This is a genomic window from Kluyvera genomosp. 2, assembly GCF_036759865.1.
GTDB lineage: Bacteria > Pseudomonadota > Gammaproteobacteria > Enterobacterales > Enterobacteriaceae > Kluyvera > Kluyvera ascorbata_B.
On sequence record NZ_JAPKIA010000001.1, the window covers coordinates 169,961 to 227,631 of the forward strand.

General features: G+C 56.3%; 51 protein-coding genes and 1 pseudogene (2 of these 52 running past the window's edge). 25 read left to right on the forward strand and 27 right to left on the reverse strand.

Annotated features, from left to right (window positions below; all coding sequences use genetic code 11):
• Positions 1-530, reverse strand: the 5' portion of a protein-coding gene (csgD, locus tag V6942_RS00855) for a biofilm master transcriptional regulator CsgD (RefSeq protein WP_106926409.1). 121 nt of this gene lie to the left of the window's left edge; the window shows 530 of its 651 coding nt (coding positions 1-530); the start codon lies at positions 528-530; its stop codon lies off the left edge, out of view.
• Between the two features lie 719 nt (positions 531-1,249).
• On the opposite strand from csgD, the gene V6942_RS00860 reads away from it, so the two are divergent.
• From V6942_RS00860 to V6942_RS00905, 10 genes are all read left to right on the forward strand, one after another.
• A complete protein-coding gene (locus V6942_RS00860; RefSeq protein WP_106926407.1) occupies positions 1,250-1,756 on the forward strand; it encodes a curlin in 507 nt (168 codons plus the stop codon).
• Positions 1,757-1,800: 44 nt separating this feature from the next.
• Positions 1,801-2,592, forward strand: a complete 792-nt coding sequence (locus tag V6942_RS00865) for a hypothetical protein (protein ID WP_106926405.1) — start codon at positions 1,801-1,803, stop codon at positions 2,590-2,592.
• A 59-nt stretch (positions 2,593-2,651) separates the two neighbouring features.
• Positions 2,652-2,981 carry a curli assembly chaperone CsgC gene (gene csgC, locus V6942_RS00870; RefSeq protein WP_181357989.1) on the forward strand — a complete coding sequence of 110 codons (330 nt, stop codon included), beginning with the start codon at positions 2,652-2,654 and terminating at the stop codon, positions 2,979-2,981.
• Between the two features lie 57 nt (positions 2,982-3,038).
• Positions 3,039-3,500, forward strand: a complete 462-nt coding sequence (locus V6942_RS00875; protein ID WP_182965587.1) for an NUDIX hydrolase — start codon at positions 3,039-3,041, stop codon at positions 3,498-3,500.
• A gap of 53 nt (positions 3,501-3,553) precedes the next feature.
• Positions 3,554-4,663, forward strand: a complete 1,110-nt coding sequence (mnmA, locus tag V6942_RS00880) for a tRNA 2-thiouridine(34) synthase MnmA (protein ID WP_146145712.1) — start codon at positions 3,554-3,556, stop codon at positions 4,661-4,663.
• A gap of 72 nt (positions 4,664-4,735) precedes the next feature.
• Positions 4,736-5,377 (forward strand): high frequency lysogenization protein HflD, encoded by a 642-nt coding sequence (hflD, locus tag V6942_RS00885; protein ID WP_333500711.1) that lies wholly within the window; start codon positions 4,736-4,738, stop codon positions 5,375-5,377.
• 3 nt (positions 5,378-5,380) lie between these two features.
• Positions 5,381-6,751 carry an adenylosuccinate lyase gene (gene purB / locus V6942_RS00890; RefSeq protein ID WP_182929083.1) on the forward strand — a complete coding sequence of 457 codons (1,371 nt, stop codon included), beginning with the start codon at positions 5,381-5,383 and terminating at the stop codon, positions 6,749-6,751.
• Between the two features lie 155 nt (positions 6,752-6,906).
• A complete protein-coding gene (gene phoP, locus V6942_RS00895; RefSeq protein WP_106926394.1) occupies positions 6,907-7,581 on the forward strand; it encodes a two-component system response regulator PhoP in 675 nt (224 codons plus the stop codon).
• Positions 7,578-9,041, forward strand: coding sequence for a two-component system sensor histidine kinase PhoQ (gene phoQ, locus V6942_RS00900; RefSeq protein WP_106926392.1), 1,464 nt, complete (start codon positions 7,578-7,580; stop codon positions 9,039-9,041). Before phoP ends, phoQ begins: the two co-directional genes overlap by 4 nt.
• Positions 9,042-9,118: 77 nt before the next feature.
• Positions 9,119-10,240 (forward strand): cupin domain-containing protein, encoded by a 1,122-nt coding sequence (locus V6942_RS00905; protein ID WP_106926390.1) that lies wholly within the window; start codon positions 9,119-9,121, stop codon positions 10,238-10,240.
• Positions 10,241-10,342: 102 nt separating this feature from the next.
• On the opposite strand, the gene pepT is transcribed toward V6942_RS00905, so the two are convergent.
• A complete protein-coding gene (pepT, locus tag V6942_RS00910; RefSeq protein ID WP_181357988.1) occupies positions 10,343-11,569 on the reverse strand; it encodes a peptidase T in 1,227 nt (408 codons plus the stop codon).
• A 294-nt stretch (positions 11,570-11,863) separates the two neighbouring features.
• Here pepT and potA point away from each other — a divergent pair, with 294 nt between their 5' ends.
• Genes potA through potD form a run of 4 tightly spaced genes read left to right on the forward strand, consistent with a single transcriptional unit; the run spans position 11,864 to position 15,692 of the window.
• Positions 11,864-13,000 (forward strand): spermidine/putrescine ABC transporter ATP-binding protein PotA, encoded by a 1,137-nt coding sequence (gene potA / locus V6942_RS00915; protein ID WP_106926386.1) that lies wholly within the window; start codon positions 11,864-11,866, stop codon positions 12,998-13,000.
• A complete protein-coding gene (gene potB / locus V6942_RS00920; RefSeq protein ID WP_106926384.1) occupies positions 12,984-13,841 on the forward strand; it encodes a spermidine/putrescine ABC transporter permease PotB in 858 nt (285 codons plus the stop codon). The genes potA and potB overlap by 17 nt, the downstream gene beginning before the upstream one ends.
• Positions 13,838-14,644, forward strand: a complete 807-nt coding sequence (gene potC, locus V6942_RS00925) for a spermidine/putrescine ABC transporter permease PotC (RefSeq protein ID WP_106926382.1) — start codon at positions 13,838-13,840, stop codon at positions 14,642-14,644. The genes potB and potC overlap by 4 nt, the downstream gene beginning before the upstream one ends.
• A gap of 1 nt (position 14,645) precedes the next feature.
• Positions 14,646-15,692 (forward strand): spermidine/putrescine ABC transporter substrate-binding protein PotD, encoded by a 1,047-nt coding sequence (potD, locus tag V6942_RS00930; protein ID WP_182929086.1) that lies wholly within the window; start codon positions 14,646-14,648, stop codon positions 15,690-15,692.
• Positions 15,693-15,727: 35 nt separating this feature from the next.
• Here potD and V6942_RS00935 read toward each other — a convergent pair whose 3' ends face one another.
• Positions 15,728-16,432: a GntR family transcriptional regulator gene (locus tag V6942_RS00935; RefSeq protein ID WP_106926378.1), complete on the reverse strand. Its 705-nt coding sequence runs from the start codon at positions 16,430-16,432 to the stop codon at positions 15,728-15,730.
• Positions 16,433-16,692: 260 nt separating this feature from the next.
• Here V6942_RS00935 and V6942_RS00940 point away from each other — a divergent pair, with 260 nt between their 5' ends.
• The 3 genes and pseudogenes from V6942_RS00940 (at position 16,693) to V6942_RS00950 (ending at position 20,189) form a co-directional block, all read left to right on the forward strand.
• A complete protein-coding gene (locus tag V6942_RS00940; RefSeq protein ID WP_333500712.1) occupies positions 16,693-17,970 on the forward strand; it encodes a PTS sugar transporter subunit IIC in 1,278 nt (425 codons plus the stop codon).
• Positions 17,971-17,996: 26 nt separating this feature from the next.
• Positions 17,997-19,820, forward strand: a pseudogene (locus tag V6942_RS00945) (glycoside hydrolase family 3 N-terminal domain-containing protein); the annotation flags it as partial.
• Positions 19,821-19,892: 72 nt separating this feature from the next.
• A complete protein-coding gene (locus tag V6942_RS00950) occupies positions 19,893-20,189 on the forward strand; it encodes a fibronectin type III-like domain-contianing protein (RefSeq protein WP_333500747.1) in 297 nt (98 codons plus the stop codon).
• Between the two features lie 40 nt (positions 20,190-20,229).
• Here the strand turns inward: V6942_RS00950 and cobB are convergent, their stop codons facing one another.
• From cobB to lolC, 5 genes are read right to left on the reverse strand one after another with little or no spacing between them, the layout of a single operon-like run.
• On the reverse strand, positions 20,230-21,051 hold the full coding sequence (gene cobB / locus V6942_RS00955; protein ID WP_106926372.1) for a Sir2 family NAD+-dependent deacetylase: 822 nt from the start codon (positions 21,049-21,051) through the stop codon (positions 20,230-20,232).
• Positions 21,052-21,063: 12 nt separating this feature from the next.
• Positions 21,064-21,975 (reverse strand): N-acetylglucosamine kinase, encoded by a 912-nt coding sequence (gene nagK, locus V6942_RS00960; RefSeq protein WP_106926611.1) that lies wholly within the window; start codon positions 21,973-21,975, stop codon positions 21,064-21,066.
• Between the two features lie 60 nt (positions 21,976-22,035).
• On the reverse strand, positions 22,036-23,280 hold the full coding sequence (gene lolE / locus V6942_RS00965; protein WP_333500713.1) for a lipoprotein-releasing ABC transporter permease subunit LolE: 1,245 nt from the start codon (positions 23,278-23,280) through the stop codon (positions 22,036-22,038).
• Positions 23,280-23,981 carry a lipoprotein-releasing ABC transporter ATP-binding protein LolD gene (gene lolD, locus V6942_RS00970; protein WP_106926368.1) on the reverse strand — a complete coding sequence of 234 codons (702 nt, stop codon included), beginning with the start codon at positions 23,979-23,981 and terminating at the stop codon, positions 23,280-23,282. The genes lolE and lolD overlap by 1 nt, the downstream gene beginning before the upstream one ends.
• Complete coding sequence (lolC, locus tag V6942_RS00975) at positions 23,974-25,173, reverse strand: lipoprotein-releasing ABC transporter permease subunit LolC (protein WP_182929088.1); 1,200 nt, start codon at positions 25,171-25,173, stop codon at positions 23,974-23,976. Before lolC ends, lolD begins: the two co-directional genes overlap by 8 nt.
• Before the next feature lie 174 nt (positions 25,174-25,347).
• On the opposite strand from lolC, the gene V6942_RS00980 reads away from it, so the two are divergent.
• On the forward strand, positions 25,348-25,971 hold the full coding sequence (locus V6942_RS00980) for a DUF2238 domain-containing protein (protein ID WP_106926609.1): 624 nt from the start codon (positions 25,348-25,350) through the stop codon (positions 25,969-25,971).
• A gap of 49 nt (positions 25,972-26,020) precedes the next feature.
• Here V6942_RS00980 and V6942_RS00985 read toward each other — a convergent pair whose 3' ends face one another.
• The 3 genes from V6942_RS00985 to melA all read right to left on the reverse strand — a co-directional run bounded on the left by V6942_RS00985 (position 26,021) and on the right by melA (position 29,156).
• Positions 26,021-26,275, reverse strand: coding sequence for a SemiSWEET transporter (locus tag V6942_RS00985; protein WP_106926364.1), 255 nt, complete (start codon positions 26,273-26,275; stop codon positions 26,021-26,023).
• 2 nt (positions 26,276-26,277) lie between these two features.
• Entirely contained in the window at positions 26,278-27,708 is a 1,431-nt protein-coding gene (melB, locus tag V6942_RS00990; RefSeq protein ID WP_106926363.1) for a melibiose:sodium transporter MelB, read from the reverse strand.
• A gap of 92 nt (positions 27,709-27,800) precedes the next feature.
• Positions 27,801-29,156 carry an alpha-galactosidase gene (melA, locus tag V6942_RS00995; protein WP_106926361.1) on the reverse strand — a complete coding sequence of 452 codons (1,356 nt, stop codon included), beginning with the start codon at positions 29,154-29,156 and terminating at the stop codon, positions 27,801-27,803.
• Positions 29,157-29,425: 269 nt separating this feature from the next.
• Here melA and melR point away from each other — a divergent pair, with 269 nt between their 5' ends.
• From melR to fhuE, 3 genes are all read left to right on the forward strand, one after another.
• Positions 29,426-30,352: a transcriptional regulator MelR gene (gene melR, locus V6942_RS01000; protein WP_182929090.1), complete on the forward strand. Its 927-nt coding sequence runs from the start codon at positions 29,426-29,428 to the stop codon at positions 30,350-30,352.
• A 117-nt stretch (positions 30,353-30,469) separates the two neighbouring features.
• Positions 30,470-33,916, forward strand: coding sequence for a transcription-repair coupling factor (gene mfd / locus V6942_RS01005; RefSeq protein WP_182929091.1), 3,447 nt, complete (start codon positions 30,470-30,472; stop codon positions 33,914-33,916).
• 293 nt (positions 33,917-34,209) lie between these two features.
• Positions 34,210-36,393, forward strand: coding sequence for a ferric-rhodotorulic acid/ferric-coprogen receptor FhuE (gene fhuE / locus V6942_RS01010; RefSeq protein WP_106926355.1), 2,184 nt, complete (start codon positions 34,210-34,212; stop codon positions 36,391-36,393).
• A 136-nt stretch (positions 36,394-36,529) separates the two neighbouring features.
• Here the strand turns inward: fhuE and ptsG are convergent, their stop codons facing one another.
• The 14 genes from ptsG to yceD form a co-directional block, all read right to left on the reverse strand.
• A complete protein-coding gene (gene ptsG / locus V6942_RS01015) occupies positions 36,530-37,963 on the reverse strand; it encodes a PTS glucose transporter subunit IIBC (RefSeq protein WP_106926353.1) in 1,434 nt (477 codons plus the stop codon).
• A gap of 300 nt (positions 37,964-38,263) precedes the next feature.
• Positions 38,264-39,058: a metal-dependent hydrolase gene (locus V6942_RS01020; RefSeq protein ID WP_106926351.1), complete on the reverse strand. Its 795-nt coding sequence runs from the start codon at positions 39,056-39,058 to the stop codon at positions 38,264-38,266.
• A gap of 10 nt (positions 39,059-39,068) precedes the next feature.
• A complete protein-coding gene (gene holB, locus V6942_RS01025; protein WP_333500714.1) occupies positions 39,069-40,073 on the reverse strand; it encodes a DNA polymerase III subunit delta' in 1,005 nt (334 codons plus the stop codon).
• Positions 40,070-40,711 (reverse strand): dTMP kinase, encoded by a 642-nt coding sequence (gene tmk / locus V6942_RS01030; protein WP_182929094.1) that lies wholly within the window; start codon positions 40,709-40,711, stop codon positions 40,070-40,072. Before tmk ends, holB begins: the two co-directional genes overlap by 4 nt.
• Positions 40,701-41,723: a cell division protein YceG gene (gene yceG, locus V6942_RS01035; RefSeq protein ID WP_106926345.1), complete on the reverse strand. Its 1,023-nt coding sequence runs from the start codon at positions 41,721-41,723 to the stop codon at positions 40,701-40,703. Before yceG ends, tmk begins: the two co-directional genes overlap by 11 nt.
• Before the next feature lies 1 nt (position 41,724).
• Positions 41,725-42,534, reverse strand: coding sequence for an aminodeoxychorismate lyase (pabC, locus tag V6942_RS01040; RefSeq protein ID WP_182967999.1), 810 nt, complete (start codon positions 42,532-42,534; stop codon positions 41,725-41,727).
• Positions 42,535-42,656: 122 nt separating this feature from the next.
• Positions 42,657-43,898 (reverse strand): beta-ketoacyl-ACP synthase II, encoded by a 1,242-nt coding sequence (gene fabF / locus V6942_RS01045; protein WP_106926341.1) that lies wholly within the window; start codon positions 43,896-43,898, stop codon positions 42,657-42,659.
• 88 nt (positions 43,899-43,986) lie between these two features.
• Complete coding sequence (gene acpP / locus V6942_RS01050; RefSeq protein WP_000103754.1) at positions 43,987-44,223, reverse strand: acyl carrier protein; 237 nt, start codon at positions 44,221-44,223, stop codon at positions 43,987-43,989.
• A gap of 209 nt (positions 44,224-44,432) precedes the next feature.
• Complete coding sequence (gene fabG, locus V6942_RS01055; RefSeq protein WP_182929095.1) at positions 44,433-45,167, reverse strand: 3-oxoacyl-ACP reductase FabG; 735 nt, start codon at positions 45,165-45,167, stop codon at positions 44,433-44,435.
• A gap of 10 nt (positions 45,168-45,177) precedes the next feature.
• On the reverse strand, positions 45,178-46,107 hold the full coding sequence (gene fabD / locus V6942_RS01060) for an ACP S-malonyltransferase (protein ID WP_182929096.1): 930 nt from the start codon (positions 46,105-46,107) through the stop codon (positions 45,178-45,180).
• Positions 46,108-46,124: 17 nt separating this feature from the next.
• On the reverse strand, positions 46,125-47,078 hold the full coding sequence (locus tag V6942_RS01065; RefSeq protein WP_106926335.1) for a beta-ketoacyl-ACP synthase III: 954 nt from the start codon (positions 47,076-47,078) through the stop codon (positions 46,125-46,127).
• Between the two features lie 60 nt (positions 47,079-47,138).
• A complete protein-coding gene (gene plsX / locus V6942_RS01070) occupies positions 47,139-48,197 on the reverse strand; it encodes a phosphate acyltransferase PlsX (protein ID WP_106926333.1) in 1,059 nt (352 codons plus the stop codon).
• A gap of 79 nt (positions 48,198-48,276) precedes the next feature.
• Positions 48,277-48,450 (reverse strand): 50S ribosomal protein L32, encoded by a 174-nt coding sequence (rpmF, locus tag V6942_RS01075; protein WP_003036242.1) that lies wholly within the window; start codon positions 48,448-48,450, stop codon positions 48,277-48,279.
• A gap of 16 nt (positions 48,451-48,466) precedes the next feature.
• Positions 48,467-48,988 (reverse strand): 23S rRNA accumulation protein YceD, encoded by a 522-nt coding sequence (gene yceD / locus V6942_RS01080; RefSeq protein WP_106926331.1) that lies wholly within the window; start codon positions 48,986-48,988, stop codon positions 48,467-48,469.
• Between the two features lie 142 nt (positions 48,989-49,130).
• Here yceD and V6942_RS01085 point away from each other — a divergent pair, with 142 nt between their 5' ends.
• Together V6942_RS01085 and V6942_RS01090 are read left to right on the forward strand one after the other, a co-directional pair.
• Positions 49,131-49,715 carry a Maf family protein gene (locus V6942_RS01085; protein WP_106926329.1) on the forward strand — a complete coding sequence of 195 codons (585 nt, stop codon included), beginning with the start codon at positions 49,131-49,133 and terminating at the stop codon, positions 49,713-49,715.
• Positions 49,716-49,883: 168 nt separating this feature from the next.
• The gene (locus V6942_RS01090) at positions 49,884-51,005 is read left to right on the forward strand and encodes a dienelactone hydrolase family protein (RefSeq protein WP_420107827.1); all 1,122 of its coding nucleotides are present in this window, start codon (positions 49,884-49,886) and stop codon (positions 51,003-51,005) included.
• 65 nt (positions 51,006-51,070) lie between these two features.
• Here the strand turns inward: V6942_RS01090 and rluC are convergent, their stop codons facing one another.
• Complete coding sequence (gene rluC / locus V6942_RS01095) at positions 51,071-52,033, reverse strand: 23S rRNA pseudouridine(955/2504/2580) synthase RluC (RefSeq protein WP_181357987.1); 963 nt, start codon at positions 52,031-52,033, stop codon at positions 51,071-51,073.
• A gap of 780 nt (positions 52,034-52,813) precedes the next feature.
• Between rluC and rne the strand changes: the two genes are divergently transcribed.
• The gene (gene rne, locus V6942_RS01100) at positions 52,814-56,086 is read left to right on the forward strand and encodes a ribonuclease E (RefSeq protein ID WP_333500716.1); all 3,273 of its coding nucleotides are present in this window, start codon (positions 52,814-52,816) and stop codon (positions 56,084-56,086) included.
• A gap of 85 nt (positions 56,087-56,171) precedes the next feature.
• On the opposite strand, the gene V6942_RS01105 is transcribed toward rne, so the two are convergent.
• Positions 56,172-57,218: a LysR substrate-binding domain-containing protein gene (locus V6942_RS01105; RefSeq protein WP_420107826.1), complete on the reverse strand. Its 1,047-nt coding sequence runs from the start codon at positions 57,216-57,218 to the stop codon at positions 56,172-56,174.
• Here V6942_RS01105 and V6942_RS01110 point away from each other — a divergent pair.
• Positions 57,217-57,671, forward strand: partial view of an MFS transporter gene (locus V6942_RS01110; RefSeq protein WP_333500718.1) — the 5' end (the start) only. The gene runs 760 nt beyond the window's last position; only the first 455 of its 1,215 coding nucleotides appear in the window; the start codon lies at positions 57,217-57,219; its stop codon lies beyond the right edge, outside the window. The two genes, V6942_RS01105 and V6942_RS01110, sit on opposite strands and share 2 nt — an antisense overlap.

Sequence of the window (57,671 nt, forward strand, 5' to 3'; positions counted from 1 at the left end):
GCAATTTCAACATTCGAGGCACCCATTCGCAGCTTATTAAGAATATCCTTTTCGCGCTGCGTCAACCCGCTGGTATCGTCATGGTACCGGTAACTGCCCGACTGATTAATAAGATAGCTGGTGAGATCGTGAGGAAAATGGCAACCACCGTTCATCACGTTGCGAATGCCACCCACTAAGGTTTGTTCATCGACGGAAAGATGAAACACTGCGCTAATACCAAACCATGACTCTACTTCATGAAAGTGATAGTCCTCTGGCATATTAATGAGCAAAACTTTCACTTTTTCACGTAATCGTCGTAGTTCACTTTGCCAGAGTAAGGTCCTTTTTTTATCCGACTCACTAAGATCAAAAAGAACCAGAACGCGCTCGGCGTCAGTCTGCTCGAGCATTTTTTGAATATTCTGAATTCTGACATTAATTGGTAATGATGTTTTGAGTTGATGAACCAGGGCAGTGGCCTGCAATGACGGCCTGGTTATTAACAGCAAAATATCGTTATGTACCGGTTCAGTTTCTTTCGGCATTATGAAACCCCATCCCGCTTGCTGCTCGGAACGCGATCTCTTTCTGCTATGCACACAATATGCATACGCAGAAAGAGTCGCCGTTCTGTGTAGTTGCTGATTTAATAAGTATGACAATTAATAAGTATGACAATAAAGGGTATTAAGCACAGAATGTGCGCTTGTTTCCTAAGTGCTGCAATACTGTTCAATCTAGACATTGGCATTTTAATCGCAAGGGTTATTTGTGTTTCAAAATGTAACAATAACATGTCAGGTTATTACGAAGAAATACACTATTGGTTATGATTTATATAAAGAAAATAATTTTATCTTTTCCCATAGCGCCTGAGCCAACATGCGTATTTACACTTCAGTCTATTCAAGGTATGCCATCTTCTGCCGACAATGCCGCTAGCTGTAAACTTTCTATTCCATCATTTAGCTTATGGAAGAATAATTTAGCTTAGGCCGTAAAGCGCTAAATACTGTTGTGCTATCGCGGCAGCCCGCTCCGTTTGCATCCGCGTGGTGACGCCGCTGCCAGCCTGTCTCATTCCTGAATCCTCATACTATCGACTGACGCTCATTTTCAAAATACGTAATCCAGGCGAAAACAATGATTATTTCTGTCGAACATACTCAATCCATAAATCAGCGACTGCCGCACTCCGTAAGCGGACGAAGCTATCGCTGGTTTAACTCCTGACTTTAACCGTCGGTTAAATCAAGGTGCCATTATGAAACAGTGGTTCTTATTAATACCCTTATTGGGCTGTTCATATCTGGCTACTGCGGGAGGCGATCTGGCGGGCTCTGAGTTTTCAGGGTTAAGTCAATATCGTCAGAACTACGATATGGTAGCAATTACTGGCCAACATGGCAGCGGTAATAACGCGTCTATTAACCAGTCAGGCTCGCATATTTATGGTTCTATTTCTCAGGTGGGTGGGTATAACAACGCGATATTAAATCAAAATGGTTTTAATAATCGCGCTGCAATAGCGCAATACGGTAATGGTAATAACGCTACGGTAAGCCAATCAGGGACGAATAATTCTGCAGAGGTCGTGCAGGCAGGATCGGCGAACCAGGCGGATATTACGCAAACTGGTTTTGATAACTCTGCAAAAATTGTCAGCAAAGGCGTTGGCAATATTACGCAGATTAATCAAACAGGCACAAGCCGCGGCGCGGCCGTTGTGCAAAATTCGGCAGGAATGGCAATTCGCATTACCCAAAATTAGCGTTTTAACTGATTGACCAATCTCTAAACCTATGGGGTATCTTAATGAAAACGTGGAAAATTGTTATTTTGTCAACACTGTTAGCATCGGGTGTCGCTGTGGCAAGTGAAGATGGCAAAGGCGGTGGTAGTTGGCCTGGTAATGGTAATGGCGGCGGCGGTGGCAGCGGCGTCACGCTTCCGGATATCCCGACAATTACGGGCAAAGCCCCTATCGTCCCGCAAAGCGGCAAATGGGATCAGGCCATTCATATTTACCAGCCGGGAAACGGTAACTTCTCCCAGGCCGATCAGGCGAGCTCATCCGGCTCCGTCATTGATGTCCATCAGTACGGCAGTTATGGCAGTTCTATCGTCAACCAGGCTGCGACCAAAAGCGCTGTCTTCGTAAACCAATATGGTTCGGGTAACCAATCTTCGGCGACGCAGAAAGGTACCACTAGTTCTATCAGCGTCACTCAAAAAGGCGCAAACAACATCTCTTCTGCGACACAGCAATCGGGTGGTCAGGGTAACGCCATTGTGGTGTCACAAGATGGCACTGGCAATAATTCCGGCGTTAAACAATCTGGCACCAGTAACTCAAGCTCTGTAGTACAGAGCGGCAACTACAACCTCTCTGATATTGTCCAGGCGGGCAGCAAAAGTATTGTTGATGTACAGCAGTCTGTCGGCAACAACAAGTCTTACGTGAATCAGAGCGCTAATGATTCGGCTATTTTAGTGTCTCAGACCAACGCGGGTAACTTCAGCAGCGTCGGTCAGACGCATAACAATGCGGTGACCTACGTTCAGCAATCCGGTTCAGGTAACATTTCGTACGTTAATCAGAACTAACCCCTACAGCCGGATGAATTTTTCATCCGGCTGTCTTTCGCTCAATGACGAGGACTTCTATGCACCTCCTGCTTATCGCCGCCGCGCTCAGCAACCAACTGTGGTTTGAAACCCAACAGCAGGATAACGCGCTGGTTGTCACACCGATGGCGACGCTGACAAACGATTGCAGCTGCCAGATGACGATTAACGTGATTCATCAGGGGCAGTCCGGGCAAAGCAACAGCAGCCAAAGCGGCAGCGTCGTGATAAAAGGTCAGCATCCGCAGCCGCTGGCCAGCATGATGCTGGATATTCCCCACGGCGAATGGACACAAATCACCGTCACCCTCAGCGACAGTAAAGGCGTTATTTTGCAGCAAAGCTGGAGTTCGCCGACGAAGGTTTGATTTTCCCCTCCCCTTCTTTATATCCTTATCCTCTTTCTTGCCCGATAAGGATGCCGCATGTTTAAACCTCACGTTACCGTCGCCTGCGTGGTTCACGCCGAAGGCAAATTTTTGCTGGTAGAAGAAACCATCAATGGCAAAGTGCTGTGGAATCAGCCTGCCGGCCATCTGGAAGCCGACGAAACCCTGATACAGGCCGCCGAGCGCGAGCTGTGGGAAGAGACCGGCATTCGCGCAACGCCGCAGCATTTTGTGCGTCTGCATCAGTGGCTGGCACCCGACCACACGCCGTTTCTGCGCTTTCTTTTCGTCATTGAACTTGCCGAAATGTGCGCCACTGAACCGCACGATAGCGATATCGATCGCTGCCTGTGGCTCAGCGCCGAAGAGATCCTCAATGCCAAAAACCTCCGGTCTGCGCTGGTTGCCGAAAGCATCCGCTGCTATCAGCAGGACGAGCGCTATCCGCTGTCGTTGATCGGTGCATTTAACTGGCCGTTTACCGAGGGTGCCAAGTAACAGGCTGCGTGCTAGAATATGCCGCCTTGAAGTCCAATGTCGTGAGTATTCCAATGTCAGAAAGCCAGAAAAAAGTGATCGTCGGCATGTCCGGCGGTGTTGATTCCTCCGTTTCCGCCTACCTGTTGCAACAACAGGGCTATAAGGTGGAGGGCCTGTTCATGAAGAACTGGGAGGAAGACGACGGCGAGGAATACTGCACTGCCGCCGCCGACCTTGCCGATGCGCAAGCGGTATGCGATAAGCTCGGCATTGAGCTGCACACCGTTAACTTTGCCGCCGAATACTGGGACAACGTATTTGAGCTCTTCCTGGAAGAGTACAAAGCGGGCCGCACGCCCAACCCGGATATCCTGTGCAACAAAGAGATCAAATTCAAAGCCTTCCTCGAGTTTGCCGCAGAAGATCTCGGCGCCGACTACATTGCCACCGGCCACTACGTGCGCCGCGCCGATGTTAACGGCAAGAGCCAGCTGCTGCGCGGCCTCGATGGCAACAAAGACCAGAGCTACTTCCTTTATACGCTGAGCCACGAACAGATCGCGCAAAGCCTGTTCCCGGTCGGCGAACTGGAAAAGCCGCAGGTGCGTAAAATCGCCGAAGAGCTGGATCTCATCACCGCGAAGAAAAAAGACTCCACCGGTATCTGCTTTATCGGCGAGCGTAAATTCCGCGAGTTCCTCGGCCGCTACCTGCCCGCACAGCCAGGTAAAATTATCACCGTCGATGGCGAAGAGATCGGTACTCATCAGGGGCTGATGTATCACACGCTGGGCCAGCGCAAAGGTTTGGGCATCGGAGGCACCAAAGAAGGCAGCGAAGATCCGTGGTACGTGGTGGATAAAGACGTTGAGAACAACATTCTGGTTGTCGCTCAGGGTCACGATCATCCGCGCCTGATGTCCGTGGGGCTGATTGCCCAGCAGCTGCATTGGGTGGATCGCGAACCGGTCACCGGCACCTTCCGCTGCACCGTGAAGACCCGCTACCGCCAGACGGATATCCCGTGCACCGTCACCGCGCTGGATGCAGAACGTATTGAGGTTCGCTTTGATGAACCTGTTGCCGCTGTTACCCCTGGCCAGTCCGCCGTGTTCTATCGCGGTGAAGTCTGCCTCGGCGGCGGCGTGATTGAGCAGCGCCTGCCGCTGCCTGTGGAATAAAGCCCTCCCCGAGCAGGGCATAACGTAGTCTGCCTGGCGTCGCGCCGTCGGGCAGCGCAACAAGGAGTTAGCGTGGCGAAGAATTACTATGACATCACCCTGGCGCTGGCGGGAATTTGCCAGTCCGCCCGTCTGGTGCAGCAGTTGGCCCATCAGGGGCACTGCGACGGCGACGCGTTACACGTTTCGCTCAACAGCGTCATCGACCTTAACCCAGACTCCGCGCTGGGTGTGTTTGGTGGCAGCGAAGCCAATCTTCGTCTCGGCCTTGAAACCTTACTCGGCGTGCTGAACGCCAGCAGCCGCCAGGGGCTGAACGCCGAGCTGACTCGCTATACGCTCAGCCTGATGGTGCTCGAGCGCAAGCTTGCCGCCGCCAAAGGCGCAATGGACACGCTGGGCAACCGCATCAACGGCCTGCAGCGTCAGCTCGACCATTTTGATTTGCAGTCCGATACGCTGCTCAGCGCCATGGCAGGTATCTATGTGGACGTCATCAGCCCACTCGGCCCGCGTATTCAGGTGACTGGCTCCCCTGCTGTGCTGCAAAGCCCGCAGGTGCAGGCCAAAGTCCGTGCTTCGCTGCTGGCGGGGATCCGCTCGGCGGTGCTGTGGCACCAGGTCGGCGGCGGGCGTCTGCAGCTCATGTTTTCTCGTAATCGCCTGACCACTCAGGCAAAACAAATTCTCGCTCATTTAACCCCGGAGTTGTGATCTATGGAATTATCCTCACTGACCGCCGTTTCCCCTGTCGATGGACGCTACGGCGATAAAGTCAGCGCGCTGCGCGGGATTTTCAGCGAATATGGTTTGCTGAAATTCCGTGTACAAGTCGAAGTACGCTGGCTGCAGAAGCTGGCCGCACACGCAGCCGTCAAGGAAGTTCCTGCTTTTGCTGCCGACGCAAACGGTTACCTTGATAGCATCGTGGCTAACTTCTCTGAAGAAGACGCCGCGCGCATTAAAACTATCGAGCGCACCACCAACCACGACGTCAAGGCGGTTGAGTATTTCCTGAAAGAGAAAGTCGCGTCGGTGCCTGAGCTGCACGCCGTGTCTGAGTTTATTCACTTTGCCTGCACCTCCGAAGACATCAACAACCTGTCCCACGCGCTGATGCTGAAAACCGCGCGCGAAGAAGTGGTGCTGCCGTACTGGCGTAAAATTATTGATGCCATTAAAGACCTGGCGGTGCAGTATCGTGATATCCCGCTTCTCTCCCGTACCCACGGTCAGCCCGCTACGCCGTCCACCATCGGCAAAGAAATGGCCAACGTCGCGTACCGTATGGAGCGTCAGTTCCGTCAGCTGGGCCAGGTAGAAATTCTGGGCAAAATCAACGGTGCGGTAGGTAACTACAATGCCCACATCGCCGCATACCCGGACGTTGACTGGCACCAGTTCAGCGAAGAGTTCGTGACCTCGCTGGGCATTCAGTGGAACCCGTACACCACCCAGATTGAGCCACACGACTATATTGCCGAGCTGTTTGACTGCATCGCGCGCTTCAACACCATCCTGATCGACTTCGATCGCGACGTGTGGGGCTACATTGCGCTGAACCACTTCAAGCAGAAAACCATCGCTGGCGAGATTGGTTCTTCCACCATGCCGCATAAGGTCAACCCAATCGACTTCGAAAACTCCGAAGGCAACCTGGGCCTGTCGAACGCGGTGCTGCAGCATCTGGCGAGCAAACTGCCGGTATCTCGCTGGCAGCGCGATCTGACCGACTCCACCGTGCTGCGTAACCTGGGCGTGGGTATCGGCTACGCGCTGATCGCCTACCAGTCTACGCTGAAGGGCGTGAGCAAGCTGGAAGTGAACCGCGATCGTCTGCTCGACGAGCTGGATCACAACTGGGAAGTACTGGCCGAGCCTATCCAGACCGTTATGCGTCGCTACGGCATCGAGAAGCCGTACGAGAAGCTGAAAGAACTGACCCGCGGCAAACGCGTTGACGCTGAAGGCATGAAACAGTTCATCGACGGCCTTGCGCTGCCGGAAGAAGAGAAAACCCGCCTCAAGGCGATGACACCGGCTAACTATATCGGCCGCGCCATCACCATGGTCGACGAGCTGAAATAATCCCGTCTCCTCCTCTCCTTCTTTCCGAAGGAGAGGGCATTCCTTATCCGGCCTACAGCATTAGGGACTTTTCCTGTAATTTAAGAAATGTTTATCTCCATCGCGACATAATCAGCGTTAAACTATTCATGTCACTAATTTAATGGAGAAACAGCATGCGCGTACTCGTCGTAGAGGACAACGCTCTGTTACGTCACCATCTGAAAGTTCAGCTCCAGGAAATGGGCCATCAGGTGGATGCCGCAGAAGACGCGAAGGAAGCAGATTATTATTTAGGCGAGCACCTCCCCGATATTGCGATTGTCGATCTGGGCCTGCCGGATGAAGATGGCCTGTCGCTGATTCGCCGCTGGCGCAGCCACGATATCTCACTGCCGATTCTGGTGCTGACGGCCCGTGAGAGCTGGCAGGATAAGGTGGAAGTTCTGAGCGCCGGTGCTGATGATTACGTGACCAAACCGTTCCATATTGAAGAGGTCGCCGCCCGCATGCAGGCGCTGATGCGCCGTAATAGCGGCCACGCGTCGCAGGTGATATCTCTGCCGCCGTTCCAGGTTGACCTGTCGCGCCGCGAGCTGTCCATTAATGAAGAAGTGATCAAACTCACCGCCTTCGAATACACCATTATGGAAACGCTGATCCGCAACAATGGCAAGGTGGTCAGTAAAGATTCTCTCATGCTTCAGCTCTACCCTGACGCCGAACTGCGCGAAAGCCACACGATTGATGTGCTGATGGGGCGTCTGCGTAAGAAAATTCAGGCCCAGTATCCGCACGACGTGATTATTACCGTGCGCGGTCAGGGCTACCTGTTCGAACTACGCGAATGAAGCATATTCGTCGGCATATTCTGCCGCTGTCGCTGCGGATGCGTTTTCTGCTGGCGACGGCTGCCGTGGTTATCGTGCTGTCGCTGGCCTACGGCATGGTGGCGCTGGTCGGCTACAGCGTCAGTTTTGATAAAACCACTTTTCGTCTGCTGCGCGGCGAGAGCAACCTGTTCTATACCCTGGCAAAATGGGAAAACAATGCGCTGAGCGTTGATATTCCCGACAATCTCAATATGCAAAGCCCTACGGTAGCGTTGATCTACAACGACAAAGGCCAGCTGCTGTGGCAGCAAAAAGACCTGCCGTGGTTGACCAAACGTATTCAGCCGGAGTGGCTGCGGGGCAACGGTTTTTATGAAATTGAAGCCGACGTCAACTCTACCAGCACGCTGCTGCGCAACGATCATGAGATGCAAAAAGAGCTCACCGAGATGCGTGAACAGGGGGACGACTCAGAAATGACCCACTCGGTGGCGGTCAACAGCTACCCGGCCACCAGCCTGATGCCCGCGCTGGTGATCGTGGTCATCGACACCATTCCGATAGAGCTGAAACGCTCCTATATGGTCTGGAGTTGGTTCTCCTACGTGGTTGCCGCCAACCTGCTGCTGGTCATTCCGCTGCTGTGGATAGCCGCTCACTGGAGCCTGCGCCCGATTGCCGACCTCACCCGCGAAGTGCGCGAACTGGAAGAGCACCACCGTGAGCATCTTAATCCCGATACCACCCGCGAGCTCACCAGCCTGGTACGCAACCTGAACCGACTGCTGAAAAGCGAACGCGAGCGCTATGACAAATATCGCACCACCCTAACCGACCTGACGCACAGTCTGAAAACGCCGCTGGCGGTGCTGCAAAGCTCGCTACGTTCGCTGCGCAGCGAGAAAATCACCGTCAGTGAAGCCGAGCCGGTTATGCTGGAGCAAATCAGCCGTATCTCGCAGCAAATCGGCTACTACCTGCACCGTGCCAGCATGCGTACCGACAGCACCCTGGTCAGCCGCGAGCTGCACCCGGTTGCGCCGCTGCTAGACAGCCTGACCTCGGCGCTGAATAAAGTCTATCAGCGTAAAGGGGTGAACATCACGCTGGATATTTCGCCGGAGATAACCTTTGCCGGTGAACAAAATGACTTTATGGAAGTCATGGGCAACCTGCTGGATAACGCCTGTAAATACTGCCTGGAGTTTGTGGAAGTGTCCGCCCGCCAGACCGACGATTACCTGCACATTATCGTTGAGGATGACGGCCCCGGTATTCCACAGAGCAAGCGTGATATCGTCTTCGACCGCGGTCAGCGCGCCGATACCATGCGTCCAGGTCAGGGCGTTGGCCTCGCCGTCGCTCGCGATATTGTTGAACAGTATGACGGCCATATCGCTGCCCACGATAGCCTGCTCGGCGGGGCGAAAATGGAGGTTATCTTCGGCCACCAGAACCTGGACAGTCACGAAGGGTAAATTCTGTTTCCGCAGCAAGGTAGTTTTGTGAATAAGATGTATAATCCAGGACATATCTCTGCTGCGGAAATAGTCATATGGAATACCACTTAACGTTAAACTGGGCCGATTTTCTGGCTCGCTACTGGCAAAAGCGCCCGGTCGTTCTTAAACGCGGCTTCGCCAACTTTATTGACCCCATTTCACCGGATGAACTGGCGGGTCTGGCGATGGAAAATGAGGTCGATAGCCGCCTGGTTAGCCATCTCGACGGCGACTGGCAGGTGAGCCACGGCCCGTTCGAAAGCTTCGACCACCTCGGCGAGAGCAACTGGTCGCTGCTGGTGCAGGCCGTCGATCACTGGCACGAACCGTCCAGCGCGCTGATGCGTCCATTCCGCGCCCTGCCCGATTGGCGTATTGACGATCTGATGATCTCTTTCTCGGTACCCGGCGGCGGCGTTGGCCCGCATGTCGATCAGTACGATGTCTTTATTATCCAGGGGACCGGCCGCCGCCGCTGGCGCGTAGGCGAGAAAACCGCCCTTAAACAGCACTGCCCGCACCCTGACCTGCTGCAGGTGCAGCCGTTTGACGCCATCATTGATGAAGAGATGGAGCCGGGCGACATTCTTTACATCCCGCCAGGATTCCCGCATGAAGGCTACGCGCTGGAAAACTCGCTTAACTACTCTGTAGGCTTCCGTTCGCCGAACAGCCGTGAGCTGATCAGCGGCTTTGCCGACTACATTCTGCAGCGCGACTTGGGCAACCAGCACTACAGCGATCCGGACGTGCCCTCGCGCGATCATCCGGCAGACTTACTGCCACAGGAAGTCGACAGCCTTCGCGAGATGATGCTGGGATTAATTCAGCAGCCGGAGCACTTCCAGCAGTGGCTGGGCGAATTTATCAGCCAGTCGCGCCACGAGCTGGATATTGCGCCGCCGGAGCCGCCGTACCAGCCGGATGAAATCTACGATGCCTTGCAGCAAGGCGACATGCTTCAGCGTCTGGGCGGGCTGCGGGTGATCCGTATCGGCGATGATTTCTTCGTCAACGGCGAGAAGGTGGATTCTCCGCACCATCAGGCGCTGGATGCGATGGCGGGCAGCATCATGCTGGAAAGCCAGCATTTTGGTGAAGCGCTGGACGATCCATCGTTCCTGGCGCTGCTGGCTGCGCTGGTCAACAGCGGCTACTGGTTCTTTGCAGAATAAACCACCGAATCTATACCGATAGTAGGCCGGATAAGGCGTTTACGCCGCCATCCGGCCTACATAAAAACCCAGCGCGAATCTACGCCGGGTTTTCTTTGACGGTTAGCCGCGCTGGGCCGTCAGCTCAGCGATACGCACAATCACCTGCACCGCTTTCTCCATCCCTTCCAGGGTCACAAATTCATGCTTGCCGTGGTAGTTATAGCCGCCGGTGAAAATGTTCGGACACGGTAGCCCCATAAAGGAGAGCTGCGCGCCGTCGGTGCCGCCGCGAATCGGCTTGAGATCCGGCTCAATATCGCAGTCGCGCATCGCCTGCTGAGCAATCTCGACGATATGCGGATGCTCCGCCACCTTCTCGCGCATATTGTAATAGCTGTCTTCAATGATCAGTTCAATATAGCAATCCGGGTGCAGGCCTTTGCCGACCTTTTTGGCGATTTCCATCATCTTGCGCTTACGGGCTTCAAACTGCTTACGTTCAAAGTCGCGCACAATGTAGTGCATCTCGGCGCGATCTACCGAACCTTTGATGCTGGTCAGATGGTAAAAACCTTCATAGCCTTCGGTTTTTTCCGGGCTTTCATCGGCGGGCACTTCCGCATGAATGCGCGCCGCCAGCGACAGCGCGTTGACCATCACTCCTTTCGCGGTTCCCGGGTGGACGTTATTACCGACAATCTTGATCGTCACCGATGCGGCATTAAAGTTTTCGTACTCCAGCTCGCCCACGCCGCCGCCGTCAATGGTGTAGGCCCACTGAGCGTTAAAAGCCTCAACGTCGAAATGTTTTGCCCCTTTGCCCACTTCTTCGTCCGGCGTGAAGGCCACGCGAATGTCGCCGTGCGGGATATTTTTCTCTTTCAGCACCGCCAGCGCGGTCATGATTTCGGCGATCCCTGCTTTATCATCGGCGCCGAGCAGCGTTTTACCATCGGTGGTGATCAGCGTCTGCCCCAGCAACTGATGCAGCACCGGGAACATCACCGGTGACAGCACTTCGTCGCCGATACCCAGCGCGATATCGCCGCCGCGGTAGTTTTCCACGATCTGCGGGTTAACGTTTTTACCGCTAAAGTCCGGGGCGGTATCCACATGGGAGATAAAACCAATCGCCGGAATGTCGCCGCTGACGTTGGCCGGCAGAGTCCCCATGACGGTGCCCTTTTCGCTCAACGTGACGTTAACCAGCCCCATCGTTTCCAATTGCTCTTTGAGCAGATGTAACAGTTTCCACTGCCCTTCGGTACTCGGCACCTGACGCACGCCGGGCTTCGATTGCGTGTCCAGAGAAACGTACTGCAAAAAACGCTCAAGCAATTTATCCATGTAGCCACCCTCACTTTTTGTGACAACATTATCAATAAGCCATAAAAGACAAATATTGCGTCAGGTCACTTTTAGCCCGTCAAAGGCGACTTTTTTTCCCCGAACGGCATCTAATCGTCAGATATTCCTATAGGAAGTTTAACAAGGATTGGCGATTGAGTACGTTTGCCGTAGAATGCCAGCCCTTATTAATACGAATCAGACCTCTAAACGTCTAAAGGTGGTTAACCACAAACCCCGCATCGGGAAGCGATACCGTCGATCGAAGATGATGTGTATCCACGGTGCGTTTACATGGGACAGAGTAATAAATTGAACACAAAATCGCGTTCGCTGTCGCCGCTGGTCGAACTGGTGGGGATTCGCAAGGACTTCGATGGTAAAACGGTCATTTCGGATCTCGATTTGACCATCAATAACGGTGAGTTCCTCACGCTGCTTGGCCCTTCTGGCTGCGGCAAAACGACCGTACTACGCCTGATCGCCGGGCTTGAAAGCGTTGACGCAGGGCAGATCCACCTGGAAAACCAGGATATCACCCGCGTTCCGGCCGAAGATCGCCACGTTAATACCGTATTTCAGAGCTACGCGCTGTTTCCGCATATGACCGTTTTCGATAACGTCGCGTTTGGCCTGCGTATGCAGAAAACGCCGGCGAGCGAAATTGCGCCACGCGTGCACGACGCCCTGCGGATGGTACAGCTGGAAGAGTTTGCCCAGCGCAAGCCACACCAGCTCTCCGGCGGCCAGCAGCAGCGCGTCGCGATCGCCCGTGCGGTAGTCAATAAGCCAAGCCTGCTGCTGCTCGACGAATCGCTCTCTGCGCTTGACTACAAGCTGCGTAAACAGATGCAAAACGAACTGAAGGCGTTGCAGCGTAAGCTCGGTATCACCTTCGTGTTCGTTACCCACGATCAGGAAGAAGCGCTGACGATGTCCGACCGTATCGTGGTCATGCGCGACGGCAAAATCGAGCAGGACGGTACGCCGCGTGAAATCTACGAAGAGCCGAAAAACCTGTTTGTCGCCGGCTTTATTGGCGAGATCAACCTGTTCGATGCGACCGTGATCGCACGTCTTGACGATCTGCGGGTACGCGCCAACGTCGAAGGCCGTGAATGCAATATCTACGTCAACTTCCCGGTTGTTCCGGGACAAAAGCTCAACGTTCTGTTGCGCCCGGAAGATCTGCGCGTCGAGGAGATCCACGACGGCAATGAACTGGAAGGACTGATTGGCTACATCCGTGAGCGTAACTATAAAGGGATGACGCTGGAGTCGGTCGTTGAGCTGGAAAACGGCAAGATGGTGATGGTCAGCGAGTTCTTTAACGAAGACGATCCGGACTTTGACCACTCGCTGGACCAGAAAATGGCGATTAACTGGGTCGAAAGCTGGGAGGTCGTACTGGCTGATGAAGAGCACAAGTAAATTCCAGAATGTGGTGATTGCCACAATTGTCGGTTGGCTTGTGCTGTTCGTGTTCCTGCCCAACCTGATGATCATCGTCACCAGCTTCCTGACCCGTGACGATGCCAACTTTGTTCAGATGGTGTTCACGCTGGACAACTATACGCGTCTGCTCGATCCGCTCTACGCGCAGGTGCTACTGCACTCGCTGAACATGGCGGCCATCGCCACGCTGGCGTGCCTGGTACTGGGCTATCCGTTTGCCTGGTTCCTGGCCCGGCTGCCGCAGAAAGTGCGCCCGCTGCTGCTGTTTCTGCTGATCGTGCCCTTCTGGACCAACTCGCTGATTCGCATCTACGGGCTGAAAATCTTCCTCAGCACCAAAGGCTACCTCAACGAATTTCTGCTGTGGCTTGGCATCATTGATACGCCAATGCGGATTATGTTCACCCCCAGCGCCGTGATCATCGGCCTGGTGTACATCCTGCTGCCGTTTATGGTGATGCCGCTCTATTCCAGCATCGAAAAGCTCGATAAACCGCTGCTGGAAGCCGCTAAAGACCTTGGCGCCAGCAAGCTGCAAACCTTCATTCGCATTATTATTCCGCTTACCATGCCGGGTATTATTGCGGGCTGTCTGCTGGTGATGCTGCCGGCGATGGGCCTCTTCTACGTCTCCGATCTCATGGGCGGGGCGAAAAACCTGCTGATTGGTAACGTCATTAAGAGCCAGTTCCTCAACATTCGCGACTGGCCGTTTGGCGCGGCCACCAGCATAACGCTGACGGTGGTGATGGGGCTGATGCTGCTGGTGTACTGGCGCGCGTCGCGCCTGCTCAATAAAAAGGTGGAGCTGGAATGATAGGTCGACTGCTGCGCGGCGGCTTTATGACCGCCATTTATGCGTATCTTTATATTCCGATTATCATTTTGATCGTGAACTCGTTTAACAGTTCGCGTTTCGGGATCAACTGGCAGGGTTTTACCACCCAGTGGTACAGCCTGTTGATGAACAACGATAGCCTGCTGCAGGCGGCCCAGCACTCGCTGACGATGGCGATTTTCTCCGCGACCGCCGCCACGCTCATCGGCTCGTTAACCGCCGTGGCGCTGTATCGCTATCGCTTCCGCGGTAAACCGTTCGTCAGCGGCATGCTGTTCGTGGTGATGATGTCGCCAGATATCGTCATGGCTATCTCGCTGCTGGTGCTGTTTATGCTGCTTGGGATCCAGCTCGGCTTCTGGTCGCTGCTGTTCTCCCACATCACCTTCTGCCTGCCGTTCGTGGTGGTCACCGTCTTCTCCCGTCTGAAGGGCTTTGACGTACGCATGCTGGAGGCGGCAAAAGATCTGGGGGCCAGCGAGCTGACTATCCTGTGGAAAATTATTCTGCCGCTGGCGATGCCGGCGGTGGCGGCGGGCTGGCTGCTGAGCTTCACCCTGTCGATGGATGATGTCGTGGTCTCGTCGTTCGTTACCGGGCCCAGCTACGAAATTCTGCCGCTGAAGATTTATTCAATGGTGAAAGTCGGCGTGTCGCCGGAAGTGAACGCGCTGGCAACGATTCTGCTGGTTCTGTCGCTGGTCATGGTGATTGCCAGCCAGCTGATTGCTCGTGATAAAACCAAGGGCCTGAAGGTCAGGCGCACAACTCAGGGGACGTAAAATGATGAAATGGTCACGCCACCTGCTCGCGGCAGGTGCTTTAGCGCTCGGCATGAGCGCAGCCCACGCGGACGATAGCAAAACGCTGTATTTCTATAACTGGACGGAATACGTTCCGCCCGGACTGCTGGAACAGTTCACCAAAGAGACCGGCATCAAGGTTATCTATTCGACCTACGAGTCGAATGAAACCATGTACGCCAAGCTTAAAACCTATAAAGACGGTGCCTATGATCTGGTGGTGCCGTCCACCTACTTTGTCGACAAAATGCGCAAAGAAGGGATGATTCAGAAGATCGATAAAACCCAACTGAGCAACTTCAGCAATCTTGACCCAGAGATGCTCAACAAGCCGTTTGACCCGAACAACGACTACTCTATTCCGTACATCTGGGGCGCAACGGCGATCGGCGTCAACAGCGATGCCATCGATCCGAAAAGCGTCACCAGCTGGGCCGACCTGTGGAAGCCGGAATACAAAAGCAGCCTGCTGCTGACCGACGATGCGCGCGAAGTGTTCCAGGTTGCTCTGCGCAAGCTCGGCTACTCTGGCAACACGACGGATCCGAAAGAGATTGAAGCCGCCTATAACGAGCTGAAAAAACTGATGCCGAACGTTGCCGCGTTCAACTCCGACAACCCGGCGAACCCGTATATGGAAGGCGAAGTTAACCTCGGTATGGTCTGGAACGGTTCGGCGTTCGTGGCTCGCCAGGCGGGCACGCCGCTGGAAATCGTGTGGCCGAAAGAAGGCGGTATCTTCTGGATGGACAGCCTGTCGATTCCGGCCAATGCCAAAAATAAAGAGGGCGCGCTGAAGCTGATTAACTTCCTGCTGCGCCCGGACGTGGCAAAACAGGTTGCGGAAACCATCGGCTACCCGACGCCTAACCTGGCGGCACGCAAACTGCTGAGCCCGGAGGTGGCCAACGATAAGTCGCTCTACCCTGACGCCGAAACCATTCAGAAAGGCGAGTGGCAGAACGACGTCGGCAACGCCAGCGCGCTGTATGAACAGTATTATCAGAAACTGAAAGCCGGACGTTAAGCGTCCACGCGTCGGGACACCGTGCGTCCCGACGCTCACCTCACCCGCGGGTAGAAATAGCGCACCCGAAATTCATCGTTATTGTTATACAGTACCGAATAGTCGAGCGGCCTGCCCGAGGGTTCCACGGCCTGCGTTTCGATACGAATCACCGGGTCCTTTTCGCTCAGATTGAGCATCCGCGCCACGTCTCGGCGAGCTAAAGTGGTAGAAAACGTCTCGTAACAGCCGGCGATGGTAATACCGCACTCTTGTTCGAAGAAGTCGAACTTTGAGTGGTTCATGTGCTCCAGCGTCAAACGAGGAAAACGCAGCGCCGACAGCCAGGTTTCCTCCAACTGCATTGGGGTTTTATCCATAGTGCGAATCCGCTTCACGTGGAACAACGGCTCACCCGGGTCACACTGTAGCCAACCGGCAATATTCTCCACTGCCGGGATCACCTCAAAGCTCAGCACGCGGCTGACCGCCGGTTTGCCTTGAATGCGGGCAATCTCGCTAAAACCCATAAATCCATTCAGCCAGGCCACCGTTTTTTTGTGGCGAATAATACTGCCGGCGCCCTGCCGTTTTTCAATAATGCCTTCCGCTTCCAGCACCGCCAGCGCTTTACGCAGCGTATTTCGCGACACCTTAAAATGCGCAGCGAGCGATTTTTCCGCCGGTAGCGCATCGCCCTCCCGCCGGTTCGACGTATCAATATATTCATTTATTAAGTGGACAACCGAACGGTAAATCATGGCAGCCTCCCTGCGGTTCAGAGAAACAGCATAACGCGATTTCCTCGGATTGCCAGCACGCAAAGGCACCACTAAGGAACACGTTTTTTCATCATTATTTCAATAAGATAAATAGTAATTACGCACCATTCCCGCCTACCTATTCCTGTCTGGCGATGTAAATGGACACGTCAGCGCAGAAAAATATTGATGGACTTAACATTATCCCGAGCCAATTAAAACAAAAATACCCGACGACCTGACCACTTATCATTAACCTCATGAATAAATTAGAAAAAACCTTTCATAAAATAAATCCTCTTATTGTCTGGCTCGGGAAAAGCCCATGGCTACAGGCCATCTCTATTTCGATGGTCTCTACCGTCGCAATTACGCTCATCGGATCGCTCAGCGTGCTCCTGATGGTGCTGCCTATCGACAGCGTGCATCAATTTTTTGTCAGCAGCAGCATGATGCCGGTGTTTAACAACGTCACGACCAGCACGCTAGGCATCCTGGCCATTTACGTTACGTTCTTCATGGCGCGCAACCTGGTCCGGCAGTACAACGTCGACACGGACAGTACGCTAAGCGGCGTGGCGGCTGTCATGGCCTTTTTAATCGTGACGCCGATGGCGGACGATAGCGGCGCAATTACCGCCATTCCCCTGACCTGGCTCGGTGTACAGGGTGTTTTTTCCGCGATGCTGATTGGCCTGGGCGTCGGGCGTCTGTTTATCTTTACCATCCAGCGCGGCTGGACGCTGCGTCTGCCAAAAGGCGTGCCGCCGATGATTGGCCGGGTGTTCGAAGGCCTGTTTCCGTTCGTGCTGGTGGGTATTGTGTTTCTGCTGATTAACCGCCTCTTTGTGGCAACACCGTGGGAAAACATTCACCAGTGCATCTATACCCTTATCCAGCAACCGCTGAAAGGGCTGGGCGGTAGCCTCTGGGCGTTCCTGCTGGTCACGCTGGTCATGCAGCTGATGTGGTTTCTCGGTATTCACGGCACCAACGTGGTGCTGCCGCTGGTGACCCCCATCTGGCTGGCGATGGATCTCGAAAACCTTGACGCGTGGCGTAACGGTCTGGAAATGCCCAACGTGCTCGGGCTGGCGTTCTTTAACATCGTGACCTGGAGCGGGCTGGCGCTGGGGCTGGTACTGTTGATGTGTCTGTCAAAAAGCAAACAGTTTAACCAGATGGGCAGGCTGGCGCTGATGCCCGCGCTGTTCGGCATCACCGAACCGGTGATCTTCGGTACGCCGCTGGTGATGAACTACCGCCTGATGGTGCCGTTTGTGACCAACAACGCCATCGCCATCGTCATTGCGTGGCTGCTGATCAAACTGGGGCTGGTGGCCAAAATCGTGGGGGCTCAGACCCTCTTTGGCCTGCCGGTCGGCTTCTTCGCTGCGGTAGGCGGCGCGACATCAATTATCGCCCTGCACCTGTTCCTGCAGCTGATTCTTTCGCCGCTGCTCTGGTATCCGTGGTTCAAAATGGCCGAGCGCGCCGCGCTGGCGGCAGAACGCAACGCTGACCAGGAGCCCCAATGACCTCCCTTCACGCGCTGCTGGCGCAGATGACGCTGGACGAAAAAATAGGCCAGCTGGTGCAGTTGTCCGGGGAATTTTTCCTTGATGAGCCCCAGCTGACCGTGGGGCCGAAGGCGAAGCTGGGTATCGCGCAGGCGGTGGTGGATAACGTCGGTTCGGTGCTGAACGTCTCCGGTGCGGTGAAAACGCGCGAAATCCAGCGCAAACACCTGCAAAACAGTCGGCTAAAGATACCGCTGCTGTTTATGGCCGACGTGATTTACGGCTACCGGACGATCTTCCCGATCCCGCTGGCGCTCGGCTGCAGCTGGTCGCCCGCGCTGATCCGTCAGTGCTGCGTCGTGGCGGCGAGAGAAGCCGCCAGCGCCGGTAGCCATGTGACCTTTGCGCCAATGGCCGACCTGGTGCGCGATGCGCGCTGGGGCCGCTGCATGGAGTCAACCGGCGAAGATGTGTTTCTGAACACACAGTACGTGCGCGCCAGCGTTGAGGGTTTCCAGCAGGATATGCCCACGCAGCAAGGGTTGGCCGCCTGCGTGAAGCATTTTGCCGGCTACGGCGCGCCGATCGGCGGTCGCGACTACAATACCGTCGAGCTGTCGCACCAGAGCCTGTTCGAAGACTATTTCCCGCCCTTCCAGGCCGCCATTGACGCGGGCTGCGAGATGGTGATGACGTCCTTCAACACCGTTGACGGCGTTCCCGCCACCGCCAACCCATGGCTATTGAAAACCCTGCTGCGCGAGCGCTGGGGGTTTCAGGGGATCACCATTGCCGACTATGCCGCCGTGAAAGAGCTGATTGCGCACGGCGTCGCGGCCGATGAACAGGACGCCTGCGCGATCGCGTTCAACGCCGGGCTGGATATCGACATGAAAACCGCCTGCTATGCCAACGGCCTGAAGCCGCTGCTGGCGGCCGGAAAAATCAGCGAACGCGCGCTGGATGACGCCGTCCTGCGCGTGCTGCGGCTGAAGCAGAAGCTGGGGTTATTCGACGATCCGTATCGCGGCGTCACCCCCGAGGGCGAGCAGCGCTGCTGCTATCACCCGGAGCATCTGCGCCTTGCCCGAGAGACGGCGGGGAAATCGCTGGTGGTGCTCAAAAACGATCGTCAGACGCTGCCGTTTAACCCGGCGACAACGCGCGTTGCGCTGATTGGCCCTTATGCCGACAACCCGGATATCTTTGGGCTGTGGGCCGTTTACGGCGAGAAATCGCGCTGTACGACGCTTAAGACCGCGCAGCAAGAGGCCATCCCCGACGGCAACCTGTGCGTAACGCCGGGCTGCGACCTGCTGCTGGACTACGGTTTTCTCGGCGAATTTGGCGCAACGCACCAGGTAGAACAAACCCGCTGCCTGACCGATAACGAGCGAGCACAGGAGCTTGAGCGCGCGCTGGACTACGCGCGTCAGGCCGATGTGGTCCTGCTGGCGATGGGGGAACATATGATGCAGAGCGGCGAAGCCGCCAGCCGCACCGACCTGCATCTGCCCCGCCACTAGGTCGAATTTATTCAGCAGATCGCCGCCGTGGCAAAGAAAACCGTGCTGATCCTGTTTAACGGCAGACCGCTGGTGCTGACCGACGTTGTCGACCACGTTGATGCCATCGTCGAGGCCTGGTTCCCCGGCATTGAGGGCAGCCACGCGCTGGTCGATATACTCAGCGGCAAACGCAACCCTTCCGGACGGCTGTCGATGAGTTTCCCTTATGCCAACGGCCAGATGCCGGTCTATTACAACGCGCTGAATACCGGCCGACCGGCGCATCAGTCCGACCATAGCCCGCGCTTTCTGTCCAAATATCTGGACTGCCCGAACGCGCCGCTGTTTCCCTTTGGTTTTGGCCTATCGTGGCACGAGACGCGCCTTAGCGATCTTCACGTGACGCCCCGTCTGCTGCCCGGAGGGACGGTCATGGTGAGCGTGGCAGCTCACAATACGTCTGACGTTGACGGCCTCGAAACCCTCCAGTTGTATCTTCATGATTGTGTCGCCAGCATCGCCCGCCCCGCCCTGCAGCTGAAAGGCTTTACCCAGGTGATGCTCGCCGCAGGTGAAACGCAGGTGGTTCACTTTGAGATAACGCCGCACGATCTTGGCTTCTACGATGCCGAAGGCGATGTTCGGCTGGAGTACGGCAGGTTCAGGGTCTTTGTCGGCCTGAACAGCGCATCACTGCTGGAGGGAGAATTTTACTACGCAGAAAGTTAATTTTCGGGCGCCCGGCGAGTTGTCGCGGGCGCCCGAACGTTTACAGCGATTTCAGCAGCGCGTCGACGTAGGCTGGGACCACTTCGCTCGCCAGACCGTAATGCTTCTCCTCAAACTCGCTGCCCACCTGGCTCGGTTCAAGATTCAGCTCAACGGTATGCGCACCGTGCAGTTTCGCCTCGTGCACAAAACCCGCCGCCGGGTAGACGTGGCCAGAAGTGCCAATAGCGATAAAAATATCGGCCATCGACAGCGCAAGGTAGATATGGTCCATCTCGAACGGCATCTCGCCAAACCAGACGATATGCGGGCGCAGCGGCGCCGGGAACTGGCAGCAGTGGCAGCGGTCCTCCACCGTTAAATCCCCCGGCCAGTCGAACACCTGGCCGCTTTGGGTACAGCGCACCTTCAGCAGCTCGCCGTGCATATGCAGCACGTTGTGATTGCCCGCGCGCTCGTGCAGGTTATCGATGTTCTGCGTCACCAGCATAAAGTTCTCGCCAAGCGCCGCTTCCAGCCGGGCCAGCGCCAGGTGCGCCGCGTTGGGCGCAATCTCCGGCTGCTGAAGCTGGCGACGACGGGCATTATAGAAATGTTGCACCAGCTGCGGATCGCGCGCGTAGCCTTCCGGCGTCGCCACATCCTCAACCTTGTGTTCTTCCCATAAGCCATCCGCCGCGCGGAAGGTCCGAATACCCGACTCTGCCGAAATCCCCGCGCCCGTAAGCACAAGTACTCTTGGTTTATCCATCTGTTCTGGCATCACCCTGTCCGTGAAAAAAATACGCTGGCGCAGACGCTGGCGCAGTTGACGTTTATTCCGACGGAAACGGCTCAATCGATGTAAGCGGCGCGACTGCATATCTACTCCATGTTAGTTGGTCAGATGAAGGAACGCAGCGCCGCGCATTCCCCCTGCATCGCCGTGGCGCGCGCGTTCAATACGCGGCGTGCGGGCTACAGGCAGTAAATGACGCGGTAGGCGGTGCGCTAGTCCATCGGCGATCGCTGAAAAGTTTGATAGCCCACCGCCGAGCACCAGCAGATCCGGGTCGACAATGGTCAGTATATTGCCCAGGCAGACGGCAAGCAGATCCAGGTAGCGTTCAACGTGTTCACGCGCCTTTTCATCTCCCTGCTGCCACAGGGCCACAATCTCCGGTGAAGTGAGCGACTGTTGATAAAAATGGTTATACAGCCAGGCAAACCCGCGACCGGATAAATAGTTTTCAATGCAGCCAAGCTGGCCGCAGCCGCAGCGGACGAGCGGAAAATCACGCCCCACGACTTCCAGCGCATCGACCGGCAGACGAATATGGCCAAACTCGCCGGTGATATAGCTATGCCCGGTAATCGATTTACCGTTCTGTACGATGCCGCCACCCACGCCGGTGCCGAGAATCAGCCCCATCACCAGCGGGTACTGGGTAAACTCGTCGTCCCAGGCCTCGGAGATGGCAAAGCAGTTGGCGTCGTTGTCGAGCCGTACGTCACGTTCCAGTAGCCTGCTCAGGTCCGCGCGCAGCGGGCGTCCGGTCGCCGCTGGCACGTTCGCCGCGTACAGCGTACCGTCTTCGGTTTCCGGCATACCGGGAATACCGATACCGACAGAGCCCCGGCAGTGAAAGCGTTCGTCAGCCTCCGCCACCAGGCCGGTCACCGCCTCAAGAAAGCGTTCATAGCTCTCTGTCGGCGTCGGAATGCGTTTTTCCCACTGAAGCTGGCGCGATGAATCAAATACGCCCAGCGCGATTTTGCTGCCGCCAATGTCAAATCCATAATGCATCATGATCAATTCCTCTAACTGACGCACGCAGCAGCAACGCCGCGTGGTCAGGACGTCAAATTACTGGCCACTCAGCACCCTCGCAGGGTCGATACGGCTGGCGCGGCGGGCGGGATACCAGCTTGCCAGCAGACTCAGCAACAGTGCCGTGACCAGCACATAAACGACATCCAGCCAGTGCAGTTCAGACGGCAGGAAGTCGATAAAATAAATGTCACCCGACAAGAATCGGTGACCAATCAGTTTTTCAATCACGTTAATAATGCCGGTCAGATACAGGGATGCCAGCACCCCGATAACCACACCGCAGATGCTGCCCAGCAAACCGGCCAATAAACCATACCACACGAAAATTGCGCGAATCAGCCCGTCTTTGGCACCCAGTGTGCGCAGCACCGCAATATCGCTACTTTTATCTTTAACGGCCATCACTAACGTCGACACGATGTTGAAGCAAGCCACACCTATCACGAGTACCATCGCCAGATACATGATCGCACGGATCATCTGGATATCGCGGTACATATAGCCGTAGGTGCCAATCCAGCTTTTGATATAGACGTAGTTATTCGTCACCTCGCCCGCGTCGCGCACCAGTTTATTGGCGTTAAACACGTCGTTCACTTTGATGGCGATACCGGAAATGCTCTCGCCCATATCGAGATACTGCTGAGCATCCAGGAGCGGGATCATGGCGAAGCTATGGTCAAGCTGGCCGCTCAGCTGCAGAATGCCGGTCACGTGCAGACGCACGCGTTTTGGCTGCAGCAGCTTGTGTTCAGGGTTGGAGTTGGGGATCATTATCGATACCCAGTCACCGGCTTTGACCTTTAGCGCATCGGCAACGCCTTTGCCGAGAATAATTTGCTGTTCACCGGCTTTAAAGTTGGCCCAGGCATCGGCCTGCACAAAGCGCGGTAGCGCGCTCAGTCGGGTTTCCTGCTGTGGATCCACGCCTTTAACCTGAATCGCGCGCAGATTGCTGCCGCTCTCCACCAGACCGGTAAAGTTGATGTACGGCGCGGCGGCCTCAATGCCCCTCACCGCTTCAACTTTCGGTAACACGCTCTGCCAGTGGTTCCACGGCTGGTTGACCGCCTCAATTTCGCCGTGCGGTACCACCGCCAGAATGCGGTTGTTCAGCTCGCGCTCAAAGCCATTCATCGCGCTTAGCCCGACGATCAGTACCGCTACGCCCAGCGCAATGCCAACGGTTGAGATAACGGAAATCAGCGACACCATGCCGCTGCGCCGACGCCCGCGGCTAAAGCGCAGGCCGATCAGTAACGACAGCGAAGGAGCCATTAATGCGCTCCCATCAGGGTCAGTTGGTCGCTCAGGTGGCCGTCGCGCATCTCAAGCTGACGCCCCATACGTTTCGCCAGCTGCAAATCGTGGGTCACGACGAGAAAAGCGGTGCCCTGAGACTGATTCAGTTCGCCAAGCAGTTTGAAGATGCTATCGGCATTTTTGGCATCCAGGTTGCCGGTCGGCTCATCCGCCAGCACCAGACGCGGGTTATTGACCAGCGCGCGGGCGATCGCGACGCGCTGACGTTCGCCGCCGGACAGCTCCGATGGACGATGGCTGGCGCGATGCGCCAGGCCGACCGCATTGAGCATTTCCAGCGCGCGGGTGTTAATTTCTGCCGCTTTTTTCTTGCCAATCAGCAGCGGCATCGCCACGTTTTCAAGCGCCGTGAAGTCTGGCAGCAGGTGGTGGAACTGGTAAATAAAGCCGAGCTTCTGGTTGCGCAGTTCGGCTTTTGCCGCCGACGACAGTTTGCTCATCGGCTGGCCGCTGAAAATCACATCACCGCTGGTCGGCGTGTCCAGGCCGCCCAGCAGGTGCAGCAGCGTACTTTTGCCCGAGCCGGAGGTGCCGACAATCGCCATCATTTCCCCCTCGCCGACGCTGAAGCTGACGTTGTGCAGCACGTCAGTCTGCACCGAGCCTTCCTGATAGCGTTTGCACAGGTTGTCGCATTGCAACAGGATCTTATTCATAACGTAAAGCCTCAGCGGGTTGGGTGGCGGCAGCGCGCCAGGAAGGGTAAAGCGTTGACAACAGCGCCAGGGCCATCGCCACCAGCGCAATCACGATAACCTGCAGCGGCTCGATGGCAACCGGCAGCGCCGCGCCGTCGAGGAACGCACCGATAATCGGCATTAAATTATTGAGCTGGCTGGCCAGCAGCACGCCAAGCACCGCGCCTAACAGTGCGCCGATAATACCCGCGCTGGCCCCCTGCACCATAAAGACGGTAAGGATCTGCCGCGGCGTCAGGCCCTGGGTTTGCAGAATAGCCACTTCGCCCTGCTTCTCCATCACCATCAGCCCCAGCGAGGTAATGATGTTAAATGCGGCAACGGCGACGATCAGGCTGAGCAGCAGGCCCATCATGTTTTTTTCCATGCGCACGGCCTGGAACAGCTCGCCTTTACGCTCGCGCCAGTCCTGCCATTTGGTGCCTGCCGGCAGCGTTTGCTGGCTAAGGGTGTCGACCTGCAGCGGTTTATCCAGCCACAGACGCCAGCCGGTGATGTTGCCCAGCGGGTAAAGCATCAGGCGCGAAGCGTCCTGAATGTTGACCAGCATCTGGTAACCGTCGACCTCACTGTTCGCCGCAAAGGTGCCAATTACCGTGAACAGACGCTGACTCGGCAGACGCCCCATCGGCGTGAACTGGCTGGCCGAAGGCACCATCACGCGGATTTGATCGCCGCGATTCACGCCCAGTTGACCTGCCAGCTGTTCACCCAGGATCACGTTGTATTTGCCCGGCGCCAGGTCGGTTTGCTTAACGTTCACCAGATATGGCGTCAACGGATCTTTCTGCGCAGGGTCAATGCCCAGCATCACGCCAACCGACACGCTGCGCGCGCTTTGCAGCACGACGTCGCCGGTCGTCAGCGGTGCCACGCGGGTCACGCCCTGTAGCTTCACGCTATCCTGCGGAATTTTTTGCGGATTGAGTGAGCCCTGATCGGCGCTCAGAATGGCCTGCGGCATCAGCCCCAGGATGTTGTTTTGCAGCTCGCGTTCAAAGCCGTTCATCACCGAAAGTACGGTGACCAGCGCCATCACGCCAAGCGTAATGCCGATAGTTGACAGCCAGGAAACAAAGCGACCAAAGCGGTCCGCTGCTCGCCCGCGCATGTAGCGCAGGCCGATAAATAGTGCGACAGGTTGGTACATGTAATCCGTCTGGTTGCTGATAGCAGAAGCACGAGTATATAAGCGAAAGCAGGATGGGTAAATGACTGAACCGTAAGCGCAAGGTTGACAATTCTCCGCCGGGCGGCGACAACGTTGAAATTTTCGCCGTAACGGTTAATAGTGATGTTTTCCCTTATTAGCCGTGAATTCATGATGATCCGTACCGTTCCCCCACAGATATTAGCCGCTGGCGCCCTGTTGCTGAGCCTGTTCTTACTGTATACCGGCGTCAGCGCCGCAGAAAAAGTGACCTGGCTGATGGAGGTGACGCCGGTGATTATTGTGGTCCCGCTGCTGCTGTTAACGGCAAAGCGCTACCCGCTGACGCCACTGCTGTATCTGCTGATTTTCCTGCATGCCGTCATTTTGATGGTCGGCGGCCAGTATACCTATGCGAAAGTCCCGCTGGGGTTTGAGGTGCAGGAGTGGCTGAGCCTGAGCCGTAATCCCTACGACAAACTCGGCCATTTCTTCCAGGGGCTGGTACCGGCGCTAGCGGCGCGCGAAATTCTGCTGCGCGGGCACATTGTACGCGGTGAAAAAATGCTGGCGTTTCTGGTGTGCTGCGTGGCGCTGGCGATCAGCGCCACCTACGAGCTGATTGAATGGTGGGCGGCGCTGGCGATGGGGCAAGGCGCGGACGATTTTCTTGGCACTCAGGGTGACCCGTGGGATACCCAGTCGGACATGTTCTGTGCGCTGCTGGGCGCATTGACGACGGTGCTGCTGCTGGCGCGCTGGCACAGTTGCCAACTGAAATCTGCCGGATGGCGTTAGCGCTTATCCGGCCTACGGGATCGAGTTGTAGGCCGGATGGCGGCGCACGTTACCCGCGACGAAACTTGATAATTAAAATCGGCAGAGCAAACACCAGCGTCAGAAAATTCGCCATGCTTACCGCCGCGTCTTCAATCATCAGGCCATAAACCAGCCACATCACCAGCCCGCAGACAAACATCACGTACATCAGCCCGGAAATACCCTGCGTGTTGCGCGTGGCGATAACCTTTATCGCCTGCGGTAAAAACGAGAGCGTGGTGAGGCTGGCGGCCAGATAACCAATCCATGACGACCATTCCATGCTCATGCCTTTACGTCACGTGCCGTTGCCACCGCGATGGCCGGTTTCTCCGGGGTCACCGTCGGCTGCGGGACTTTGCGGTATTTATCCAGCAGCTGGATTTGAATCTTACGCAGCATATCGCCATTCAGGCGATAGAAGCGGTAATAAAGCACCAGCGTCACGATGAAAAACAGCACCGGCAGCGCAATCATAATGAACTGCATCCCCTGAATGGTTTGCGCCGACTGCGCCACGTTAGGCGTATAGCCAATCACCCCGAGCACCACGGCGATAAAGAATGCGGCAAACGCCGAGCCGCCTTTTACCACCATTGTTTGTACCGAATAGGCAATACTTTCACAGCGCACGTTGAGCTTATACTCGCCGTAGTCGACGGTGTCAGCCACCATAATGACCTGAAGCACCCAGAACAGCGCGGTACCGACGTTAAGGAAGATCCCTGCCAGCACAATCATCGGTGCGTTATGATAGCCCGCCAGCGCCATGGCAAATAACGCCGCGCAGCTGATAACCGGCAGCACCGATGCCCCGGCCCACAGTACCCGGCGCGAGAGCGCATTCACCAGCCGCGGGAACAATATCAGCGTCAGTAAATTTGCCGCCCCGGCGTAGGACAGGTAATACGGGAACAGCGCCGCATCGCCAATCACGTAGGTGAAATAGTAAATCGCAAAGCCGGTAATGATGTTTGAGGCAATGTTATAGGCCAGCGCCATACCAAGCAGACAGGAGAGCTGATCGTTTTTGTAGATCAGCGCGACAATCCCTTTCAGCGTCAGGCGAGCGCCGTCGGCAGAGGCGTCACTATCCGAGGAAAAGACCTCATGGACATTGCGCAGCGTGACCAGGGTGGAGACGATAAAGAAGGCAATTAACACCAGCGTAAACATCTGGAAGCCAAAGCCGCGATCCGCCCCGCCGACAAATTCCACAAACGGCAGCGTAATGCCCGCCGTGACGAACCCGGCCAGGCTAGCGAAAAAGCGTGGATACGGCACCAGCTGCTCGCGTTCACGTTTATCAAGCGTAATGGTCGGTACCAGCGACCAAAAGGGAATATCCATAATGGTGTAGGTCATGCCCCACAAAATGTAGGTGACGCAGACAAAAACCACCTGCGCGGTGCCTTCAAACAAATGCGCACTGAACAGCAAAAACAGTACCAGCGAGTTCGCCAGCGTGCCGATAAAAATCCACGGTTTAAACTTCCCCCATCGCGTGCGGGTCGCGTTGACAATCCACCCCATAATCGGGTCGTTTATCGCGTCCCAGATGCGCGCCACCAGAAAAAGCGTGCCCACGAGGCCCACCGACAGCCCCACAACATCGGTGTAGTAATACATCAGGTACATGTACACAATACCGATAGCGAAGTCCTTACCAAATGCCCCGAATCCGTAACTCAGTTTTGTCGTCAGAGAGATGCTCATAGGGTATCGGGTCGCTGTTACCAGCGCCCGCCTTCTGTAGAGTAGCAAAAGGTAACGCGCCGGATACATTGCCCGGCGCAGTGTCATTTTGATTAATGATGCAGCCAGGCTGGCAACCAGTCGCCGTGGGCAGCAATCAGGTCATCCACCAGCGCATAAATCTCCTCAATACCCAGCACGGCAGCGGTATGCGGGTCCATCATTGCCGCATGGTAAACACGATCGCGGTTTTCCGTCAGAATGGCTTCCGTGAGCAGCGTCTGCACGTTGATGTTGGTCTGCATCATCGCCGCCAGGTGCGCAGGTATCGCCCCGACTTTGGTTGGCTGGATCCCGTTAGCATCAACCAGACAGGCCACTTCCACGCAGCTGCCCTGCGGCAGGTTATCAATCAGCCCGTCATTGCGCACGTTGCCATAAATGACGCTGGGCTCACCGGTCCACAGCGCGTTCATAATGGTGCTGGCGTACTCGCGCGACGGTTTAATATCAATGCGATCGGCGCGTTTATACTCCTCCAGCTCTTTATGCCAGTTCGCCACCTGCTCAACGCAGCGTTTCGGGTACTCATCCAGCGGAACGCGGTAGCGCGCAATGAGATCTTCCCGTCCGGGTTTGATAAACCACGGGGTATATTCCGCAAAGTGTTCAGACGACTCGGTGACGAAGTAGCCCAGCTTTTTGAACATTTCATAGCGCACGATGTTCTGGCAACGCGTATTTCCATGAATATTCGGCTTAGGCGCCTGCCCGGCCTCATAGGCAGCCAGCAGCTCAGGGTACAGATTGACGTAGCGGCCATCAGCCGTTTTACGCTCCAGCTCAAGATAAAACGCCATATGGTTAATCCCGGCGCAGCGATAGCGGAGCAATGCCGGATCGATATCCAGGTCACGCGCCAGCTCTTCCGCCGTCCCCTGTACGGAGTGACATAACCCAACCTGTTTGATATGCGGATAGCGGGCATACATCGCCCACGTGTTCATCGCCATCGGGTTGACGTAGTTCAGCATGGTGGCATCCGGACACAGTTCGCTCATATCCTCACAAATCTGCCATAAATGCGGGATCGTACGCAGCGCGCGCATGATGCCGCCGGGGCCAAGGGTATCGGCGATCGTCTGTTCCAGACCGTGGCGCTTACAAACCTCAAAGTCGGTGACGGTGCACGGCTCGTAGCCGCCAATCTGGAAGGCGACGACCACGAAATCAGCCCCCTGCAGCGCAACGCGCTGGTCGGTGTGGCAGGTAATATGGCCGGATGCGCCGGCGGAATCCATCAGCTTGCGCACCACGATATGCGACTCTTCCAGCCGCGTTTCGTCGATATCCATCAGCGCGATATGCGCCGACTTCAGCGCCTCGCGGTGGAACACGTCGCCGAGGATATTCTTAACAAAAATGGTGGAACCGGCGCCGATAAAGGTAATTTTTGGTGCTGTCATCATGACTCTCCCGAACAGTATTGGACACCTTCATGGTGGCACGCGCCTGGTACAGAAAACTTCCACCTTCCACAATGAGCATTCCCATAAACTCAGATCCTCTGCGGGAAGGCAAATAATCTGAGTTTATGGGAACAAATAGGCAAAAAAGCAGAGTATCCGGCCCTTTTTTGAGTCTATTCTTATGAGTAACGGTGGCTTTTGCGGCCTGCTTCCCGGTTTAAAAGCCGCCGCGATGGCATGATTCTGATAAATCAGGAAATGGAGCAATCATGAGCAGCGAACCGATAGTCTTTCTTCCTCCCGACCCGCACATGTGTAACGGCGATGAAAAACAGACCCGCAGCCCGCTGTCGCTTTACTCCGAATACCAGCGGCTGGACGTTGAGCTGCGCCCGCCTCACGCCATGCCCGCCAGCCACTGGCACGGGCAGGTTGAGGTCAACGTCCCGTTCGACGGCGATGTGGAATACCTGATTAACAACGAAGTGGTGCAGATAAAACAGGGGCACATCACCCTGTTCTGGGCCTGTACGCCGCACCAGCTAACCCGCCCCGGTAGCTGTAAACAGATGGCCATTTTCAGCCTGCCTATGCATCTGTTTCTCTCCTGGCCTTTGGACCGGGAACTGGTCAATCACGTGACGCATGGTATGGTGATTAAATCACTGGCTACCCAGCAGCTCAGCACTTTTGAAGTGATGCGCTGGCAGCAGGAAATCAGCAGCCCCAACGAGCAAATTCGCCAGCTGGCGATCGACGAAATCGCCCTGATGCTCAAACGCTTTAGCCTTTCCGGCTGGCAGCCGATCCTGCTGAACAAAACTTCACGCACCCACAAAAACAGCGTCTCGCGCCACGCGCAGTTTTATGTCAGCCAGATGCTGGGCTTTATTGCCGACAACTACGATCAGGCGCTGACGATCAACGACGTCGCCGAACACGTGAAGCTTAACGCTAACTACGCAATGGGCATCTTCCAACGCGTCATGCAGCTCACGCTGAAGCAATACATTACCGCCATGCGCATCAACCACGTGCGTGCGCTGCTCAGCGATACCGATAAAACCATTATCGACGTTGCCATGACCGCCGGGTTCCGCTCGAGCAGTCGTTTTTACAGTACCTTCAGTAAATTTGTCGGCATGTCGCCGCAGCAATACCGCAAGCTCAGCCAGCAGAGACGGCAAATGATCTGAAACCCGAACGCCCCGCACTTTCAGCGGTTGCACTCCCGCCGCCATCACGGATAATAAGTACAGCAAATTTATATTATTACCGTGAAATTACGGCCTTCTGGAGAACGTGCGCTGACTATGCCTGAACTTGCTCGTTATGCCCTACCGACAAAACCTGGCGACCAGCGCCAGCTTGGCGAACTGACCGGCGCGGCCTGTGCGACGCTGGTGGCAGATATTGCCGAACGCCACGCGGGGCCGGTGGTGCTCATCGCCCCGGATATGCAAAACGCTCTGCGCCTGCACGATGAAATCGGCCAGTTTACCGACAGCATGGTGATGAACCTTGCCGACTGGGAAACCCTGCCCTACGATAGCTTCTCGCCGCATCAGGATATTATTTCCTCGCGCCTGTCGACGCTGTACCAGCTGCCGACCATGCAGCGCGGTGTACTGATTGTGCCGGTCAGCACGCTGATGCAGCGGGTATGCCCGCACAGCTTCCTGCACGGCCACGCGCTGGTGATGAAAAAAGGCCAGCGCCTGTCGCGCGACGCCCTGCGCGACCAGCTAGACAGCGCGGGTTACCGTCACGTTGATCAGGTTATGGAACACGGCGAATTCGCTACCCGCGGCGCGCTGCTCGACCTCTACCCGATGGGCAGCGACCGACCCTATCGTCTCGATTTCTTCGACGATGAAATTGACAGCCTGCGCGTGTTTGACGTCGACAGCCAGCGCACCCTGGAAGAGGTTGAGGCCATCAACCTGCTGCCCGCGCACGAATTTCCCACCGACAAAGCGGCTATTGAGCTGTTCCGCAGCGCGTGGCGCGACAAGTTCGATGTCAAACGCGATGCCGAGCATATCTACCAGCAGGTCAGCAAAGGCACCCTGCCCGCCGGGATCGAATACTGGCAGCCGCTGTTCTTCAGCGAGCCGCTGCCGCCGCTGTTTAGCTATTTCCCCGCCAACACGCTGTTGGTCAATACCGGCGATCTGGAAGCCAGCGCGGCGCGTTTCCAGGCCGATGCGCAGGCGCGTTTTGAAAGCCGCGGCGTTGACCCGATGCGCCCGCTGCTGCCGCCTGCCCAGCTTTGGCTGCGCACCGACGAGCTGAACAGCGAACTCAAAAAATGGCCGCGCGTCCAGCTGAAGACCGACCGTCTGGCCGAGAAAGCGGCCCACACGAACCTGGGGTTCCAGCCGCTGCCGGACCTTTCCGTGCAGGCGCAGAATAAATCGCCGCTGGATAACCTGCGCAAATTTATTGAGTCCTTTGGCGGCTCAGTGGTGTTCTCGGTAGAGAGCGAAGGCCGCCGCGAGGCGCTGGGCGAGCTGCTGGCGCGCATTAAGCTGTCGCCTAAGCGTATTCAGCGGCTGGATGAGGCCAGCGGCAAAGGTCACTATCTGATGATTGGCGCGGCCGAGCACGGTTTTATCGACACTCAGGCCAATCTGGCGCTGGTCTGCGAGAGCGATCTGCTGGGCGAGCGCGTGGCCCGTCGTCGTCAGGACGCACGGCGTACCATCAACCCGGATACCCTGATTCGTAACCTGGCGGAGCTGCACGTTGGCCAGCCGGTGGTGCATCTGGAGCACGGAGTCGGCCGCTATGCCGGAATGACCACGCTGGAAGCGGGCGGCATTACCGCCGAGTATCTGATGCTCACCTACGCGAACGACGCCAAACTGTATGTGCCGGTGTCGTCCCTGCATCTGATCAGCCGCTATGCAGGTGGGGCCGAAGAGAACGCACCGTTGCACAAACTGGGCGGCGATGCCTGGACCCGCGCGCGACAGAAAGCCGCCGAGAAGGTGCGCGATGTCGCAGCAGAACTGCTGGATATTTACGCGCAGCGGGCGGCAAAAGAAGGCTTCGCCTTCAAACATGACCGCGAGCAGTACCAGCTGTTCTGCGACAGCTTCCCGTTCGAAACCACGCCGGACCAGGCGCAGGCGATTAACGCCGTGCTCAGCGATATGTGCCAGCCGCTGGCGATGGACCGACTGGTGTGCGGCGACGTCGGCTTTGGTAAAACCGAAGTCGCCATGCGCGCCGCTTTCCTCGCGGTAGAGAACCACAAGCAGGTGGCAGTGCTGGTACCGACCACCCTGCTGGCTCAGCAGCACTACGATAACTTCCGCGACCGCTTCGCCAACTGGCCGGTGCGTATTGAAATGCTCTCGCGTTTTCGCAGCGCCAAAGAGCAAACACAGATCCTTGCCGAAGCCGCTGAAGGCAAAATTGACATTCTCATCGGCACCCATAAGCTGCTGCAAAGCGACGTCAAGCTGCGCGACCTGGGCCTGTTGATTGTCGATGAAGAACACCGCTTCGGCGTGCGCCATAAAGAGCGCATTAAGGCGATGCGTGCCGACGTCGATATACTGACCCTGACCGCCACCCCGATCCCGCGAACCCTGAATATGGCGATGAGCGGGATGCGCGATCTGTCCATTATTGCCACCCCGCCCGCCCGACGCCTGGCGGTGAAAACCTTCGTGCGCGAGTACGATAGCCTTGTCGTACGCGAAGCGATTCTGCGTGAAACCCTGCGCGGCGGCCAGGTGTACTATCTGTACAATGACGTCGAGAATATCCAGAAAGCGGCCGACCGGCTGGCTGAGCTGGTGCCCGAAGCGCGTATCGCCATCGGTCACGGCCAGATGCGCGAACGCGAGCTGGAACGGGTGATGAACGATTTCCACCACCAGCGTTTCAACGTGCTGGTGTGTACCACCATCATCGAAACCGGTATCGACATTCCGACCGCCAACACCATTATCATCGAGCGAGCGGACCACTTCGGCTTAGCGCAGCTACACCAACTGCGCGGCCGCGTCGGTCGGTCGCATCACCAGGCCTACGCCTGGCTGCTGACGCCGCATCCGAAAGCGATGACCACCGATGCGCAAAAACGCCTGGAAGCCATTGCGTCACTGGAAGACCTCGGTGCGGGCTTTGCGCTGGCGACCCACGACCTCGAGATTCGCGGTGCGGGCGAACTGCTCGGCGAAGACCAAAGTGGTTCCATGGAGACCATCGGCTTCTCACTGTATATGGAGCTACTGGAAAACGCCGTCGATGCGCTCAAAGAAGGTCGCGAGCCGTCGCTGGAGGATTTAACCAGCCAGCAAACCGAAGTCGAGCTGCGCATGCCGTCGCTGCTGCCGGACGATTTTATCCCGGACGTCAACACGCGCCTGTCGTTCTACAAGCGTATCGCTAGCGCGAAGGGCGAAAACGAGCTGGATGAAATCAAGGTTGAGCTGATTGATCGCTTCGGCCTGCTGCCGGATGCCGCGCGTAACCTGCTGGATATTGCCCGTCTGCGTCAGCAGGCGCAGAAGCTGGGCATTCGCAAGCTGGAGGGCAACGAGAAAGGTGGAGTTATCGAGTTCGCCGAGAAGAACCACGTTAACCCGACGTGGCTGATTGGCCTGCTACAGAAGCAGCCGCAGCACTTCCGTCTCGACGGCCCGACGCGTCTGAAGTTCTTCCAGGAGCTCGGCGATCGTAAAACACGCATGGACTGGGTACGCCAGTTTATGCGCCAGCTTGAAGAGAACGCGCTCGCCTGAGTTTCTCCTGCCGAGCGGCGCGACGTTTACCCGGCTTTTAACCTCATCATGGTAGGCCCGGTAAGCGTCGCGCCGCCGGGCCATTTCTCCCCGCCCCCCCTTTCCTCACCGATCGCTCCCGACTGAAAAACCGTTTCACTTCGCCCCTTATCCGGCTTACTTTTGTTTACATATGAATAAAAATGCGTATATTTCTCATTTGCATTTATCTTTAAGTGCACATTGGCATCACTCATTGACCGTGGCCACAGAGCTGCGGAACACAACAACACTCGTTAGATTAAGGGTTTATCATGTCTTTCATTTCCACTACCCGGGATAACCGTGCCGCCCTCACTCTCGTGGCTATGGGCATTGCGCTGGCGCTCTACCCAGGCCTCGGCATTGCTGCCAGCAGCGGCGAAGACACCATCGTCGTCGATGGTTCGGCCGACAGCAGTGCTGCCAACGACCAGCAGGACTACAGCGTAAAATCCACCACCGCTGGCACCAAAATGCAGATGGTTCAGCGCGATATCCCGCAGTCGGTCAGCATTGTGAACGAGCAGCGTATGCAGGATCAGCAGCTGCAAACGCTCGGCGACGTCATGAATAATACCCTCGGCATTACCAGCAGCCAGGCCGACTCCGATCGCACCAGCTATTTCTCACGCGGCTTTCAAATCGATAACTATATGGTCGACGGTATCCCGACCTATTTTGAATCCCGCTGGAACCTGGGCGATGCGCTTTCCGATACCGCGCTGTTTGAACGCGTGGAAGTGGTACGCGGGGCAAATGGCCTGATGACGGGGACTGGGAACCCTTCCGCCTCCATTAACATGATCCGTAAACATGCCACCAGCCAGGAGTTCAAAGGCAACCTTTCCGCTGAGTACGGTAGCTGGAATAAACAACGCTATGTTGCCGACCTGCAAAGCCCGTTGACCGATGACGGTAAAGTGCGCGCGCGTATCGTTGCAGGCTATCAGAACAATGATTCCTGGCTTGACCGCTACAATAACGAAAAGACCTTCTTCTCAGGCATTCTGGATGCGGATCTCGGCGACACCACCCGCCTCTCCGTTGGTTATGAATACCAGCAAATCAATGTCAACAGCCCTACCTGGGGCGGTTTACCACGTTGGAATACCGACGGCAGTACCAACCATTACGATCGCGCGCACAGCACCTCGCCGGACTGGGCCTATAACGATAAAGACATCAATAAAGTCTTCATGACGCTGACGCAGCGCTTTGCCGATACCTGGCAGGCGACGCTGAATGCCACCCATTCAGAGGTGAAGTTCGACAGTAAAATGATGTACATCGACGCCTATGTTAACAAGGCGGATGGAACATTAGTTGGCCCGTACGGCAGCTACGGTCCGGATTATGAATACGTTGGCGGGACGGGTTGGAACAGCGGTAAGCGTAAAGTTGATGCGTTAGATCTTTATGCAGACGGGAGCTATGACCTGTTCGGCCGCCAGCATAACCTGATGCTGGGCGGTAGCTACAGCAAGCAGAACAATCGCTATTTCAGCTCCTGGGATAACGTTTTCCCGGATGCAATCGGCAACTTTGATAACTTCAATAGCGCCAGTTTCCCGGAAACCAACTGGTCCCCACAGAGCCTCGCGCAGGACGATACCACGCGCATGAAGTCGCTGTATGCGGCTACGCGCATCACGCTCGCAGACCCGCTTCATCTGATCGTTGGGGCACGTTATACCAACTGGAGCGTTAACACGCTGTCCTACAGCATGGAACAGAACCACACGACGCCGTACGCGGGGCTGGTTTACGACATCAACGATAACTGGTCTACCTACGCCAGCTATACCTCCATCTTCCAGCCGCAAAAGGACAAAGACAGTTCCGGCAAATATCTGAAGCCCATTACCGGCAACAACTATGAAGTCGGCCTGAAATCCGACTGGATGGACAGCCGCCTGACCACCACGCTTGCCGTGTTCCGCATTGAGCAGGATAACCTGGCGCAGTCTACCGGGGTACCGATCGCCGGCAGCAACGGCGAAACGGCCTACACCACCGCCGACGGCACCGTCAGCAAAGGCGTTGAATTTGAAATTAACGGTGCGCTGACTGACAACTGGCAGATGACCTTTGGCGCCACCCGCTATGTTGCCACCGACAATCAAGGTCAAGCGGTTAACCCGAACCTGCCGCGCACCACCGTGAAGCTGTTCACCCACTATCGCCTGCCTGCAATGCCCGAACTAACCGTTGGCGGCGGCGTGAACTGGCAGAACCGCGTCTACAAAGATACCGCCACCGCATACGGAACGTTCCGAGCAGAACAAGGCAGCTACGCGCTGGTGGATTTATTCACCCGTTATCAGGTCACCAAAAACTTCGCTATTCAGGGCAACCTGAACAACCTGTTTGATAAAACCTACGACACCAATATTGATGGTTCAATCGTGTACGGTGAACCGCGTAACGTGAGCGTGACCGCGAGCTATCAGTTCTGACCGGGGAGCGTCACTCGGCAAAAGGAGCCTGATGGCTCCTTTTTTATTGCCGGATGGCGGCGGCACCCTGCTCCAGACGTAAAAAAGGCAGCCATTCGGCTGCCTTAGTCTCCCCAACTTTTCGACTTCGAATAACTTAGTTATTACGAATATAGTCGTCCATCTCGGTTTTCAGGTTATCGGATTTGGTACCGAAAATAGCCTGAACGCCGGAACCTGCAACCACCACACCCGCAGCGCCCAGTTTCTTCAGGCCAGCCTGATCCACTTTCGCGACGTCGGCTACGCTCACGCGCAGACGAGTGATACAGGCGTCAAGGTTCGTGATGTTTTCTTTACCGCCGAAGGCTGCAATCAGCGCCGGAGCCATTTCACTGGTTGCGCCCGCTTTGGTTTCTTCAGTGGTGTCTTCGCGGCCCGGCGTCTTCAGATCCAGTGCTTTAATCAGCACGCGGAAGATGACGTAGTACACGATCGCATAGCAGATACCGACAATCGGGAACAGCCACAGTTTGCTGCTGTTACCGGACAGGACGATAAAGTCGATCAGGCCGTGAGAGAACGACGTCCCGTCACGCATACCCAGCAGGATACAGATCGGGAATGCCAGACCCGCCAGAATCGCGTGGATAACGTACAGAATCGGCGCTACGAACATGAAGGAGAACTCGATCGGCTCGGTGATACCGGTCAGGAACGAGGTCAGCGCAGCGGAGATCATGATACCGCCCACTTTTGCACGGTTCTCTGGTTTAGCAGAGTGCCAGATTGCAATCGCAGCAGCCGGCAGGCCGTACATTTTGAACAGGAAACCGCCGGACAGTTTGCCCGCGGTCGGGTCGCCTGCCATGTAACGAGGAATATCGCCATGGAAGACCTGACCCGCTGCGTTGGTGAATTCGCCGATCTGCATCTGGAAAGGAACGTTCCAGATGTGGTGCAGACCGAACGGCACCAGGCAACGCTCGATGAAGCCGTAAATACCGAACGCCACAACCGGGTTCTGGTAAGCAGCCCACTGAGAGAAGGTCTGAATGGCGGTACCGATTGGCGGCCAAATGAAGGACAGGATCACACCGGTAAAGATGGCGGCCAGACCTGAAATGATCGGAACAAAACGCTTGCCCGCGAAGAAGCCCAGGTATTCCGGCAGCTTGATACGGTAGAAGCGATTGAACATGTACGCGGCAATCGCACCGGAGATGATCCCGCCGAGCACGCCGGTATCAGCCAGGTGTTTCGCGGTAATCTCTTCAGCCGGTAAGTGCAGTACCAGCGGCGCGACCACGGCCATGGTTTTCACCATGATGCCGTAAGCGACGACGGACGCCAGCGCGGAAACACCGTCGTTATTGGTGAAGCCTAATGCGACACCGATAGCGAAGATAAGCGGCATGTTGGCAAAAACAGAACCGCCTGCTTCTGCCATAACATGGGAAACGACGGCTGGCAGCCAGCTGAAGTTTGCGGAACCGACGCCCAGCAGAATACCTGCGATAGGCAGTACGGATACCGGCAGCATCAGCGATTTACCGACCTTCTGCAGGTTAGCAAATGCATTCTTAAACATAATAAGGAGTGCTCCTGAGTTTGTACTTTTATCTACGTTTTCACGCATCGGTGAGATGGGGAGAAACTCACCAGGGACAGGGCATCTAAGTGCCCTTTTTATTTATTACACAGAGTAAAATAAATCCCTGTGCTTTTGTTTGACGGCTATCACGTTTCAAAGAGCCATGGCTTAAAAACTTAATCTTCTTTACATAAAACGTGTCTGTATGTTGCAAGATTAACATTCACCGCCACTTTTATGGCGGTGAACTGTACTCGCTTTGACCATTAATTACGAGCATTAAAATAAGCTCTAAAATCAGGCAGATTGCAGGCGGGCGGGGTCGATATGGAAGAGCGTAGAAAAGTTTTCGGTGGTCTGTTCGGCCAGCTGTTCAACGCTTACGCCCTTCAGCACCGCCATATATTCGGCGACGTCACGAACCATGGCCGGCTGGTTCTCTTTGCCACGATGCGGTACCGGCGCCAGATAAGGTGAATCGGTCTCAACCAGCAGACGATCCAGCGGCACATAGCGCGCGGCCTCGCGAAGCTGTTCAGCATTACGGAAGGTCACAATCCCGGAAAATGAAATATAGAACCCCATATCCAGCAGCTTGCCCGCCGTCTCCGCGTCTTCAGTGAAACAGTGTAGTACACCGCCGCAATCCGTCACTTTTTCTTCCCGCAGAATCGCCAGCGTATCGGCCCGGGCGTCACGGGTATGGACGATAACCGGTTTGTTCAGTTCACGACCAATCTGAATATGCTGGCGAAACGACAGCTGCTGCTGCGCTTTGGTTTCCGGCGTATAGAAGTAGTCCAGGCCCGTTTCACCCATGGCCACGACGCCCTCCTCCGCCGCGAAACGGCGAAGCTCTTCAACATCGTAGGCTTCGTCCTGGTTGAGCGGGTGTACGCCGCAGGAGAACACCACCTCCGGGCGCGCGCCCACCAGCTCGCGCATATGACGGTAGCCCGGCAGCGTGGTGGCCACCGCCAGAGCAAAACGGACGTCACGCGCGGCGGCTTTCGCCATCACGTCGTCTACGTCTTTGTGCAGGGATTGATAATCAAGGCCATCAAGATGGCAGTGCGAGTCGACTAAAAACATGGTGTCTCTCTTAGAGGTGAGATACTGGCAGTACCGCACCAGGTTGCAAATACTGTTCCCAGCGCAGCAGGCGCTCGGTGAGGATTAATTCGCGGTTCAGCCCGGTCACGCTTTGCAGCTGCTCACGGCAGGTGCAGGCATCGGCGGCAATCGCCTGCAGGCGAGCGCCGGACAGCGTCTGCGCCAGCTGGTGAACCAGCGCCGGACAGTCGGCATTGGTCAGGCGCGTAATCCGCTGCTGATGCTTAAGGGCATCCAGCAGCAGCGATGAAAACCAATGTAAACGCTGTACGACTGAATCATGGTTCAGCGACGGCAAAAATGCCAGCCAGTCGCCGCTGTCGATCGTGGCACTCAGCGCCTGACATAATTTTTCCCGTGCCGCCCAGGAATCGGGGGCAAGCAGTTCCAGCGCCGCAGCGGGCGCGTGATCGGACAGGCGCAGCGCGCTCAGCAGCGTCTCACGCGACGCACTGATTTCACGCTCAAGCCACGCCAGCGCGTACCCTTCACCCGGCGGAGCCAGATGGTAAAAACGGCAGCGGCTGCGCAACGTAGCCAGCAGCCGCGCGGGCTCCTGACAGGCCAGAAAGAACCAGGTATTCTTCGGCGGCTCTTCCAGCGTTTTCAGTAACGCGTTAGCGGCAGCCTCGGTCAACAGCGCCGCATCGGCTATCCACACCACTTTAGCGCCACCGAGACGCGCGTGCTCGTACAGCTTTTCGCTGACCTCGCGCACCGCATCAATCCCCAGCGTACTTTTGCCTTTCTCAGGCTGTAGCGCATAGTAATCCGGGTGCGTACCGGCCTGCATCAGCTGGCAGCTGTGGCAGTGGCCGCAGCTTTTATGACCGTCCGGCGTCTGGCACATCAGGAAGCGGGTGATAGCATAGACCAGCGAGTCAGCCCCCATTCCCCTGCGCGCTTGAACCAGCAGCGCATGGTGACCACGTCCGGCCTGATAACTCGTGACGAGCTGTTCAAACGGCGGGCGTAACCACGGATACCATTTCATGCCTGTTGCTCCACCACCCACGCGGTCACCGCCGCACGGATATCGCTCATCACGTTGTCCAGCGGCTGGGTGGCATCAATGGTGAGAATACTGTCATCCGCCGCAGCCAGTTCAAGGTAGCGCGCGCGGGTGCGGTTAAAGAAGTTCAGCGACTCTTGCTCAATGCGGTCAAGATCGCCGCGCGCGCGGGCGCGCTTAAGGCCAACTTCCGGCGTCACATCAAGGTAAATCGTCAGGTCAGGACGGAAGTCACCGAGCACCGCATCACGCAGCGTCGACAGCAAATGGCGATCGATACCGCGCCCGCCGCCCTGGTAGGCCTGGGTTGAAAGATCGTGACGGTCGCCAATCACCCACTGCCCGCTTGCCAGCGCCGGTTTAATCACCGTTTCAACCAGTTGAACGCGCGCGGCGTAGAACATCAGCACTTCGGCCTTATCAGTAATGACTTCGTCGCCGACTGATTTGATATCCAGAACCAGGCTGCGCAGCTTCTCTGCCAGCACGGTGCCACCCGGCTCGCGGGTAAACAGCAGATCGTTGACGCCGAGGCCGCGCAACGTGTCAACGACGACATCCCGTGCGGTGGTTTTCCCGGCCCCTTCCAGTCCTTCAATGACGATGTAATTACTGCGCATTTTTATCCTTTAGCACTTTCAGGTAATCCTGCACCGAGCGATTATGGCTCGCAAGATTGGTATTAAACGTATGACCACCTTTACCGTCGGCCACAAAATAGAGGTACGGCGTTTTTGCCGGATGCGCGGCGGCATTCAGCGACGCTTCGCCCGGGCTGGCGATCGGGCCCGGCGGCAGGCCAGATATCGTGTAGGTATTATACGCAGTTGGGGTCTCAAGATCCTTACGCGAGATCTTCCCATCGTAGCGCTCTCCCATGCCGTAAATCACGGTGGGATCGGTTTGCAGACGCATACCTATACGCAGGCGATTGATAAATACCGACGCCACGCGATCGCGCTCTTCCGCTACCGCCGTCTCTTTTTCAATAATCGACGCCATGGTCACCAGCTGGTTTTTATCCTGATACGGCAGGCCGTCCATTCGCCCTTCCCAGGCTTTATCGACCTGGGCAACCATTTTCTGGTGCGCACGCTTGAGGATGGCGACATCGGTCGTGTGGGCGGTATACATCCAGGTGTCAGGCCAGAACCAGCCTTCAATCCACTCTGGGTTCTCCAGCGCCAGCGCTTTCGCCACGGTGGCGTAGCTATCGTCACTCAGCGTGTGTTTGATATAAGGCGCTTCGCGCAGCTGCTTCAGATAATCGCTCAGACGCATACCTTCAACGAAGCGCAGCGGGAACTGCGCCTCTTTGCCGCTGGCCAGCAGCTGCATCACGTCGCGAACGGTCATCTGCGGCGTAAAGCGATAGGTCCCGGCTTTGAAGTGGGAAAGCTCCGGCTCAAGGCGCAGCAGCCACTGGAACACCCGCGGACGATTGATCACCTTCTCGGCGTACAGCTGGTCGCCCAGCGCCAGTCGCCCGGTGCCCGCTTTTAAGGTGAAGATGGTCTCGTCTTTCACCAGGATAGTGCTGTCTGCCAGCTGGCGCACTTTCCACATGCCGACGCCGGCGGCAACGCCGAGGGCAACCAACAGTAACAGAACAAGGCGTAACAGTTTCTTCATGCTAATCAGACGACTCACAAATTGGGGCTAAATATTGGTAAAGTTCGCGCGCAGGCCACTGCTGCTCCGCGTAGCGCTGAACGGGGATCACCGGCATCAGCGCGTTACAAATAAGGATTTCATCGGCCTGTGCGAGCGCCGTTAGCGGCGCATTCACTTCGACAACGCGATACGCGGTCAGTGCCAGTTGGGCGATGATAAACTGCCGCATAATACCGTTTACGCCAGCCTGGTCGAGGCACGGGGTATAGACATTCTGCCCGCAGCGCCAGAACAGATTTGCGGCACAGCATTCCGTAAGCCACCCGTCGCTGTCAAGAACAAGGGCCTCATCAGCGTCCGTCTGCTCAAGATGAGAACGAATCAACACCTGCTCAAGGCGATTGAGGTGTTTCATTCCTGCAAGATAAGGATTGCGGCCCAGTGGAACCGGGCTGAGGGCAAGCGTTATGCCCGTTTCTTTCCAGCGGGTGTAGTGTGCGGGCACGGGAGAGGTAGACAAAATGCGCGTCGGCGCGAGGCAGGCGCTGCCGCTGTAGCCGCGGCCGCCGGCACCGCGGCTGAGAATAACCTTCAGCACGCCGTCACGCTGCGACTGCGCCAGCTGCGTCATCTCCTGACTCAGGGTAGACCAGTCGGTAAAGGGAATCGCCAGGCGCTGGCACGCCTGCTGCAGACGGGTGATGTGGGCCGCCAGCATCTGTACTCGCCCTTGTATCACCCGCGCGGTGGTGAAACAACCGTCGCCAAACTGCGTGGCGCGATCGCCCGCCGCAAGGGCGTTCTGCTCAATACCATTAATTAAGAACATCATGGCTCCTTATTGATGGCCGGGTAGTGTCGCAGGATGAACCACGCTGAACAAGCAGAGAAAGCCGAATAAAAAAAGGCCCGACTAGCGGGCCCTTATCACGGCGTTGTCAGACAACGAACTCAGACTTTTTTGAAAATCAACGAGCCGTTGGTACCACCGAAGCCGAAGGAGTTACACAGGGTGTATTCCATTCCGCTGACCTGACGCGCTTCGTGCGGAACGAAGTCCAGATCGCAACCTTCATCCGGGTTATCCAGGTTGATGGTTGGCGGCACGGCCTGATCGCGCAGCGCCAGGATGGAGTAGATAGACTCTACTGCACCCGCAGCGCCCAGCAGGTGGCCGGTCATTGACTTAGTGGAGCTGACCATAACGCGGCTGGCGGCGTCACCGAAGACAGACTTAACGGCCTGTGCTTCTGCTTTATCGCCCGCTGGCGTAGAGGTACCGTGAGCATTGACGTAGCCAATCTGGCCCGCTTCAATACCTGCATCGCGAATGGCGTTAACCATCGCCAGCGCTGCACCTGCGCCGTTCTCCGGCGGTGACGTCATGTGGTAGGCATCGCTGCTCATACCGAAGCCAACGACTTCCGCATAGATTTTCGCACCGCGTTTTTTCGCATGTTCGTACTCTTCCAGCACGACCATACCTGCGCCGTCGCCCAGCACGAAGCCATCGCGATCTTTATCCCACGGACGGCTTGCCGCCTGCGGGTTATCGTTACGCGTAGACAGCGCACGCGCTGCGCCAAAGCCACCCACGCCCAGCGGGGTACTGGCTTTCTCGGCACCACCGGCAACCATGGCATCTGCATCGCCGTAGGCGATGATACGCGCGGCCTGGCCGATGTTATGCACACCGGAAGTACAGGCGGTCGCGATAGAGATGCTTGGCCCACGCAGACCGAACATGATGGTCAGGTGACCTGCCACCATGTTAACAATCGTGGACGGAACGAAGAAGGGGCTGATCTTACGCGGCCCGCCGTTTACCAGCGAACTGTGGTTTTCTTCGATCAGACCGAGGCCGCCAATACCGGAGCCGATAGCGGCGCCAATACGGTGAGCGTTCTCTTCCGTCACTTCAAGGCCAGAATCCTGCATGGCCTGAACGCCAGCGACAATTCCATATTGAATGAAGGCATCCATCTTGCGCTGTTCTTTACGCGAGATGATGTCATCACAGTTAAAATCCTTTACTAAGCCAGCAAATTTGGTTGCATAGGCGCTAGTATCGAAATGGTCGATCAGGCTGATGCCACTCTGACCGGCAAGGAGAGCTTTCCAGGTAGACTCTACGGTATTGCCGACAGGAGACAACATGCCCAGTCCGGTCACAACTACACGACGCTTAGACACGTTTGTCCTCCAGGGAGGGATAAAATAGATACTTGTGGGACAAAAAGATAAAACTCAGGCGGTCGAATGACCGCCTGGAGATGTTCACTTACGCCTGGTGACCGTTGATGTAATCAATGGCAGCCTGAACGGTGGTGATTTTCTCAGCTTCTTCGTCCGGAATCTCAGTATCAAACTCTTCTTCCAGAGCCATTACCAGCTCAACGGTGTCAAGAGAATCTGCGCCCAGGTCTTCAACGAAGGAAGCATTGTTGGTCACTTCTTCCTGCTTAACGCCCAGCTGTTCGCCGATGATTTTCTTAACGCGTTCTTCGATAGTGCTCATACTCTTAAATTTCCTATCAAAACTCGCTTTCGCGATGGTTTTCGTAGTGTATAAAATGTTGAAAAATTTGCAACTAAATCCCGGCAGGTCATACCACGATTTTACGCTATTTTGCGGGTGTTTGCCCTCATAACGCAAATGATTTTGCACTAATCATACTCAGACATACGTAGATTGCCCGTTGTCTGAGCACTTTGTGCAAAACACGATCAGACCATGTACATCCCGCCGTTTACGTGCAACGTTTCACCAGTGATGTAACTTGCTTCGTCGGAGGCCAAAAATGCAACCGCACTGGCGATTTCATTTGGAGTGCCGAGGCGCCCCGCAGGAACTGCCGCCAGTGTACCCGCACGCTGCTCATCGGTCAGCGCACGCGTCATGTCCGTTTCAATAAAGCCCGGAGCAACAACGTTCACAGTAATACCGCGTGACGCAACTTCACGCGCCAGTGATTTACTGAAGCCGATCAGACCGGCTTTCGCCGCAGCGTAGTTAGCCTGACCCGCATTTCCCATGGTACCAACCACAGAACCGATAGTGATGATACGCCCATGACGCTTTTTCATCATAGCGCGCATTACCGCTTTTGACAGACGGAAAACAGATGACAGGTTGGTTTCGAGGATATCGTTCCACTCGTCATCTTTCATGCGCATTAACAGGTTATCACGAGTAATCCCGGCATTATTGACCAGAATATCGACTTCACCAAACTCTGCGCGGATATTTCCCAGAACAGATTCAATAGATGCAGGGTCGGTCACATTCAACATCAGGCCTTTACCGTTCGCACCCAGATAGTCGCTAATCGCCTGCGCGCCGCTTTCGCTGGTCGCAGTGCCGATAACTTTTGCGCCGCGAGCGACGAGAGTTTCAGCGATCGCGCGGCCAATACCGCGGCTTGCACCCGTTACCAGGGCAATTTTTCCTTCAAAGCTCATGCGTTCCTCTTTATTGCGCAAGTGCCGCTGACAGGGCAGTCGGTTCGTTAATGGCCGACGCAGTCAGGGTATCTACAATACGTTTGGTCAGGCCGGTGAGGACTTTACCCGGACCAACTTCATACAGATGCTCTACGCCCTGGGACGCCATAAACTCAACGGTTTTGGTCCACTGAACCGGGCTGTACAGCTGGCGAACCAGCGCGTCGCGAATCGCGTCGGCATCGGTTTCGCACTTCACGTCAACGTTGTTCACAACCGGAACCGTCGGCGCATTAAAGGTGATTTTCTGCAGTTCTACGGCCAGTTTTTCTGCGGCAGGCTTCATCAGCGCGCAGTGAGACGGCACGCTGACCGGCAGCGGCAGCGCGCGCTTGGCGCCTGCGGCTTTACAGGCTGCGCCCGCACGTTCAACCGCCTCTTTATGGCCCGCGATAACCACCTGGCCCGGCGAGTTGAAGTTAACCGGAGAAACCACCTGCCCTTCAGCAGACTCTTCACACGCTTTGGCAATAGAGGCGTCATCCAGACCGATAATTGCGGACATGCCGCCGGTGCCTTCCGGTACGGCTTCCTGCATAAACTTGCCGCGCATTTCAACCAGACGTACCGCGTCAGCAAAGGCAATAACGCCCGCGCAAACCAGCGCAGAGTATTCGCCCAGGCTGTGGCCCGCCATCACCGCCGGTGCTTTACCGCCCTGCTGCTGCCATAGGCGATACAGCGCAACGGAAGCCGTCAGCAGCGCAGGCTGCGTTTGCCAGGTTTTGTTCAGCTCTTCCGCCGGACCCTGCTGGGTCAGCGCCCACAGGTCATAACCCAGCGCCGCAGAAGCTTCATGAAAAGTTTCTTCGATAACCGGATAGGTAGCCGCCAGTTCAGACAGCATGCCTACCGCCTGTGAACCCTGCCCCGGGAACACAAAAGCGAATTGCGTCATGTTTTTTATCCTTATACTTAGAAACGAACCAGCGCAGAGCCCCAGGTGAAACCACCGCCGAAGGCCTCCAGCAGCACCAGCTGACCGCGCTTAATGCGGCCATCGCGTACGGCTTCATCGAAGGCGCACGGTACGGAAGCCGCCGAGGTGTTACCGTGACGGTCAAGGGTGACGACGACGTTGTCCATGGACATGCCGAGCTTCTTCGCCGTCGCGCTGATAATACGTAAGTTCGCCTGGTGCGGCACCAGCCAGTCCAGTTCAGAACGGTCGAGGTTGTTCGCAGCCAGCGTCTCATCAACGATGTGCGCCAGTTCGGTCACCGCGACTTTAAAGACTTCGTTACCCGCCATCGTCAGATGGATAGAGTTTTCCGGGTTAACGCGATCGGCGTTCGGCAGCGTCAGCAGCTTACCGTAGCTCCCATCGGCGTGCAGATGGGTAGAGATGATGCCCGGCTCTTCGGAAGCGCCCAGCACCACGGCGCCCGCGCCGTCACCGAAGATAATGATCGTGCCGCGATCGGTAGGATCGCAGGTACGAGCCAACGTATCCGCACCCACAACCAACGCGTACTTCACCGCGCCCGTTTTCACGTACAGATCGGCCACGCTCAGTGCATAGGTAAAACCTGCGCACGCGGCGGCAACGTCAAACGCCGGCGCGCCTTTCACGCCCAGCATATCCTGAATCTGGCAGGCAGCGCTTGGGAACGCGTGGGTCGCCGAAGTGGTCGCGACCACAATCAGGCCCAGTTCGCTTGCCTCAATACCCGCCATTTCCAGCGCGCGTTTTGCCGCTTCGTAACCCAGCGTAGACACGTTTTCATCAGGGCCAGCAATACGGCGCTCACGGATACCTGTACGGGTGACAATCCACTCGTCAGACGTATCAACCATTTTTTCCAGATCGGCGTTAGTCCGCACGTGCTCAGGCAGATAGCTGCCGGTACCAATAATCTTCGTATACATGTACGCTCAGTCACTTTTCGCTAATTTAGCCGCTCTGTTTAACGCACGGCGAAGCGGGCCTTACTGCTTGCCCGTTTCCAGCACGTCAAACCCTGCGGGGTATACGGATTCCAGGCGAGCGGCAATTCGCTGAGGAACTTGTCGCTGCACCGCCTGCACTGCCTGTTCAATGGCGATCGCAAAGGCTCGCTGGTTGGCGGCACCATGGCTCTTAATCACCGTGCCGCGCAATCCTAACAGACAGGCGCCATTATACTGGTCGGGGTTGAGGTGACTGAATCGCCTTGTCAGGCTTTTTTGTAACCAACGCTTTAATAAAATCAGCCACCACGCCCGTTTTTTCCCCTCGCTCTGCGATTTCAGCAGCGAAAGGAACATGCGAACCACCCCTTCCATCGTCTTTAAGGTGACGTTTCCTGTAAAGCCGTCGCAAACCAGAACGTCAGTTTTGCCCGTTAACAGCTCATTGGCTTCAAGATAGCCGATATAATTGAGCGAAGAGATTGTTTTTAACATTAATGAGGCGTCACGAATACTATCATGACCCTTAATCTCTTCTTCGCCGATGTTGAGCAAGGCAACGCGCGGGTTAGCAATTCCCAGCACTTCCTCGGCCATCACCGACCCCATGACGGCAAACTGCACCAGCATGGTACTGTCGCAATCTACGTTAGCGCCGAGATCCAGCACCACCGTTTTGCCCTTCTGCTGATGCGGCAGTACCGTCACCAGCGCCGGGCGCTCAATCCCTTTAATGGGCTTGAGCAGCAATTTTGCCAACCCCATCAGCGCACCGGTATTTCCAGCGCTGACGCAGGCTTCGGCCCGCCCTTCTTTCACCATCTCCAGCGCCAATCGCATTGAGCTGCCGCGACTGTGGCGGATAGCATGCGATGGCCGCTCATCACTGGCAATAACCGACTGGGCAGGAATAATCTGCAAACGTGAACGTTGTTCAAAGTCAGCTCTGGCAAGTAATGGCGTAATGTCGTCGGGATTGCCGACTAAAAGAAGTGAGAGTTGCGGATTAGAACTCAGTGCCTGCAAAGCTGCAGGCACTGTCACGGAAGGACCAAAATCGCCCCCCATGACATCTAACGCCAGGGTTAGACGTGTCAAGGTATCGTCGCCGCTCGGTTTGGTTTATCCCCGCTTGCGCGGGGAAATCCTCACTAAGCTTCACCACGCTTTCGCGTGATTACTTAGCGATGACCTTACGGCCACGGTAGAAACCGTCGGCAGTGATGTGGTGACGCAGGTGTTGTTCACCAGAAGTTTTGTCTACAGACAGGCTGGTGACTGCGGTCAGAGCGTCATGAGAACGACGCATGCCACGTTTGGAACGGGTTGGTTTATTCTGTTGTACGGCCATGGACCTTACTCCTCAATTACTTTTGCTTTAAGCTGGCTAATACGGCAAATGGATTTGGCTTCTGTGCCTCTTCAGGCAATTCACCAAAGACCATGTCCGCCTCGGACACTTCACAGTGTTCAGAATCATGCACCGGAACTACCGGCAAGGCGAGGATGATTTCATCTTCTACCAACGCCAGCAGGTCGATTTCACCGAATTCGTTAACCTCAATCGGCTCATACGCTTCCGGGAGTGCCTCAACCTGATCGTCATTTTTGACCGGGCTGAAACAATACTTTGTGTAGACATGATGAGTAAACGGTTTCCCGCAACGCTGACATTCCAGCGATACCGTCACCTTCGCATCACCGGTCAAGACCGCGAGGCGTTGGTTATCGATAGCGAAGGACATCTCGCATTCTACATCACTGTCCACACTGACTACGGACGCGGCGACGCGCTCCGCCTGATCGGGGGTATAAATACCCTGGTAATCAAGGCGTTTTTGAGCCGTACGAACCGGATCGAGAGTCAGGGGTAATTTTACCTTTTGCATAGGGCGCGCATATTAACTTTGTAACGTCATAGAGTCAAAGAAAAAGGCAGCCTCAGGTTGCCTTTTGCCAATAATTCGCACACATTGCGGCCTATAGTTTAAAATGTCGGAATCTAATTCGCTACCGTCTATTTGAAAAATTATGCCTGATTTGATCCTTGCCTCCACTTCCCCCTATCGCAAACAGCTGCTAGAGAAGCTTGGCGTGCCCTTCGAATGCGCAGCTCCGGAGGTGGACGAGCTGCCGCTGCCGGGCGAAACGCCACGCAGCCTGGTGCTGCGTCTGGCGCAGCTAAAGGCGCAGGCGCTGGCAGAACGCTTCCCGAATCATCTGATTATTGGCTCCGATCAGGTCTGTATGCTGGATGGTGAAATTACCGGCAAACCGCACACGCCGGATAACGCCCGCCTGCAATTACAAAAAGCCAGCGGTAATGTGGTGACATTTTATACCGGGCTGGCGCTGTACAATTCCGCTAACGGACAATTACAGACCGAATGCGAACCGTTCGATGTGCATTTCCGCCATTTAAGCGAACAAGAAATCACCGCCTATATTCGCAAAGAAAACCCGCTCAACTGTGCCGGCAGTTTTAAAAGCGAGGGGTTAGGTATTACGCTTTTTGAACGGCTTGAAGGCCGTGACCCCAATACGCTGGTGGGGCTACCGCTGATTGCGCTGTGCAAAATGCTGCGCCGCGAAAATCATAACCCGCTGTTAGATTAGTCGCTTCCCGGCGTTGTGATCCGGCGTCGGGAAACGCGCGCTATAAACGTGCTTATTTCTTCCACGATCACAGTTTATTTTTTCCTCACCGTTAAAATCCCCTTACCATATTGAAACAACGTTTTAATTTAAGGGGTAATAATGCGTGGCAAACGTAACATATTATTTATGCTGGCAATGCTAACCGCAGTTCAGGCGCACGCCGCTGATGACTGGCAAACAGAGGGCGTGGTGGAGGGCAATCTCCCTGCCAGCTGGCAGCAGATGAAAACCAGCATGCAGTACCCTGATTCGTGGCTTTCCGGGCATTTCACTGATTTTAAACGCTGGCAGCAGCACGCCCGGCAGGTATTCCGGCAATCCCTGCTGACGCCGGACGCAACCAAACCTTTCGATGCGCGTAAAGTCGCCAGTGAAGACCGCGGCAGCTATACCGCGGAAAAGCTAGCGCTCAATATTACCGACGACAACCGTATCTCCGCGCTCATGCTCACGCCCAAATCGCCCGGCCCGCATCCGGCCATCGTCCTGCTGCACGACCATGGTTCAAAATTCGATATTGGTAAAGAGAAGCTGATTCGCCCCTGGGGCAATCCGGAACAGCTCGCCAGCGCCCAGGCGTGGGCCGATAAGTTCTTTACCGGGCGCTTTATCGGTGATGAACTGGCCAAGCGTGGCTATGTGGTGATCGCCATCGACAGCCCCGGCTGGGGCGATCGTGGCCCGATGGTCTACGAACAGCAGCAGGCGCTGGCCAGTAACTACTTCAATCTTGGCCGTTCGTTAGCCGGGGAAGTCGCCTATGAAGATATGCGTACCGTCGACTTCGTCGCTTCGCTTAAGGGCGTCGACCCTCAGCGTATCGGCGTGCTCGGCTTCTCAATGGGCGGTTTCCGCGCCTGGCAGCTGGCTGCGCTCTCTGAAAACGTCGCCGCCACGGCGGTTATCTCCTGGTTTGGTACCTACGATGGCCTGATGACGCCGGGCAACAACGTGCTGCGCGGCCAGTCGGCGTTTTATATGCTGCATCCGGGGATGCCTGCCAGAATGGATATCCCTGATATCGCCAGCCTCGCCGCGCCGAAACCGATGCTGATTTTCAGCGGCGGGCAGGACAAACTGTTCCCGGCGAACGCCGTCAATGATGCCTTTGCTAAAGCACACCGCGTCTGGTCTTCGCAAAACGCCGACGATAGGCTCGTCACCAAAACCTGGCAAGATTTAGGTCACGTCTTTTACCTGCAACAGCAGGAGGAAGTTTTCCCCTGGCTGGATAAATGGCTGAAGTGAGTGAAAAATAAGAGAGGCTAGTAGGCCAGATAAGCGAAGCTCCATCCGGCCTACGGCCTTACGGCTTACTGCTGCTTGCTTTGATTACGCAGTACCTGAAGACAACGCTTAAGCTGGTCGTCCATCGGCGCTTCCACGCGCATAACTTCGCCGGTACCCGGGTGGGTAAACTTCAGCGCCGCCGCGTGCAGGAACAGGCGATTCAGGCCGGTGCCCGCCAGCTGTTTATCAAACTCGCGGTCGCCATAGCGGTCATCAAAAGCGATGGGATGGCCGGCATGCAGCGTGTGTACGCGAATCTGGTGCGTACGTCCGGTCACCGGGCTACAGCGCACCAGCGTAGCGACCGCATAGCGCTCTTCCACCTTAAAGCGGGTTTCCGACGGTTTGCCTTCCTGACTCACGCGCACAATGCGTTCGCCGCTTTGCAGAATATTTTTCAGCAGCGGCGCCTGCACCGATTTCACGTGCGACTGCCACTGCCCGCGCACCAGCGCCAGATAGTCTTTCTGCATCCCCTTCTCGCGTAGCTGCTCGTGCAGCGAACGCAGCGCCGAGCGCTTCTTCGCCACCAGCAGCACGCCGGAGGTATCGCGGTCGAGACGGTGAACCAGCTCAAGGAAGCGGGCTTCCGGGCGCAGGGCGCGCAGCCCTTCAATCACCCCAAAGCTTAAGCCGCTGCCGCCGTGCACTGCGGTACCGGAAGGTTTATTGAGCACCAGGATATGATCGTCTTCATACAGAATCACATCGCTCAGCGCGGCCACCTTTTGCAGATGCGGCGAGACCGCTTCTTCTTCACGCTCGGCGACGCGCACCGGCGGAATACGCACTTCATCGCCGGCTTCCAGCTTGTACTCTGGCTTGATGCGCTTTTTATTCACCCGCACCTCGCCCTTACGCAGGATGCGATAAATCATGCTCTTTGGCACGCCCTTTAACTGGGTGCGCAAAAAGTTATCAATTCGTTGCCCGGCTTCATCAGCGCTAATGGCAATCATTTTTACGGTCGGAGTCTCAGTTTTCATGGTGCGCGATTTTAAATATCCCGGCACATTAGCGCCACTCATTTTTCTATGCTTATATTTATCATTACCCGTTTATTGCTGTTGCTTTTCCCCGCGAGCTGTTTGTTATTAGAACAATCTCAGTGAGCGAGTGAAGAAACTGTGAGTAACCGGGTGATAAAAGGTGAAAGTCATCTTGCTATAACCGGGTTACCAAGGAATAATGAAGCTGTTTTCCGTGTTGAACCTGGAATAACAAGGATAAATGCACAAAATCATTCTAGCGGCATCAAGGCGGCAAGGGAGTGAGCCCGCAGGAGCGTACTTGAGTACGTCACTGAAGCGAACGAACGCAGCCAACGCCGAAGCAGCTTGAACGATGAAGTGTATGACGGAATGACCAGTTTTGTCTGTTCGATCATCCACGCAGCAATGGCGTAAGACGTATTGATCCCTCAGACAGTTAGCGGGCTGCGAGTTGCAGTCCTTACCGGTACATATACTGTACGAATTTTAGATGGCAGAAAGAAAACGCAACGGGAAACATCCGTGCACCCTCTACCTTCTGAAAGATGACGAGTATAAATGGAATCTTCTCTGGAGAGTTATCCCAGGCTGTTCCCCAAATAATTGCGCTGTGTTTCCTTTTGAAACACAGGCTACCGACACTCTGCGCCTCTTAAGCGAGCGACAACCGTGAGGTTGGCGACGTGAATAGTCACGAGGCCATCGGTTTACCCCGGAAAGGCAACACTCTGCTCGCAGCTTAGTCGTCAATGTAAGAATAATGAGTAAGTTACGATGAAAAGAATGTTAATCAACGCAACTCAGCAGGAAGAGTTGCGTGTCGCCCTTGTTGATGGGCAGCGTCTGTACGATCTGGATATTGAAAGCCCAGGGCACGAACAGAAAAAAGCGAACATCTACAAAGGCAAAATTACCCGTATTGAACCGAGCCTCGAAGCCGCATTTGTTGATTACGGCGCCGAACGTCACGGTTTCCTCCCTCTCAAAGAAATCGCTCGCGAATACTTCCCAGCCAACTACAGCTCACACGGTCGTCCAAACATCAAAGATGTGCTGCGTGAAGGCCAGGAAGTTATCGTCCAGATCGATAAAGAAGAACGCGGCAACAAAGGCGCTGCGCTGACGACCTTTATCAGCCTGGCGGGCAGCTATCTGGTACTGATGCCGAACAACCCGCGCGCGGGCGGTATCTCCCGTCGCATTGAAGGTGACGATCGTACCGAACTGAAAGAAGCGCTGTCCAGCCTCGAACTGCCTGACGGCATGGGCTTAATCGTTCGTACCGCAGGCGTTGGCAAATCCGCCGAAGCGCTGCAGTGGGACTTAAGCTTCCGCCTGAAGCACTGGGAAGCCATCCAGAAAGCCGCTGAAAGCCGCCCTGCGCCATTCCTGATTCACCAGGAAAGTAACGTCATCGTTCGCGCCTTCCGCGACTACCTGCGCCAGGACATTGGCGAAATCCTGATCGACAACCCGAAAGTGATGGAAATGGCGCGTCAGCACATTTCTGCGCTGGGCCGTCCGGATTTCAGCAGCAAAATTAAGCTGTACACCGGCGAAATCCCGCTGTTCAGCCATTATCAGATTGAATCGCAGATTGAATCCGCCTTCCAGCGTGAAGTCCGTCTGCCGTCAGGTGGGTCTATCGTTATCGATAGCACCGAAGCGCTGACCGCTATCGACATCAACTCCGCGCGGGCAACCCGCGGCGGCGATATCGAAGAAACCGCCTTCAACACCAACCTTGAAGCGGCCGATGAAATCGCTCGCCAGCTGCGTCTGCGTGACCTCGGCGGCCTGATCGTCATCGACTTTATCGATATGACCCCGGTACGCCACCAGCGCGCGGTCGAAAACCGTCTGCGCGAAGCGGTGCGTCAGGACCGTGCACGTATCCAGATCAGCCACATTTCTCGCTTCGGCCTGCTGGAAATGTCCCGTCAGCGTCTGAGCCCGTCGCTCGGCGAGTCCAGCCATCACGTCTGCCCGCGCTGCTCCGGCACCGGCACCGTGCGTGATAACGAATCGCTGTCGCTCTCCATTCTGCGTCTGATTGAAGAAGAAGCGCTGAAAGAGAACACCAAAGAAGTTCACGCCATCGTCCCGGTGCCGATTGCATCCTATCTGTTGAACGAAAAACGTGCGGCAGTCAGCGCCATTGAATCCCGCCTGGGCGGCGTTCGCTGCATCATCGTTCCGAACGACCAGATGGAAACGCCGCACTACTCCGTACTGCGCGTGCGTAAAGGCGAAGAGACGACCACCCTAAGCTACCTGCTGCCGAAGCTGCATGAAGAAGCCATGGCGCTGCCGGTTGAAGAAGAGTTTGCTGAACGTAAGCTGCCTGAGCAGCCGGCGCTGGCAACCTTCGTCATGCCGGAAGTTCCGCCTGAGGCGACTGCCGAGAAAGCTGCACCGGCCGCCGTACAGCCAAAAGTCGCTGTTGCTGCCGCACCGGGCCTGCTCTCTCGCTTCTTTGCCGCGCTGAAGAGCCTGTTTGCCGGTAGCCCGGAGAAGCCGGTTGAAGCCGTACCGGAGAAGCAGGATGCGAAACCTGAGCGTCAGCAGGAGCGCCGCAAGCCGCGTCAGAACAACCGTCGCGATCGCAACGAACGCAGCGACCGTCGTAACGACCGTAATGATCGTAACGATCGCAGCGAACGTAACGAAAACGCCGAAGCTCGCGAGCCGCGCGAAACCCGTGAAGGTCGCGAAGACAATCGCCGCAACCGCCGCGAGAAGCCGCAGCAGACCGAAGCCCGCGAAAATCGCCAGCAGAACGCCGTAGATGACGCCGAGAAAGCGAAGTCACGCGACGAACAGCAGCAGTCCCGCCGCGAACGTAACCGCCGCCGCAATGACGAAAAACGTCAGCAGCCGCAGGAAGCGAAACCGCAGCAGGTGCGTGAAGAATCGGTTGTCGAGTCAGACGCCGCGCAGGAAGAACGCGTACAGACCATGCCGCGTCGTAAGCCGCGTCAGCTGGCGCAGAAAGTGCGTATCGAAACGCCTGAGCAGACCGCAGCCCGCGAGCTGATCGTCGACGATGAACCGCAGCAGGAAGCGCCGCGTACCGCGCTGGCCAAAGTTGACCTGCCAGCCGTTGTCGAGGCGCCGGTTCAGGGCGAGCAGGACGAAAGCGCCGAAGGCCGCGATAACAACGGTATGCCGCGTCGTTCTCGTCGTTCCCCGCGCCACCTGCGCGTGAGCGGCCAGCGTCGTCGTCGTTACCGTGACGAGCGTTACCCGACCCAATCACCGATGCCGCTGACTGTCGCCTGTGCGTCACCTGAGCTGGCTTCCGGTAAAGTGTGGATCAGCTACCCGATTGCACAGGTGCAAAATCAGGCCGATCTCGAAGCACCGGTTGAGCAAGAAGAAGTCGTGCAGCCGATTGAGACGCAAGCCACCGAGCAGGCTGTCGTTGCTGAAGCCGTCGCGGTAGAAACCGTAACGGAACACGCTGAAACCGTCGTGACTGAACCGGCTGTCATTATGCAGGAACAGGCAGCGGAAAGCGAAGCCCCTGTCGCCACGGTCGTCGAAGACGCCGTCGTAGCACAGGTGGAAGAAGCCGCCGCGCCGGCAGTCGTCGAAGAGGCAAAAGCCGAAGCAGACGCACCGGTCGTCGAAGCGGCACCGGCTGTTCAGGCTGAGCCGGTCGTTGCCCCTGCGGTTGAAGCTGAACCGGTTGTTGTTGCTGCCCCGGTAGTTGAGGCTCCCGTTGTTGAAGCGCCGGTTGTTGAAGCGCCGTTTGTTGAAGCGCCGGTTGTTGAAGCGCCTGTCGTCGAAACACCGGTCGTCGCTGAACCTGCCGCCGCCAGCCCGGCGATTGTCGAGCCAGCTTCGGTTGCAAAACCGGTGGCCGCTAACCGCGCCTCTGCACCGATGACCCGCGCACCTGCGCCGGACTACGTGCCGGAAGCGCCGCGTCATAGCGACTGGGTTCGTCCGTCCTTCGACTTCGACGGCAAAGGTTCCGCTGGCGGCCACAGTGCAACGCACACCGCTACCGCAGGCCCTACTCGCCCGCAGTCGGTTGAATAAACCGCGCGCGTGAAATAAAAAATCGGCCCTCCGCGGCCGATTTTTTTATCCGTCGAGTGGCTGCTAGCGCCAGGCCTGGGGCCTTCTAGTCCTGCTCCGGCAGCCGCATCCCCGCAATCTGCGGCATCACTTCGCGCATCAGGTTCAGAAACGTGCGCAGACGCGCCGGATAATAGCGCGCCCACGGATAGACCAGATGGACCGGCAGCGGCGCTGCCTGCCATTCCGGCAGCAGTTCCACCAGCGTACCGTTCGCCAGCTCCTCTTCCACCGTCCAGCTTGATACGACCGCCGCCCCAAGCCCCGCCAGCGCCGCGTTCTTTGCCACATACAGGCTGTCGGTGCTCAAACGGGCGGCGATCGCAATATTCTCACTCAGCCCGCGTTCCACATGGTGCAGCACAACCTCATGCTGATAGAACGTACTGATGGCAATCCACGGCAGCGCAGATAGCTGGGAGGGCGCGGCTATCGTCGGATAGTGGGCCAACAGCTGGGGTGAGGCTACGGTACAGCGCGGCACTTCCGCCAGCAGTACAGAAACCGTTGCCGGATCGACCTCAGCGCCAACCCGAATCGCACAGTCAATATTATCGCTAATAAAATCCACCGCCCTGTCGTGCAACATCCACTCCACGGAAAGCTGCGGGTAGCGCGCCAGGAATCCCACCAGCGGCATCAGCAGTTGCTGCTGGCCGAACGCATGCGGGGCACGTACGCGTAGCGTCCCCACCGGCTGTTCCTCGGTAAGCTGCAGCGCGTCCTCCAGCGCCAGCCATGCGTCGACCACCTGCCGCGCGTGCTGGTAAGCGCGTTCGCCGTCGTCAGTCAGCTTCATCGCATGGGTCGAACGCAGCAGCAGCTTCGCCCCCAGCAGCGCTTCCAGCGATTGCAGGCGACGGCTGATGGTCGCCTGCGTGGTTTCCAGCTGTCGCGCCGCCGCCGACAGCGAGCCGGACTCGACGATGCGAATGAAGGTGCGCATCAGCTCGACGCGATCTATACGCTCATTTCTTTTCATTACCCTATTGCCTATACGCGAAACGTATAACTGTTTTACCACCGCTGCGGCTACCGCACCACCCTGAAGAAGCAGAGAATACGCGGCATACACCGTTGAGGATGACACCATGAAAACCGAACATATCCACACTCAGGCATCCCGCCTGATGATTTTTGTCCTAGCGCTTGGCGCAGGCTTTAGCGTCGCCGCCATCTACTATGCTCAGCCGCTGCTGCCGCTGATGGGGGAAACGTTGAAGCTGAGCGTTGAAGGGATGGGGCTTATCCCGACGCTGACCCAGGCCGGCTACGCGCTGGGCATTTTGTTCCTGCTGCCGCTCGGCGACCGCTACGATCGCCGCACGCTCATTTTGCTTAAAAGCCTGTCGCTGGCAGCGCTGCTGCTTGTTTACAGCCTGACCCAGCAGTTTCACTCGCTGCTGGCGGTCAGCCTGCTCATCGGTATGGCGGCCACCATGGCGCAAGACATCGTTCCGGCGGCGGCCATCCTCGCCCCGGCGGGTAAGCAAGGGAAGATGGTCGGCACGGTCATGACCGGCCTGCTGCTAGGGATCCTGCTGTC

What these genes read in the sequence shown, in the direction of transcription:
- V6942_RS00860 (WP_106926407.1), top strand. Translation starts at nt 1,250, where the DNA reads ATGAAACAGTGGTTCTTATTAATACCCTTATTGGGCTGTTCATATCTG.
- V6942_RS00865 (WP_106926405.1), top strand. Translation starts at nt 1,801, where the DNA reads ATGAAAACGTGGAAAATTGTTATTTTGTCAACACTGTTAGCATCGGGT.
- csgC (WP_181357989.1), top strand. Translation starts at nt 2,652, where the DNA reads ATGCACCTCCTGCTTATCGCCGCCGCGCTCAGCAACCAACTGTGGTTT.
- V6942_RS00875 (WP_182965587.1), top strand. Translation starts at nt 3,039, where the DNA reads ATGTTTAAACCTCACGTTACCGTCGCCTGCGTGGTTCACGCCGAAGGC.
- mnmA (WP_146145712.1), top strand. Translation starts at nt 3,554, where the DNA reads ATGTCAGAAAGCCAGAAAAAAGTGATCGTCGGCATGTCCGGCGGTGTT.
- purB (WP_182929083.1), top strand. Translation starts at nt 5,381, where the DNA reads ATGGAATTATCCTCACTGACCGCCGTTTCCCCTGTCGATGGACGCTAC.
- phoP (WP_106926394.1), top strand. Translation starts at nt 6,907, where the DNA reads ATGCGCGTACTCGTCGTAGAGGACAACGCTCTGTTACGTCACCATCTG.
- phoQ (WP_106926392.1), top strand. Translation starts at nt 7,578, where the DNA reads ATGAAGCATATTCGTCGGCATATTCTGCCGCTGTCGCTGCGGATGCGT.
- V6942_RS00905 (WP_106926390.1), top strand. Translation starts at nt 9,119, where the DNA reads ATGGAATACCACTTAACGTTAAACTGGGCCGATTTTCTGGCTCGCTAC.
- pepT (WP_181357988.1), bottom strand. Translation starts at nt 11,569, where the DNA reads ATGGATAAATTGCTTGAGCGTTTTTTGCAGTACGTTTCTCTGGACACG.
- potA (WP_106926386.1), top strand. Translation starts at nt 11,864, where the DNA reads ATGGGACAGAGTAATAAATTGAACACAAAATCGCGTTCGCTGTCGCCG.
- potB (WP_106926384.1), top strand. Translation starts at nt 12,984, where the DNA reads ATGAAGAGCACAAGTAAATTCCAGAATGTGGTGATTGCCACAATTGTC.
- potC (WP_106926382.1), top strand. Translation starts at nt 13,838, where the DNA reads ATGATAGGTCGACTGCTGCGCGGCGGCTTTATGACCGCCATTTATGCG.
- potD (WP_182929086.1), top strand. Translation starts at nt 14,646, where the DNA reads ATGATGAAATGGTCACGCCACCTGCTCGCGGCAGGTGCTTTAGCGCTC.
- V6942_RS00935 (WP_106926378.1), bottom strand. Translation starts at nt 16,432, where the DNA reads ATGATTTACCGTTCGGTTGTCCACTTAATAAATGAATATATTGATACG.
- V6942_RS00940 (WP_333500712.1), top strand. Translation starts at nt 16,693, where the DNA reads ATGAATAAATTAGAAAAAACCTTTCATAAAATAAATCCTCTTATTGTC.
- V6942_RS00950 (WP_333500747.1), top strand. Translation starts at nt 19,893, where the DNA reads ATGGTGAGCGTGGCAGCTCACAATACGTCTGACGTTGACGGCCTCGAA.
- cobB (WP_106926372.1), bottom strand. Translation starts at nt 21,051, where the DNA reads ATGCAGTCGCGCCGCTTACATCGATTGAGCCGTTTCCGTCGGAATAAA.
- nagK (WP_106926611.1), bottom strand. Translation starts at nt 21,975, where the DNA reads ATGCATTATGGATTTGACATTGGCGGCAGCAAAATCGCGCTGGGCGTA.
- lolE (WP_333500713.1), bottom strand. Translation starts at nt 23,280, where the DNA reads ATGGCTCCTTCGCTGTCGTTACTGATCGGCCTGCGCTTTAGCCGCGGG.
- lolD (WP_106926368.1), bottom strand. Translation starts at nt 23,981, where the DNA reads ATGAATAAGATCCTGTTGCAATGCGACAACCTGTGCAAACGCTATCAG.
- lolC (WP_182929088.1), bottom strand. Translation starts at nt 25,173, where the DNA reads ATGTACCAACCTGTCGCACTATTTATCGGCCTGCGCTACATGCGCGGG.
- V6942_RS00980 (WP_106926609.1), top strand. Translation starts at nt 25,348, where the DNA reads ATGATCCGTACCGTTCCCCCACAGATATTAGCCGCTGGCGCCCTGTTG.
- V6942_RS00985 (WP_106926364.1), bottom strand. Translation starts at nt 26,275, where the DNA reads ATGGAATGGTCGTCATGGATTGGTTATCTGGCCGCCAGCCTCACCACG.
- melB (WP_106926363.1), bottom strand. Translation starts at nt 27,708, where the DNA reads ATGAGCATCTCTCTGACGACAAAACTGAGTTACGGATTCGGGGCATTT.
- melA (WP_106926361.1), bottom strand. Translation starts at nt 29,156, where the DNA reads ATGATGACAGCACCAAAAATTACCTTTATCGGCGCCGGTTCCACCATT.
- melR (WP_182929090.1), top strand. Translation starts at nt 29,426, where the DNA reads ATGAGCAGCGAACCGATAGTCTTTCTTCCTCCCGACCCGCACATGTGT.
- mfd (WP_182929091.1), top strand. Translation starts at nt 30,470, where the DNA reads ATGCCTGAACTTGCTCGTTATGCCCTACCGACAAAACCTGGCGACCAG.
- fhuE (WP_106926355.1), top strand. Translation starts at nt 34,210, where the DNA reads ATGTCTTTCATTTCCACTACCCGGGATAACCGTGCCGCCCTCACTCTC.
- ptsG (WP_106926353.1), bottom strand. Translation starts at nt 37,963, where the DNA reads ATGTTTAAGAATGCATTTGCTAACCTGCAGAAGGTCGGTAAATCGCTG.
- V6942_RS01020 (WP_106926351.1), bottom strand. Translation starts at nt 39,058, where the DNA reads ATGTTTTTAGTCGACTCGCACTGCCATCTTGATGGCCTTGATTATCAA.
- holB (WP_333500714.1), bottom strand. Translation starts at nt 40,073, where the DNA reads ATGAAATGGTATCCGTGGTTACGCCCGCCGTTTGAACAGCTCGTCACG.
- tmk (WP_182929094.1), bottom strand. Translation starts at nt 40,711, where the DNA reads ATGCGCAGTAATTACATCGTCATTGAAGGACTGGAAGGGGCCGGGAAA.
- yceG (WP_106926345.1), bottom strand. Translation starts at nt 41,723, where the DNA reads ATGAAGAAACTGTTACGCCTTGTTCTGTTACTGTTGGTTGCCCTCGGC.
- pabC (WP_182967999.1), bottom strand. Translation starts at nt 42,534, where the DNA reads ATGTTCTTAATTAATGGTATTGAGCAGAACGCCCTTGCGGCGGGCGAT.
- acpP (WP_000103754.1), bottom strand. Translation starts at nt 44,223, where the DNA reads ATGAGCACTATCGAAGAACGCGTTAAGAAAATCATCGGCGAACAGCTG.
- fabG (WP_182929095.1), bottom strand. Translation starts at nt 45,167, where the DNA reads ATGAGCTTTGAAGGAAAAATTGCCCTGGTAACGGGTGCAAGCCGCGGT.
- fabD (WP_182929096.1), bottom strand. Translation starts at nt 46,107, where the DNA reads ATGACGCAATTCGCTTTTGTGTTCCCGGGGCAGGGTTCACAGGCGGTA.
- V6942_RS01065 (WP_106926335.1), bottom strand. Translation starts at nt 47,078, where the DNA reads ATGTATACGAAGATTATTGGTACCGGCAGCTATCTGCCTGAGCACGTG.
- rpmF (WP_003036242.1), bottom strand. Translation starts at nt 48,450, where the DNA reads ATGGCCGTACAACAGAATAAACCAACCCGTTCCAAACGTGGCATGCGT.
- yceD (WP_106926331.1), bottom strand. Translation starts at nt 48,988, where the DNA reads ATGCAAAAGGTAAAATTACCCCTGACTCTCGATCCGGTTCGTACGGCT.
- V6942_RS01085 (WP_106926329.1), top strand. Translation starts at nt 49,131, where the DNA reads ATGCCTGATTTGATCCTTGCCTCCACTTCCCCCTATCGCAAACAGCTG.
- V6942_RS01090 (WP_420107827.1), top strand. Translation starts at nt 49,884, where the DNA reads ATGCTGGCAATGCTAACCGCAGTTCAGGCGCACGCCGCTGATGACTGG.
- rluC (WP_181357987.1), bottom strand. Translation starts at nt 52,033, where the DNA reads ATGAAAACTGAGACTCCGACCGTAAAAATGATTGCCATTAGCGCTGAT.
- rne (WP_333500716.1), top strand. Translation starts at nt 52,814, where the DNA reads ATGAAAAGAATGTTAATCAACGCAACTCAGCAGGAAGAGTTGCGTGTC.
- V6942_RS01105 (WP_420107826.1), bottom strand. Translation starts at nt 57,218, where the DNA reads ATGGTGTCATCCTCAACGGTGTATGCCGCGTATTCTCTGCTTCTTCAG.